The sequence below is a fragment of the Bacillus sp. AFS017336 genome (assembly GCF_002555445.1).
GTDB lineage: Bacteria > Bacillota > Bacilli > Bacillales > Bacillaceae_G > Gottfriedia.
This window is the reverse complement of the sequence record NZ_NUCO01000019.1, coordinates 57,672-115,342: the sequence shown is the minus strand read 5'-3', so window position 1 is coordinate 115,342 and position 57,671 is coordinate 57,672. Positions and strand designations below refer to the sequence as shown.

Genomic DNA, 57,671 nt, shown 5'->3' with positions numbered 1-57,671 from the left:
ACAGTTATATTATGTGGCTCTTCTTCAAGTTCTTTTAAATATTTGATTACTTGTTTTTTTGTCCAACTAGAATCAAATTGATCTAGAAAAATGATTTCTTTTGTCCGACCCGTACTTTCAAAGTCTTCCGCTAAAAGTAAAGCTTCCTTTATCTCTAGCCAATCTGTATCAAGTGTAATTTGGTATTTCTTTTTAGTTTGATACTTCCATATTATTTTTAGCTTCATACGTCACACCTTTTCCATTTTTATTTATAAAAGGTTGTCAACTTCTAACTTATAGTTTATAAAATAATTCAATATTTTAATAATCATATTTCATTTCATAATTTAAGTTTTAATTTTTTAGAATATATACTAAAATGAACATATATAAGTGTTGGAGGTTTACTATGATTGAAGTTTATACTGACGGAGCTTCCAAAGGAAATCCTGGTCCATCTGGTGCAGGTATTTTCATAAAAGGAATTAAAGAACCTGTTTTTTTAAGTATTCCATTAGATTCTATGTCTAATCATGAAGCCGAGTTTCACGCATTATTAATTGCACTAGATTATTGTGTTAAAAATAATTATTCTATTGTTTCTTTCCGAACAGATTCAAAAATCGTTGAAGAAAGTATTGATAAGAAATATTCTAAAAATGATTTGTTTATTCCTTTATTAGAGAAATCACTAAATTTAATAAATCAACTTGATCTTTTCTTTATTAAATGGATTCCCTCAAGCGCCAATAAGGTTGCAGATGAACTTGCTCGAAAAGCCATTAAATAAAAAGGACTGGACGATATGAAAAATAAATTATTTGCTTTTTCTTCTCTACTCATTGTGTCCTTCATCTGGGGTTCTTCGCTATTCATTGTTAAGGAAACACTTAATTTTGTCCAACCTTTTACCTTCAATGCATTACGCTTTATTGTTGCAGCAATCGTATTATTTACCGTTCAAACTTTTTTAAATCGAAAAAATAAAATAAGATTTCGTGGTAAAGCTGGTTTTATTACTCCTGGAATCATAATAGGCTTATTTTTATTTCTTGGTTTTGTATTCCAAACTTTTGGATTACATTATACATCAATATCAAAATCGGGTTTTATTATTGGAATCAGTGTAGCAATTGTTCCTTTATTATTATTTTTTAAGTATAAGAAAAAACCTACTTTGCGAGAAAATTTATGTGCTATTATTGCAATTATCGGTTTATTTTTATTAACGCTTTCTACAAATTCCAAATTTAATTCTGGCGATATTATTTCCTTTTTTAGTGCAATTGCATTTGCGTTACACATAATCTATTCAACTAAATATTCTCCAAGTTATAGTTCACTGCAACTTGCAACTGTACAAATTACTTTTGTAGGCTTAGCCTCTTGGACGTGTGCTTTAATTTTCGAAGACTGGCAAGTTATATACAATCAAGAATTATGGACAAATAAATATTTTATACTTTCAATCTTGTTTACGGCAATTTTTTGTACCGCTGCAGCTTACATTATCCAAATGTTTGCTCAACGAACAATAAGTGCAACTGAAGTAGGGATTATACTTGCAACTGAACCTGTTTTTGCAGCGATTACTGGTTATTATTTCGGTGGAGAAAGACTTCAGAAAATCGGTTTAATTGGTTGTAGCTTAATTTTAATTTCTACGATTGTTACTCAAATCAGAAAGAAGAAAAATAAAAAACAAACATATAAAGAAGAAAAAACCATTCACAAGATGTGAATGGTTTTTTTTCCCGCCAATGCCGTTATTCCTTTTATGCCTAAGTAAACCGAACTCCAAGGTGGATGTCCTCACAAGTAACTTTCATCCTCCTATAAATAGGCACGATGTTGTTACTTAAATATCGGTCTTCCTGTATTAAATCATTGGTTTAAGACATAAACTGACAACGCACACAGCAGGTTTTTGTTAATTTGTATTCTCATTCTATACCAACTATAACTATTTTGCAACTTATAAATTTTTCTTTTCTATAATATTTTCTTCGTATGATATCCAGTCACTAAAACTTCCAGGATAAAGCTTGACATTTGAATAGCCTGCTTCAATTAATCCTAAATAATTTACACAACCAGTTACACCCGAACCACAATAAACCACTGTTTCATTATGAGCTTTGAATGGTTTAAAGAGATTTAGTAATTCTTCCGTTGTTCTAAATTCTCCTGATTCATTTAAAACATCTTTCCAAAAAGAATTTTTTGCTCCAGGTATATGACCTGCTACTCTGTCAATTGGTTCGAATTCGCCATTGTATCGAATAGACTCCCTAGAATCAATTAAATTAAATTCTTCATTTTTGCTATTTCGTTTAACTTCTTCCATCGAACTAATCATGTCTTCTTGATTTTTAACGTTGAATTTTTTAGGTAAAACTTCCACAGTTTCAGTTGTGACTTCAAAATCATTTTCTACCCATTTTTTATATCCACCGTTTAATACAAAAGTAAAATTATGCCCAACTAAGTTGCATAAAAACCAGCATCTAGCAGCATTATCTAGTGTTCCATCGTCATAACAAATAACAATTGAATCCTCATCTATGCCAAGCTCCCCTAATAAATGACCAAAATCATTTAAATCTGGAAACGGATGTCTGCCTCCATGTTTTTGTACTGAACTCGATAGATCTTTATTTAAATCAACATAACGTGAAAGCGGTATATGACCTTTCTGATACGCATTATAACCGTACTCAGGATCTGACAATTGAAAACGACAATCTAAGAAAACAACATTTTTGTTTAAACGTAGTTTATTTGCAATGTTTACATCAATTATATTTTTCAATTTTAATTGTCCACCTTCATATTAAATTAGTTTTTTAAATAAGTTTAATACTTGATCATCTACTACTACTTCATTTAAATTTTCAGTAGCTTTAATTGTTTGTTGAACATCATTTTCGATTTGATTACTGCAGTTTTGTAATACCGAATTTAATGAGTCAACATATTGAGTGTGATAATGTTCAGCAAATAAACTATTCATATTTGATAAATACTCTTTTAATGGCGTTCTCAGTTCATTTATACAATCATCTATCATATTTTCTTTCAAATTATCAACAAAAAAGCTTTTTGGATTTTTAAAATGCGATTTTAAATTTTCAAATTGATCAACATTAATAAATTGATCCGGATTTTTTATCGAAACAGGCGAAATCTCGTTCACATCACTTTTTTGAACGATAAATTCAGTTTGAATTGAATGTATTTCATCAATTACTCGTTCCTGTGACAATAGAATTTCATTAATTAAAAACTTCTCTAACCTAAAGCCTGTTACCCTTAATTCCTTTAATATCTCTTCTAGAACCTCATATATAAATTCTCGAATTTTCGTAACAAATAATTGTTTAATATTTTTTGTTGTACTATTGAAAATACTCGGGTTAAAGAAATAAGGAAATAAATCTCTCATTCTTAATTCGATTCGCTTTTCGATAAAGAAAATTAATTGTTCATTTTCTTTCATAAATGCTCTCGGTAAATTAGTAGGTTTAGCATTTTGTATCGTTTCTTTAACTTTTATTTGAATTTGCTCAAGCTCGCTAAAGAATTGATCTTTTTCACGTTTAATTCGTTCAAAACGATTAATTGTATCGTGTAAGATTTTTTCGATTGTAAATAGATCATTGATAAATGTTTTAAATACCTCGTTAGCAATTTCGAATTGGAAGAAATTTTGAATTTTCGTATTTAATTTCTTATAATTATTTTGAATTTCTAAATTTAGATCTGCATCATTATAGCCCTTCATCTCAAGCATACTTGAAATAGCAAAAACTGATGGGAAACGTACGCCAAGTTTCGTTAATTGGTTAATAAAGAAATTTTGTACGATTTCGATTTCATTTTGATCCTTTGCTAAATCCGATGCATTTAAAACAAAGTAAACCTTGTCACTATCAAAGCTTTCTCTCATTCTTCCGATTTGCATTAAGAAAGACTCATCTTGACGTGTAAAAGCGTGCTGATAATGTGCAACATATAAAATTAAATCAGCTTTTTTCAAATAATCGAACGCTAGCTCAGTATGTCTTGAATGGATACTATTCCCACCTGGTGTATCAACTAAAACAATACCACTTAATGTTATCTCACAATCAAAATAGACAGTGCTTTCTTTTACAAAGCATGCTCGATTTTCTTCACTAATTACGCTTACATACTCATCTAAGTCATAGCGTGTTATTGTTCCGAGCAGACTTCTCATTTCTTCATAATTTTGACATACGCTTTCAGCATAAACGAAAGCATCCGTAGGGATTTTATCCTTTTGTTTCTTAATTAAATTTTGAAGCGTACTAAACCATTCTTTCTCGTTTACATCCACGCCCCATTTTTTGAAGAAATCTAAGAACTCTTCTTTTAATGATTCCTCTGATTTATAACTTACATCAGCTTTTTTATTCCCGGAATCAACCGTTGAACGTTTTATCTTACAAATTGCTGCTGTAGTTGGGTGTGGTGAAACTGGAAGTACACGATCACCTAATAAAGTATTAATATAGGATGTTTTTCCAGAACTAAATGCTCCAAATAATGCAATTGTGTATTCATTAGATTTAATCTGTTCTCTTTTTTCTTTTAAAAGTGTGATTTTACTATTAACAAACTTGTTTGAAGATAATTCATTTAATAGAATGTCAGCAATTTCATACTTTGCTTTAATTTCTTCATTTGAATATTTATTTGTGTTACTTTTTTCAATTTCTGTAATAAGTTCTTTCTTTATTTCTGGTGCTTGAACAGTTAATATTTTATGAGTAATTAATTCACTTACGGAAATTAACGTAGGTTTTATTTCTGGCAATTCATGATTTAATTCTTGAATATTATTTAAAATCGCCTTAATTTCTGAAACCATATGTGAAATTTTATGATTATTGAATTCTAATTCATTAAACCCATCAATTTTAGATTGGAGTTCGTTCTTTTGATTCGTTAATTTAACCAATGCTGTTTCATTTTGTAGCTTTAATTCTTTTGAAAGACTGTAAATAAATTCTGAAATACTTTTACGGTAAACCCCTTTAATTCCTTCACTTACTTCCTTCGTATACTGTAATAAATAGTTTCCACTTATATCAATTAAGTGTGATGGCTTCGGACAAATTACCTCTTCACTCAAATTCGGTTCAAGAATTTTATCAAAGTCACTGCTATCAATTTTATTATTTTCAATTTGTTTCACAGTACGAACTGCAGCTTCTTTTACGAAGTACTCAATTTGTTTATTCGTTAATTCTTTTACTTTACTAATAAATTGAGTTTTTGATTCATGTAAATTATTTTCAAGTTTTTTCCTTGATTGGAAAAGTCCTTTATTTTGCAATGCTTTTTCTGATTCTAAATAATTTGAAGCTAATTCTCTCATTTCAAAAGGTGTAATATTTGAATTATTCAGTACTTGTTGAGTAGACTGCAAACAATTTTCCTCAAATGAAGAAACTGACTTTTCTATTGTTTCGATTTCATTATTCAAGTCATTATATTCCGCTTTAATTTCGTCAGCATTTTGATCGATATCAATGTAATCGTTCTCAAGTTGTAGTAATTGTTCATTCATGATTGTTAAAAAGCTTGCGTAATCATTTTCAATTTGAACTACATCTTGATTGCTGTATAAATCATTTAAATAATTAATAAATTGATTATATTCATTATTTTTTACCGTTTTATCTCTTGTAGATAAATAAAAAACTTGTAGATTATTTAATCCTTGTTTTTTCATGTTTCCGATTACACCATGTTTAAACTGATCAAACGTTAATTCCGTTTCATCATGCTTATCAATGCATGTAATGACTAAACAAACTTTAGTATTTTTTTCAACTAAACTATTAATAAAATCAATATTTGTTTTCGAATGAACATGCTGATAGTCCATCAAATAGAAAATACTGTCCGCAAGATGGATCACTGAGTTTGTCGCCTCTAAATGATCCATGTCAGTTGAATCAATTCCTGGCGTATCGATTAAGACAGATCCACTTGGAATTTTAAAAATTTCTTGTGCCCATTCGAGTTCAATAATCGTGCCACTATCTGAAGCTAATTTTTTTAATTCATCTACTTGTATATCCTCTTGAATCTGATACATTTCTCCGTCTTTAAGAGTGATTAACATCTTACTTTCGCCGCTTTTTAATTTTACGACGTTAGCACTTGTTGGAATTGGGCTTGTAGGTAGTTTATCTACTTGTAAAAGATCATTTAATAATGATGACTTACCAGCAGAAAAATGCCCACAAAATACGTAATAACTTTCCTTATTTTGTATTTTGTATGCTAATTTTTTTAATTGAAATAATTCCTTGGAATTTCCTTGTTCAGAAAGTAAATTGATTCCTGAAGAAACCTTATTCAGTAATTCCCCTCTGTTAATCTTAGTATTTTGCAACGTGATTTCCCCATTTCATTTCAAACTCAAATATTTTCCCTAGCATTATTTTATCCCCATATATATTAATTTGGAAGAAGAATGTATAGGCAAATGAATAGAAAATTAATAAAACTTGTTACCTGACGAGTATTTTATGTAAAGAAGAGCCAAAAATGTACTTATTATTCCTTAATTAGGTGACTATGTTCTAATTATTCTTCCTTACTTCAAATTTAATTGATAAAAGTACAAAAAAAAACTAGGCAACATCACCTAGTTTTGAACTTGTTTAAGTACATATTTAGTTAATAAAAAGTATAAAAGTATTGTAGCCGACACAAATCCAAGAACCATTTGACGCACAACCTTTCGAAGTTGATAATGATTTTCATTCTACATTAATCATAATCAGTTATTTTCCATTTGTCAATAACTATTCGATGGATTGTAAAAGCGCTTTATTTTCTTCTCGGATTCTTACTTTTAATAGCATTAAATTACAAATAGAAAAGATTACGGTTGTAATATATGCATGAAACATAATTGGAATTACCAATAATTCAACCGTTACAATGATGTAATTCGGATGTTTTATATATTTATAAAGTCCATCTTTTACTAACTTTTCATTAGGTAGAATAATGATTTTTGTATTCCATCTTTCTCCTAATGTCGAAATAACCCATACTCTCGCTAACTGTAAAATGATAAATAAAATTAAAAGGAAAGTAAAAAACTCAATTTCTACATACTGAACAAAGTAATTTTCAATTAAAATCGATAAAAAAAACATACTATGTAAAATAATAAAATATTTATAATGCGCTTGGCCAAATTCAATAGCACCACGTTGTTTTAGTTTTTTTTCATTATTTTTTGCTATACCAAGTTCAACTACTCTTTGGATAATAATAAACAAAAAAATAATCTTTAACATTAGCATTCTACCCACTTTAACAGAGAAAGCTCAGAACTAAAGCCCGGTCCTAGGGCACAAAGAAGGCCTAATTCATCCACTTTTCCTTTTTTCATAAATTCGCATAACACAAATAAAACTGTACAGGACGACATATTACCAAATGACTTTAAAATCTGTAATGAAGTTGTTAATTTCTCTTCGCAAATATTAAGTGATTCTACGTATGCATCTAACACTTTTTTCCCACCTGGATGAGCGATAAAATGAGTAATATCTTCAATGGTCAGCTCATTTTCAAATAAGAAATTAGAAACAACTGGCTGTAACCAATTCTTAACAATGGAAGGTATATCTCTTGAGAAAATTACAAATAGTCCATCGTTGCGAATATCCCATCCCATTACATCTAAAGAATTCGGCATTAGATTCGAATTTGTTTGTACGATTGTCGGTAAAGCTTTATGTATTGTTCTATTTTTTAACTCACTTTCATCACCGACAACAAGTACAGCCGCTGCTCCATCCGCAAACAATGAAGTTCCAATTATATTACTTTTTGATAGATCTTCTTTTTGGAAGGTCAAACTACACAATTCAACAGCAACTAGTAAAATATTTGACTTAGGATGTGCCCTACAATAATCAAATGCTCTAGAAATTCCGCTAGCTCCACCAGCGCAACCTAAACCCCAGATCGGTATTCTTTTAATTGAGTTATTAAAAGGTAGGATGTTGGCAATATGGGCATCAATAGTCGGGGTCGAAATACCAGTAGATGATACGAAAATAATTCCTTGAATTTCTTCATATTTAATTTCCGAAGATAGAAATTCATTGCTTGTTACACAATTTTTTATAGCTTCTATTGATAATTCAATCGAAATTTCAGTATAAGCTTGATTTTTTTGTTCGAAGCTATGTTCCTCGCTATACCAAGAGAGCTCTTTTGATATGTAGCGGTTTTGAATTTCCCCATTTTGAAATACAGATAATAACCGATCAATAGATGGGTACTTTTTCATAAAAAGTTCTCTAATAAAAGGCACGACATTTTCTTGATTAATTTTATTTTTAGGCACTGACTTTCCAACTGATAAAATTAAAGGCATAATTTCCCACTCCTTATAGAGATTAACTTTTGTATAAAAATGGAAAATTATTCTTCAAATTGGATAGAAAATCTGAAAACAATTGTTTTAGCTCAATTGTGGTTTAATCAATTACGAATTAAAAACTATGAGACAACAATAGAAAATCAATAAAGGCCATAAAAAAAAGACAATTCACTATCTGCTCATTGTTCATGAACAAATAATTAGAATTGCCTAAGCGTTTCAAAGGAGTTTTCTCTCTAGTTGTGCAGTTTTAGTATATCTCATTTTATATGATTGTACATTTGCAATTATTTCCATTAAAACGATTTGTTTATATGGCTCTAGTTAGATCGATTTATTTACTTCTTCTAACTCATAAAGGCTTGAGTATTTTGTTTCTAAGTAATCAATATAATAATTTACATTCAATTCTTCTCCTGTAACATCCTTCAATATTTCTTGCGGTTTCTTAGTTGCACCATATTGATGAATATTCACTCTTAACCAATCAAGTACTGTTTGAAAATCATTCGTTTCAATTAATTCGTTATAATTCGGTAATTCCTTTTCCATTGTAGCTTTAATTTGAGCAGCATACATAGCTCCTAAAGCATATGTTGGGAAATATCCGAAAAGACCCATCGACCAATGAACGTCTTGTAGTACGCCTTCTCGATCAGTTGCTGGTACGATTCCGAGATACTCTTCCATTTTCTGATTCCAAATAGAAGGAAGCTCATTGACTTGAATTTTACCATCTAAAAGATCCTTTTCAATTTCATAACGAATCATAACATGTAATGGATAAGTTAATTCATCTGCTTCAATTCGAATAAAAGAAGGTTTACTATTATTAACTACTTTATAAAATTCATCTAACGAAATATTATCTAATACACCGTTTAATTGCTCTTTTAAATTTGTAAAATTACACTTCCAGAATTCATAGCTTTGTCCAATGACTTTTTCATATAAAAGTGATTGTGACTCATGGATACCTAATGAAGCACCTTGCGCAATTGGTAAACACTCTAAGTCTTTCGAAATGTTTTGTTCGTAAAGTGCATGACCACATTCATGAATCGTACTAAAAAGAGCTTTTTCGAAATTGTTTTCATGATATTTTGTCGTTACTCGAACATCTCCTAAGTTAAGGGAAGTTGCGAACGGATGTGCAGTAGGATCTAGTCTGCCAGCATCGAAATTATAACCAAGAGTAGTTAAGAATAGTTCACAAATTTCTTTTTGTTTTTGTTTAGAAACAAAAGATTTCATTTCTTCTTTTTCAAAGTTTTTCCCACTCGTTGATATAGCTTTAACAAGCGGTACTATTTTGTTTCTTACTGCCGAAAATACTTCGTCCAGTTTTTGAACAGTCATACCTGGTTCATATTCATCTAAGTATGTATCGTATTTACAATCTGTATATCCTAAATATTCTACGAATTTACGTTTATACCCAATTATTTCAGTTAAATATGGTTCGAATTTAGCAAAATTGTTTTCTTCTTTCGCTTCTGCCCATACGCTTTCCGAAATTGCTTGGCATTTAACAAATGCTTCAAACTCTTCAACAGGTATTTTCGTATTTCGATCATACTGCTTCCTTAAATAATTTACCGTTTTCTCAAGCTCTACTGAACATTTCCCTGCGCTAACCGCTTCTTCCATTGTTATTAAATAATGGGCCATCTCATCTGAAATACTCATTTTAAACACATCGGCTGATAATTGACTAATTACATTTGAGCGCTGCTTAACAGCATTTTTAGGTGCTCCTGTCCGAAGATCCCAGTACAATACACCAATTGCTTCTTCAATATTCAGCATTTTCTTTACATACTCTAAAAATGAAGCCTCATACTCTTTCAAGCTCATCAATATACCCACCTTTTAAAATCAAATTTTTCAGTCAGATAAATAGTACCATATAAATTTAACAGATTTAGAAGAATTTTCTCATTTTTCAAATAATATTTATCGACAAAACGAATACTATTACCTCTCTTTGCACATACTACGCCAGTCTTTGTTCAAACTATATGAAATTTTACATTCTGAATATTCCTTGACAGGAATATTCCTCTTGAGGTATATTCAATTTATGAATTCGACTTTAATTGCTCTCTCTGAGCCGAACCGATTACAGATTGTCGAACTCTTACGTGACGGTCCACTATCAGTTGGTGAAATCGCTGAAAGTCTCGGACTTAAACAACCACAAGTTTCAAAACATCTACGCGTTCTTAGTGAAGCTGGGCTTGTCGAAGTTCAACCAATCGCCAATAAAAGAATTTACAAACTAAGACCCCAGCCGCTAAAAGAAATGGATTTGTGGATAAAGTCATTCCGACACGTCTGGGAACAGAGATTCGATCAATTGGACGATTACTTAAAAAAATTACAAGATAAATAAACATAGCTTATTCACAGTACTTAATTTGATTAGTTTAAATTTCGAAAGGAGTAAATTTGAAGTTTTTTATTCATCTGGTAAACAGACATTAAGTCGTCTAGCAGATTATTTATTAAAAAAATAAACATACAAAATGAATTGGAGGAATTGAAAATGAGTGAAAATACATTTAAAGTTGATGAGCAAGGATTAGTTTTAACAAGGGTTGTTGATGCACCTCGTGAATTAGTATTTAAAGTTTGGTCAGAAGCTGAGCATCTTAAAAATTGGTGGGGTCCTAAAGGATTTACAATGGATGTAACAACATTAGAATTTAAAACTGGTGGTAAATTCCACTATAAAATGCAATCACCTGATGGATTCGAAATGTGGGGATTATTTGTTTTCGGAGAAATTATTGAACCTGAAAAAATCGTTTTTGTTAATTCATTCTCTGATCCAGAAGCCAATATGGTTCGTGCTCCATTCTTTGAAGTGTGGCCATTGGAAATTCAAAACACTTTAACTTTAGAAGAAAATGACGGAAAAACGACTATTACATTAAAAGGATTCCCAATCAATGCAACTGATGAAGAAGTTGCAGCATTTATTGCAAATAAAGAATCTATGCAACAAGGCTTTACTGGTACATTTGACCAATTAGATGAGTATTTAGCTAAAACATCTTTATAAGATCATTATAAAAAATACCCTTTTGAGTCCGATATAAACTCAAAAGGGTATTTTTATTACTAATAATAAACAACTTTAGTTTTAGCAATTAAATCATGTAACGTATTTTGATCTTTTCGAAAGATAAAAAGTAGATCTATTAAATACGCAATTCCAAGTACTTGTATTAATATTGGGAGGTTTAATTGACAACCAAAAGCAAATATTGTGCGCAAAGACATTGTTTTTAAATCAACTAAGTCTTCCGTAGCTTTAACAACCATAATGCTTAATAATCTTTTTCCAATTGTTTGCCCACTCCATATATAGGTAGGAACTAGTACATAAAATAAGAAAATAAATAAAAGTAACCAGATTGAATAGAGAAATAACTGCTTACTACTGTACAAATATAAATGTAAAATGTCTTTACTTTCTATGCCAATTACTAATAACCCCAATTTAGAAAATAAAAGATAGAATGTCCCATCGATCCACGCTGCAAACAATCTTCTTGTACGGCTTGCCAGTTCGAAATCCATCTAGATGAACCTCATTCCACAATTTTGTTAAAATGGATATTTTAAGATTTATACTATTATACTTGGACATTTTATTTTTGATTAATGATTTTTAACTATTTAATCAATTAATTATTTAGAAATGTGCAGTTAACTATTCAATAGAAGAATAAGGATTATTGTTATCTTTTAGGTTCTGATATAAGACAGACTATTTAACTACGATCAATTATTAAATGTTGTTACTCTTTCTAATAAAATAAATTTCACAGGCTTTTTAATTTGTCACAAAACTTTACAATTTTGCATGATATATCCATTTAAAATTTTGTTACGATTAAGGTGTAAAATAAAAAATAATTTTATTCAATGAAAAAGAAGGTAATATTTTTGTATACTGTTCAATCAGTAGAAAAGGAAATTTTCAAGTCGAGAATCGTTAAAATAAGCATCTTGTTACTCTTAATCATTTTGCATTATACCATTTATGAAATTCCTTCTAAATCACTAACTACATTGGTTTTAACAATCGTATTAATTGAAGCGATTAATAATAATTTTTATCAAAGAATTTTGAGAATTATAAAAAAAATATCTTAGATGCTTGAATGCGTTCGAGTCCGTAAAAAAGAAAGACCACAAACAAATGTTTGTGGTCTCTTTATTTACATTTTTTCATATAAGATTCACGTTTACTTTAGATTGTTTACCTGCAATCGTTTTCAATAAATTCTGAAGTTCTCTTAAATCTGTGTCCAACTGATGACGAATCTTAATAACTTCATGGTGATTGTCATTATTTTGATTTCGAGCTTCTTGCAACTTGATTCGTTTTTCTTCGATGTTTCGTTCTAAAGATCTTGCTGTCCTAAAAAACATTCAAATTACCCCCTTTTCAAAAGTTTGAACACGCTTTCATTTATTATTAATATACAATGAAAAAGTAATGATTCGAAAATTAAAAAGTGTCTATTCTTTGAACTTAATAAGTATTCGTTTACTTTTTCGATTATATTTTTTAATTTTGTTCTAATTATTAGATAGAATCTTTATATTTCCATTAAGATGAACGCGCTTTCATTTTTATCAAGTATACTATACATTACTATCTTTTTAATAGCCCAAAAGTGTCTATTCTTTGAACTTATTAATATTTTGTTTTAATTATACACTTTTTTATTGATTTATACATTTATAGGTAAAGTTAAGGGAGGTTTAAATAACCTCCCTAGTTCAACCTATATCATGCCAATTTGTACAATTCTGAGTACTTTTCTTCAAGGTATTCAATAAAATATTTCACATTTAAATCTTCACCTGTAACATCGACTAAAATTTCCTTTGGTTCTTTTAGTTTTCCAAATTGATGAATATTGCGAGTTAGCCAATTTACAATTTGGTGAATTTCTCCACTTTTTAAAATATGATCAAAATCAGTTAATTCCTGTTTCATTTTACGTTTAAACTGAGCTGCATACATTGCCCCTAATGCATATGAAGGGAAATAACCAAAATCTCCTCCTGCCCAATGTACATCTTGAAGAACTCCTTCTCGGTCGTTAGCTGGAGTAATTCCTAAATATTCTTCCATTTTCTCGTTCCAAACTTTTGGTAAATCTTTTACTTGTAAATCGCCATCAAATAGCTCTTTTTCAATTTCATACCTAACCATTATATGTAATGGGTATGTACATTCATCCGCTTCAATACGAATTAATGAAGGTTCGCTATGGTTTATTGCTTTATAAAAATCCTCAACGGACAAATTTTTAAAATAATCGCCAGTTTTTGCGATTAAATTTTCATATTGAGTTTCCCAAAACTCTTTACTTCTCCCAATCATATTCTCAAAAAATAATGATTGCGACTCATGGATTCCCATAGATGCCCCTTCACATAATGGAGTACCAATTAAATTTGAAGATAAGTTTTGCTCATATAATGCATGTCCACATTCGTGAATCGTTCCAAAAAGAGCACTCATAAAGTTATCTTCTATATATTTCGTTGTTACACGCACATCACCAGGATTTAGTGTAATCTGAAAAGGATGCACTGTTTCATCTAATCGGCCGGAATCAAAATTATAACCTAATTTAACGAGTACATCTTCACTTACCTCTTTTTGAATATCAATTGAAATTGGCTGTGATAATTCTTCGCGCTGTAATCTAACAGAGGATTTTGAAATTTTCGCTACTAAAGGTACAAGACTTTCTCTTACTTCTCCAAAAACTTCGTCCAGCTTCTGAGTTGTCATTCCTGGTTCGTAGAGATTCAATAATGTATCATATTTCTTATCTTTGTAGCCCCAATATTCAATAAACTGTTTTTTCATTGCTACAATCTTTTCTAAAAATGGCTGGAATTTGTTGAAATCGCCTTCATTTTTAGCGTCTTCCCAAGCATTTTCGCTTAATGAACATAGCTTTACGTATTCTGCATATTCCTTTTTAGGAATTTTGCAATTTAAATCGTAATTTTTTCTACATTCTTTTACTGATTTCTCGATGATTTCACTTAAATTTCCAGTACCAATTTCTTTTTCTAATAAATTTAAATAGTTTTCCATTGTACTTGAAGTTGTCATTTCAAAAACTTCTTCTGAAAGTTGGCTAATAACATTTGATCTTTGCTCTGCACCATTTTTTGGAGCTCCAGTTCTTAAGTCCCAATACATCACATTTATTGCTTCATTATAATTTTCGATCTTCTTTAAATACTCAATAAAGTCTTCTTGAACTTTTTTAATTTCCATTTTTATCCCTCATTTCTATAATTTAGCTGTTAGTTTCATTCTATCATATCTTCTATTTTCATTTTGTTAAAAACTTAGTCTAATTCAGAAGATTATATTAAAGACAGAAATTAGTTTAATATTGTACAATACAACCAAGGTGATGCTATGAGAATATTATTATTAGGCGCAACAGGAAGAGTTGGTTCGTTTTTAGTTGATCTATTATTAGAAGCCAATTTTGAAGTAACCGCTTTAGTTAGAGATGAAAAAAAAATAAAAGTAAAACATGATTCTCTTACTATAATTAAAGGAAATACATTAAATCATACTGATTTGAGTTTAGCTTTGGAACATGTAGATGGGGTAATTTCAGCTCTAAATACTGAGGGTGAAAATATTTTATCTAATACTATGAAACAGTTAATTCCTCTTTTGGAAATGAAAAAAATTAAACGATTTGTTTCAATAGGAACTGCAGGTATTTTGCAATCTAGAGTGGAACCGACGCTCCTACGTTATTTAAGCTCAGAATCAAAAAGGAAATCAACGACTGCAGCAAAAGATCATGAACATGCTTTTTTGTTGTTAAATCAAAGTCAGTTAAATTGGACGATTGTTTGCCCGACTTACTTACCAGATGGACCAATAACGAAAAAATTTCTTATAGAAAAAGAAGTTTTGCCTATTGATGGCCAAAGCATTTCAACTGGTGATACAGCTTTTTTTGCCTTTAAAGAATTTTTCGATTGTAAATATAGTAAAAGTAGAGTTGGGATTGCCTATTAAAAAGACTTTTGGCTGTCAAATAAGTCGGCAGCCTTTTTAATATTTCTAGTTATGTAAGACATAGTTCTAGTAAATTTGAACTTCATTAATTTCTATTCAAGAGTGCACCATTTTTCATCTGATTAATGATGATTTTTGAACTAAAAAAAGATTGTCTAACTAGACAATCTTTAGGAGTCTAATTTATCTTTGCAAAGATACAAGTATCAGTTAGTTTTTTACCGTCAGCTGAAAGATCCTCATTACGTAATATCCCTTCAAGTTCAAAACCTAGTTTTTCAGGGATCGAACGACTTTTAGTGTTATTAGAATCGCATCGTATTTCAATCCTTCTAAATTTAAATTGCTGAAAACCAAGATTTATTAACTCTCTGACTGTTTCTATCATATATCCCTTGCCACTAAATGGCGTGCTAATCCAGTATCCAATTTCACATTTAGAAATCTCCCAATTAATTCTGTGTAGGCTAGCAGTTCCAATAAAATCATTAGTATCCTTATTATAGATAAGAAAGCGAAAGCTTTCTCTTTTCAAAAAATCTATATGGGCATTTCTCAGTATAATTTCTGTTTCTTCAACAGTAGGAATTGACTGGTATAAAGACAACCATTGCTTTAACTCACTAATCGAATCCTTAATAGCTTGGTTTACTACATCCCCTTCACCAGCTTGAAGTGGTGCTCGAAGAATTAGTCTGTCTGTTTCTATTTGAAACGGAACATCTAATAAAATAGAATTCATTTCATTTCCCCTCTCGAAAACTTTAAATTATGACTTAATGAAACTTAAACAATAAAAAACAAACTGAAGCGTATAATTGTTCGATTATTGCCTGTTTTAGTTGCATATGAGCTTCAGGTTAGTTTGTTAGTTTTTCTCCAAATTAATGAAAAAGTTAAGATTAGTAAGCCCACTGAAAAACCTATTATTTGGTCTAATAAAAGTTCTCCAGTTTTAAAATAATGAATAACGAAAGTACCTCCAAACATAACGATTAACGTAAGTGCGAATTTAATTAAGTAATTGTTTATTTTCAAAATGTTTATCTCCATTTACACTTAAATCTTCAAATTATCCTTCTTAAAGAATACCATATTTATCCATTTTTAGTACAAGATTTATAAAATTCTTATTTTACTAAACTGCCATTTTGTTCAATAATAAAGACCGACAATTGTAGATCACGTTGTTCATCTAATGTAAGTTAATCGTATATTGAATTAGCCGTTTCAACTAGGTCAATAATTGTGTAATTTTTATCAATATCTGTTAATTTGACTAGCATTATTTCATGATAAAGTCCATCTTTTTTCCATCGAATTATCTTTGAACCATCCTTATCATCTCTTACAATTATCACCTTAGTTCCATCTTTTAACTTTGTCGTTAATTGTTGTCCTTCACCTGAGAACTCGATGTTTTTTTGATGATATGTCGTGACTTCTACAATAACTCCTTTCCCGTCCCTATAATTAATTGAAGTTAGATTAATCGAATCATTTCCAATATTTTTTTGAACATCCAATGAAACATTCTTTACATTGATTGGTAACCTCTTTGGTACAACCATTTCATTTTGAATATCCTTAGGTAACACTTCTACCTCTTTTTTCATCGTTTTAGGGTAGTCATCTTTTAACCTTTCTAGTGCACTATTCCCATTTGTACAGGCAGTTAATAAAAGAATTGAGATTGCTAAAATGATTTTTTTCACTTTGACTAACCTCCTCTTTTACAATATTTCTTCAAATTATATTCAAATTCCTATATTTTTTGTCTACATTTCTATTTTTCTTATGCAACTATACTACCATTTAGCCCAATAAAAAAAATCGACTATTAAGTCGATGTTCTTGTTTAGTTACCTATTACGTTAGTTTTCTTAATTCTATAACTCTTAATTTGTTTGTAACTAGATAATCTGATTGAAGTTTCTTTTTTTATATAATAATTTACCAATTCCATCATCTGTCACTACGACCGTGGAAATTATCGCGTCTGTCATCGTCACAACGATCTACTGCACGACAAAATTCCTCTTTATCAACCGTGATTTTCGCATTAAATGTAAAATCTCTCTCATTACTTTTGTTTCTTTCATTGTTACAATTGCAACCCATTATAGCAACAGCTTTTATTTTAAATTCATCTCAACAACTTATGTTTGGATAAGTAAAAAGGAATATTCTGCCTTCTCCACACGATTTTCGGGTAATCCTTGTTCAAAACGACCATTTAGTGCAATAAAAAGACTACACGAGGTAGTCTTTTCTTGTTAAACTAAAGCATTGCATTAGTTAAAAAGGATAAATTTATATCTAATGCATATCCCCCATCTTTAACTCTCCATTTTCCATTACTACTATCTCTTACTAGCGTCCAACTAAAATTATCCATCGTTTTATTTGCATCCCAACCACCTACAGCTGTAGGGGCGGTTTTAATGGTAGAAAAGACAACAATGGCATTTTTATCTTCCATATAAGACTCAATTGTATCTGCATCTATTGCTTGAAACTCTGAATAGTGTAGTTCCGTAATTGTGCATCCTTCATTATTTTTATCTTTCTTGAAATCTTTCTTGACGGTATCAAACGCAGTGATTATATCTTCCTTCGTTAACTTTTTAGATTGTCCTATTCTTACTTTTACATGATTAGCATCAGTATAATTATCTTCAGCTTGTGCAACTCTCCATTTTCCCTTTTCACTATTTCTTATTAAAGTCCAAGTATATCTAGTCTGAGTTGAATTTGGCTTCCAACTTCCATCACCACCAGAAGAATCGACTTTAAAGTTTGAAAGCAAAACAATTACATTTTTATCTCCTACAACCGTTTCATCACCACCGCCAAAATTCATATAATCTTTGGCAATCGCAAGAGAATCTTTTTCTGAATACCTTAGCTCTGTCAGTGAGCACCCTTTATAACCCTTGAACTTTTCCTTTACAGTACTTACTGCTGCTTTTATTTCGTCCTTACTGAAATGACTTGATTGTCCTATTTTTACCTTTACTGTTTCAGCATCAGTTTTGTGCTTATAGAATAGGATTGAAGATACAACAACTACAAATATAAAAAGAGAAAAAAATTGTTTATTGGTTTTCATACTATGTACTCCTATTTTTATTTTTCAAATTAAATTTCCAGTTACTCCCACAAAAAATAATTATATAGTATAGAAAGATATTTGTAATTTGGGATAATTTCGCCTTTTAGACTTTAAATATAATTTAAAATTTTGCAAACCGAAAAATCTTCAATATTTTAGACCTTCTGACTTAAATAACCTCTTTTCTACATCCCATTCATCGATAAATTTAACTATTTCTTTTCCTTACCTTACCTAATGTTGCTCTATTCCTTCCATTCAATTGGTATAGTTGCAAGTACTCTTTTGATGCAACGATATTAATAATTCCACTTTTAAATCCATATTCCTCCTTGTATAATCCTAACGTTTAGTTAAATAAGAAAATCAACAATCTACTTTAACGGAACCAAATAAAAAAAGAGTGCAGAGAAATTTTAGGGATTTCTCTACACTCTAACACTACTTTTTTTATGGTTTAACAGGTAAACTGTTTAAGATTTTATCTTTCGTATCACTGTTTAAATCATTATCGATAAATAAAATAATTTTTCCTTTATCTTCATGACCACGGATTAGACGCCCAATACCTTGGCGTAATCTTAATAACATGTACGGCTCATCAATTTCTAAATAAGGATTTTGTGAATTTTGTCGTTTTGATTGGAATACCGGATCATTAGGAGGGAATGGTAATGAATGAATAATTACCTGACTCAATGATTCTCCTTGTATATCTAATCCTTCCCATAGATGGACTGCACATAAAGATGCATTAATATCTTCTTGGAATTTTTGTACGATTGAGCTAATTTCTTCTTCACCTTCGAAGTATAAATTAAAATCAATTTTTTCCTTCGCAATCTGCTCTTTAAATTTTTTCATTTCTTGAGTTGAATTAAATAATACTAATGTACTACCGTTATTATTCTTTAATTTCTCAATAATCATCTCATTTTTAGCTTCTATTTCGGTTGAATCAACTTGTTTCAACTCAATTTGCATTTGCTCCTCGTAATCGAAAGGAGAATTCACTGAAAATGATAAATAATCTTTTATGCCTAGACTATTTGCGATGTAATCAAAGGATGTATTTTGAGAAAGTGTCGCAGATGAGAATACGATCGGCATTTTTTGATTGAATACTTTTTCTTGTAAAAGCTCATTAACTGCTTTTGGCATGATAACAAGCGTTAATTCATTTTGATTATACTCAATCCATTGGATAGCAGTTACTTCGTTTATAAACAGATTTAAACAACGCTCAACATCATCTAAATGTTCATCAACGATATTTAATTGATATTCGTCGATCGTATACATTTCACTTTCAAATACTAATTCGTCACCAATACTACTTATTTGAGATTTTAATCTACTTGCTAATTTTATTAAACGTTCATTCATGTTTAGTTTATGTCTTCTTGAACCTTCAACTTCTTCAGTATTAATATCTAATTCATAGAAGAATTGATCATACGTTTCTAATGTATCTTCTAATAACTGCTGGAAGCTTTCACGTGTTCCCGATTGCATTAAAAATGATAAAAAGATATTTAAAGTCTCTTGTTGTAAACGGTATGTTAATGACTTTTGACTTGCAAACTCAAGTAAATGTCCTTCATCGAATACAACGCAGCTTGGGTTTGGTAGTAATGGTAATTGCCCTTCTCGTTTTCTTGATTCTACGGTCCAAATATGCTCCATATAAAATTCTTGCGAACAGACGATTAAGTCAGATGCTTTACGATAATGCTCTCTAGATAGAGTTTGTCCACATCTATGTCTTTGTTCACAAGTAGAACAATCCTGGAAATAATCGTATGAGATTGTATCCCACTCTTCATCCGTTAATTCTTTATATTCAGTGCGGTCTCCATAAGGAGTAAATTTTTGTAGTGTACCATAATCATTTACAAAACTCGGTAAATTTTCATAAACCGATAATACCGCATCAGAAACTTCATCCTCAGTACGTTGTTGGTCTAATTTTTTTAAACATAAATAGTTAGTAGTTGATTTAGCTAAACGCACATCAATTGATAAATTTAATGCATTTGATAGTTTTTCAATGTCACCATTTTTCTTAACTAATTGCTCAATTAATGACTCATCAGCACATGCGATAATCGCAGGTTTACCAGTAAATCTTGCATAGCATAAGCAATAAAGTAAATATACAAAAGTTTTACCAGTTCCTACTCCGGCTTCAGCAAAAATCACTTTCTTCTCTTTAAAAGCTCTTTCGACTTGAAAAGCCATAAAAATTTGCTCATCTCTTAATTCATAGCCAGCATCTGGTAGTAAATCGTAAAATACGTCACCAATCCATTCCCCTAACTTTTCTATGAATTGATCTTGTTTTCCAACCTCAAAAGGTAATTTAGTTGATTGACTCATTGCTACCCCCAAAATGTATTTTAAAAAGAAAAAGTCCTCCTGTGTGAGAACTTTAATTTTGCAAATTTATTCAAAACAATAATATATAAAAATTTGTCTCCATCCGCTATCATACAAAAAATGAAGTGGAAAGGCAAGGGAAATAAGGCCGGATTAAAAAAAGATAGATAAAAGAATGATTGTGTTTCTCTATCAGGTTTTCATGCCACTATTTCCCAAAATATTTCACTTACCTAGCTTTTTGCTTGTTTGATCATTTCTTCAACAATAATTTGTGATTTTAAAGCTTCTACTCCGTCAACTGATGGTTTTTCATCTGCGTAAATACTATTAATAAAATGGCCAATACAGTCTTCAAAGCCCCTTTGCTTTAATGTTGTGTCCCATGAAGATGAAAAAGAATTATGTATCGTGTTATTTTTCTCTATTTCAAAGTTGCTCATATTTTTTACTCTTATAATCGAACCTTCTGTAATTAATTCGAGTTGCTCTAGATTTGTTCCTGCTTTGCGATGCATATTTGTACTGATCATTTCTTCTGATGTGGATTCAAAATGATGAGTAACAAATTCTAAATGATCATTAGTATTTGTTTTAACTTTTCCATTAAGAAGATTAATTTCTCCATTTGCTAACCACCTAACAGTGTCAACTACATGTAAATAATCATCAAGCATCGTAAATTCAAATGAATTTGGACCGATCTTATTCTCGCGATGCTTCTCAAACTTAATAGAAGCTATATTTTTGGCTTGCTCTTTAGCTTGTACATACATTGGACAAAAGCGACGATTGAATCCAACCATAAGCTTTCGATTTAGTTTAATACTTAATTCAGCTAATCTTTCGGCCTCTGTTCTAGTAGCTGCTAGTGGTTTATCAACATACACATCTTTTCCATTTTTTAATAAGTATGATACAACTTCAAAATGTGAACTAGTTGAGCTATGTACAAATACAGCATCGCTACTTTCTGTCAGTTTGTTTAAATCTTCAAAATCGGGAATTCGATACTGAGAGCATATTAATTTACGCTTTTCCTTATTTGGTGAAAATGCTCCGATAAAATCCCAATTTTCCTCTTTTGTAAGAATCGGTAAATAGGCTTTCTGTGCAATATTTCCTAAACCAACCATCCCAATACGAATTTTTTTCATAAAATCATTCCTTTCGTATTTTTCTCTCTTTATCATAACAAAATTTCATTCATCTTTTAAAAACAATTGATTCAATAATCGAATTTAATTTGGCAATAACAATCCATTAATCGGGAATTCTAAAAAGTAATAGTTGTAGATTTAAATTAGATTGGAGGCTGGTTAATTGTATTTGTATTCTTTAATTCAGACCAATTTTGATACAAATGATGATATCAGTATTGTAAGGGATCTTTATTTACTTCAACATGAACAAAGTTTTTCTAATGAAGAATTTCATGATTTGGTCACCCAGTACAAAAGCACTGCAGAAACAAATTGGCATGTCGCACATTTACTTGAAAAAAATCACGGATTTCGCATTGTCCCTGCCATTAATTTATGAGTTTCAATCTCATTATTTTTCACAACATTTTCAAAATGTGTTCGTAATATCTTTAATTAAATGAGTTATTATTATAATTAAAAAAGTGCTCCTATTTGTCAGCATTAGACTTTTAGGAGCACCGATATCGGGTTTTACTCTTCGCGATTTCTTGGAGGTCTTTTACCAAAGTATTGGTAATAATCCGTTTTAATAAATCCATTAAATAATTTACGTTTTTTTGTTGCTGGTTTACCGTAAAATTGTTCAAATCCTTCATGGCTAGTTAATACATAAGTTGACCATGTATCTAATTTCGTAAATACATTCCCCATATCCGAATAAAGCTTTTCAACATATGGACGATCATTCAATCGCTCACCATAAGGTGGATTTGTTACAACATATCCATATTCTAATCTCGTTGTAAAGTCACTTACTTGCATTTGTTTAAATGAAATCGAGTCAGATAATCCAACTTCATCAGCATTTGCTTTTGAAACATTAATCATTCGATGGTCAATATCTGATCCTATGATTTCAAGCTTTTGATCATAATTTGCTAAGTCATCTGCTTCTTGTCTTGCTTCATCCCATCTTTTTTTGCCAATCCAATGCCAATCTTCTGATGCAAAGCTTCTAAACGATCCTGGCGCTATATTTTGACCAATTAACGCTGCTTCAATTGGAATTGTACCTGAACCACAAAACGGATCAACAAAAGGTAAATCTGCATTCCAATTCGTCAGTAAAATTAACGAAGCTGCTAGTGTTTCTTTTAATGGTGCTTCACCTTGATCGACACGATATCCTCGTTTATGTAAACCTTCGCGTCCAGTCGTATCAAGCGTTAATGTTACGATATCTTTTAAGATTGAAACTTCAACTCTAAATAAAGGTCCGTCTTCAATTAACATACCTTGTACATTTTGTATCGCTTTTAATTTATCAACAATCGCTTTTTTAACAATTGCTTGACAGTCCGAAACAGAAAAAAGTTTCGATTTTTGAGATTTTCCTGTAACTGGAAATTGACCATTTCTTGGAATAAATGTATGCCATGGTAATGCTTTTGTTTTTTCAAATAACTCATCAAAAGAAGTTGCCTTAAATTCGCCAATACGAATTTTAACTCGGTCAGCAGTTCTAAGCCATAAATTCGCTTTAACAATTCCACTTTCGTCTGCTTTAAATAATACTCGACCATTTTCAACTACTACATCTTCAAACCCTAAGCTTTTGACTTCTCTAGCGACTAAAGCTTCGATACCCATTGCAGCAGTAGCAATTAATGTATATTTCGCCAATTTTATCACCTATCTCATTCAAAAATAGAATGAACTTTTCTTTTTATTTTCATTATGGACAAATAACTTCAAAATTACAAAAAACTCTCCATTAAATGAAGAGTTTTTAAACAGTTTCATCATTTCAAATGTTCTGTAAGCCATGTTCTGTTCCTTTCGTACTTCAAGCGACTCTCGTCTCGTACTACAAGGTGGTAATCATCTATCTACAGAATAATCTGTCCCTTTCTCTGTTCAATTCCTTTGAAAGGATTCCCCTACCATAATTTGGGTTTCTCGCTCGTGGGGTTTACCGCGTTCCACTCCTCTCATTTCTTCGAGGACTACGTCACTGTGGCACTTTAAAGGTAGTAGAACCATATCCTTAATGGACTTAGGTCCGTTCCCTGCCGTTAGCTGTCAACACAGCTACCCTATCTTATGACTTCGATAGGCACGAACACTACAGCCATCGCAGGACTGTGCGAGCATGGACTTTCCTCAACAACGTCAAGCGTTGCAGCGATTACCCGAACATATTGAAACGAACATTTATTAGTATAGTAAATTATACTTGAGTTTGCAATGTTTTCTTTAAATATAAATTTAGTTGAAATTATTCGAAAAGTTTACTACCAAAAACATGCTTTTCCAAATTTGATAATCTTTTAAGAACGTCAGTATTCGTATTATTAAAAGGAGAAGGCGGTGGTGTTGATGTGTTTTTTTGATCCTCTAATAATTTTTTATACTTTGCGTTTTCTTGTTGTAGGGCTACGATTTGATTTTGAAACGATTCATAATCTTTAATGACCGTGTCTAAGTATTGATCTACTTCCTCTTGATTATATCCACGCATTGAAACTTTAAACTCTTTATTTAGGATATCTTTTATACTTAGCTTAATTTTTGTTGATTCCATTATTATCACCCCAAAACATTTAGAAATATTTACCTTCTATTTTTTCAAAGTCTTTATAAATTGTCAATTATCTATTCTATATTTCCCTATAATTATTGTCATCATTCTCAAATGTTTCTTCTGCAATCACTTGTAAATCATCAAAAGTAATCATTTCAATTGGATAATTGAATAGTTCATTTTTCTTATTTGCTAAATCATATAAATATTTAGGACTTCCTTCTTTTTCATTATCGTAAAATAATATACAACCTTCACTTTTGCTTACTAAAAATTCATTTTTCGCTTTTAATTGTAATGGAGATTCGTAAGGCTTTCTAGAAATTGAGTCTACATGATCAGCACCAATTAAGATTTCATTATAATATTCTTGATTAGTTTCATTCCATTTTTTTTCTTGGTCTTCATAAGGTGTAAAAATACCTAATTTTAGATGTGGATAATCATCTTGTATTTCAAAAACTACCTCAGCAGCCCATAACTCAGTACCCATTTGGCCTGATATAATAATCCACTCTAGCTCATCTATAAATAGAAGAATTTTATTTTCAATTGCTTTTTTTATGTACTTCACTGCATCGTGTTTATTCGAAAAAATTCCTAATTCAAATGATTTATAACCAGATATAAGTAGTATCTTCATATAACCTCACTATAAATAATTAGGAAGAACTAAAAAAGTTCTTCCAAGAGTAAATTTTATTAGATTAAATAGGCATGTTTTTAAATTCAAATTGCTTAAATATTAATTTGCACATAAATTATCTCGCAAAAATCATTAATTTAAAATAATATTCAAAATTATTCAAATGCAGATATTATATTGAGGGAATTAATATTAATCTTGCTTACTACAAGTAGTCAAAGTTTAGTGGAAATCAATTATTAAGACATTTAAGATCAATATTTCAATATTTGATTGACGATCTTAGAGGATATTTTATTCCCTATAGATTTAGTTAGAATGTTAGGAATATTATTATAGATAAGCTTGTTGAAACATTTTTCTTTTTGGAAAAATTTGCCTTATGATAAGATTACATATAATGCTTGTTTAAAACTAGTAAAAATAATTAAAGTCAGTGTTATTGTGAAAAAAAATAAAAAAAGTATTTTGTTCAAAATGATCCTCTCCAATATCTTAAATATACTTTTATGTCAACTTTTTTATTTTATTAGGTTTGAACATATTTCACAACAATAAAATTAATTATGATTAAAAGTTTAAATTTTCAGATATTTCTTAAGATTAGACAATAATTGCCGAATGCTTTATATTCCTTTAAAATGATAAATGAAACCGTTTTAATATAATCAAAATATAGATAATGCAATACGAGGTGTAAAAAATGATTAACAAAAATTCTCCAATACCAATTTATCATCAATTATTAGAATACATAAAATCTAAAATTACTTCAGGAGAATACCCTGCTGATGAATTGATTCCGTCAGAAAGAGAGTTTTCTGAAAAATTTCAAATTTCCCGAATGACAGTTCGACAAGCTTTAAATAATTTAGTTCAAGAAGGAATTGTTTATAGGCAAAAAGGTAAAGGAACGTTTGTTAGTCGCCAAAAAGTTGAAAAAAAAATTAGTAGACTAAATAGTTATACTGAGGAAATGGTCGAAAGAGGTTTAAAACCGAGTAGTAAAATTGTTGAATTTGAAATCTTAAAGTCAGATAAAGCATTAGCAAACAATCTAAAAATAAAAGAAAATGATCCAATTTATTTTATTAAACGAGTTCGATCTGCAGATTCAATTCCAATGTCTATTGAAAGTATATATGTATCTTGTGAAATTGCACCAAACTTAAACAAAAGTGTTTTAGAAAAATCATTTTTTGATTATGTACATGCTAATATTCCAGATCCTATTCAATATGCAGATCAATCAATACAAGCTAGAATGCCTACTGACGAGGAAGCAACACTATTAGAAATTCCATTAAATTGTCCGGTACTAGCAATTTATCGTACAACTTTTTTAAGAAGTGGTAAAGTTTTAGAATTCGAATTAACTGTATATAGAGCAGATCGGTATAAACTTGTACATTCCTTATCGAGGAATGACTAAAGAACACAATAAAAAAGCCAGGGATTTCTGGCTTTTTTTATTTGAAGAAAACTCCAATTTGTTTAAATAGCCCACCTACTTGATTCATCGTATTCATCATCTGCCCTGCAGTTGACATCATTTTTGGTACATCATATGAACCTGAATTATTTTTAAACTGATTTAAGATTGATGAAAATTGAAAAGATTGACCATTATTCTGTTGATTGATCTTTTTTGGTTGGGTTGGATAAGGTGTACTAGGCGCAAACATTGCGGGAGTTGCAAATGGCCCTTGTTGATTCATTTGAGCATTCTGTGGTGGCATTGAATATTGTTGACTTTGAGGGTGCATATAATAGTTTGTTTGATTACCGAATTGCGAAGGGTTCATTGGCATGTATTGATATTGATTTTGCATGATTGAATAATAATTTGGATCATATTGATATCCTTGGTTATATTGTACAGTTGGTTGCTGCATTGTAAAATTTTGCGGAGCTGAATATTCACCTTGTTGAACAGAACTTCCAGGTTGTGTTGATGGTCCTCCGTATGGTAAAGGTTCAATCATCGGCGTTGCTTGCATTTGTGTTTGAGCTTGAGCTGCTGGCGTTAGTTGTGTATTCATTGTAGGATTTTGTGAATACGGTTGAATTGTATTCCCATAGTATCGTTGAATTTCATTAGTATATTGATTCATTTCTGGATAATTAAACTTCTCATCAACTACTTGATTTTGGTTTCTAAACCACTCAAAACTGTTATCTGAGTGATTTGGAGGAAACATTTTCTGTCTCATATTCTCACACCCATTATTAGTATTCTTTTTTATTAATATGTTACAAATGCCTATTCTGTTACTTATTAAATTTATGCAGCTTTTGTCACTTTATGTCGGAAGTTTAAATTTTTAAAAAAATTTAAATTTTAAATATTTATGATACATTTTATTTAGGAATTGCAGGTTGTTAAGTTAATTAAATTTAATGTTGGAGGGGTAACAATGACTTTACAAGAATTAAAGAACAAGTTTATTTCATCAAAAAGTTTCGAACCAACTGACTTTAATCAATTAATGGACTTTTTACAGCAAAATTACCTTAATGGTGAAGTTACTATTCAACATTACAGAGAATTAGTTAAAGAACTTGAACGTTTTGGCGCATGTAAGCCAATTTAGTAAGCTGAAATCATAGAGATAAGAAATAAAGCGATACACATCTACTTAAACGTAAAAGTGTATCGCTTTATTTAATTCCACTAGTTAATTCATTTTATTAAGTGTAAATACTTATATATATGTTTCCATTAAATATTAAATGCCAAATGCCTTCCCAATAATGGTGTAGAAATCCAACTTCCACCTTCTTTAGCTTGACTAACTTTGTTTTCAAAATGATGAAGATGCACTGTTGTTGACTGTACCTTATTTAAAAGTAAATTCTTTTCTTCTTCACATTTTTGATTAATTCTTATCGCCAGAGAGTGTTCAATAAACTCAACCTCATTTAAAAATTCATCAATTGCTCGAAAAAAATCATCTCTTTGAATTAATTCCATACAGTTCAACTCCTCTTCCAAGTTTTCTTAATTTTCTTTATAAACTAAATTCAACGGCTACACTTCTTCCTCCTTCTTCATTGACAAAACTAGAACTAATTCGCTAAACAAAGTGAATAAAGCTATTTTCTTCTATAATTTCGACAAAAAAATTTGTAACGAGACGCAGAATTGGGAAAGGTAAATATCATGGAGGTGTTACAAATGGCAAAAAACAAAAATGAAAAAAAGAAAAAGCAAGAAAAAAGTAAAAATCAACAAACAGGCAATCCAAAATTAGATGGTCCTAATTTCCCAGCTACATAAACAGTTGATAAAGTGACATTTATTAACCAAGATTTAACGTAAAAAGCTATCACTAAATGTTAGCTTAGAGTGTAGAGACCATATTAATTCTCTACACTCTTTTTTTTATTGTTTTTTTATGACAGCTTTAGACTAAATAACTCTTCTATATAAATGATTTAATTATCACAAGGATGATGACTTACTTATTAGAATTGTGTTGATCGGATAGACCAAAGACTCAATTGGGAAAAGAATGTTTTGACTACTTAAAGTGATAATCCCCGAAATCTATAATATAGTAGAAAAGCGTTTACACAAATTAAACAAAATAAAAGACTGCCGACTTTTTCGACAGCCATAGCTAGCATTGAATATTAGGTTATTTAGGCGGATTCTTCATTATTATTATTGCCTTTTCCCTTTTTCATTATTATTGCCTTTTCCCTTTTTCCACCTTTTATTTCATTGGAATAACCCTTTCAATTTTAATAATGAACTCAACAGTTCTTGTTTTATTAAAAATGATTCTTTAAAACTATCTCCATTTATTATTTCTTCATTTTCATACCATTCGGTCAAAATTTTACTATTAGAATACCAGTCATCTTCTACTGAACGCTTATGTGGAATGATTGGATAGACATCCCTTAATTTAGGATTGCTTGAGTTGGCAATGCCTACTAGACTCTCATAATCACTTCTACTCCCAGTATGATTCGTTTGTTTAGCAAAATTAATAAACCCATTATTTAAGTCTTGATGAAATAAGATTGAATATAATTGTCTTCCAATTTGGATCCGTTTTGTTAAATCTTCAAATTGGTAAACAGCAAGTCCGTATAGCTCTCCACTGTTTGTTGGGAAGATTACATAACTTAATTTCAATTGCTCTTGAAGTTTAAATGCGATAGTATTAAAAACTTCATTTTTAAAAAATTTATTTTGTATTACTGGTCTTTCAATCATATTTTGTTCATTAATAATTAATGAGTAGACGAGTCTCTTTTTATCTCGATCTGTCCAATATTTCTCCCATTCTATTTCCATAAAGGTCGATACTGAAAAATATTTTAACAAATAAAATAGAGGTTTATTATTCATTTTTGAATATTCAAATAGAAGTAATTGTGGAAATGCATCTAAAAAAATAATCCAATTTGCTCGCTCATACGTTATGAAGAGCTGTTTTCTTTGTTTTTCGCTTAGGCCATTCATAAAAATTGGGTTTGCTAGATCCGTCATGTTATAGCCTGCATTACGGGATACCATGCTTGCAAGAAAAGACCACTCTACCTCATTTAGTCTAAAAAAGTAATCCTGATATGCGATAGTTCTCGAGATATTATCTGCATTGAATTTGGTTGTTTCTTTTTTTATTAAATCAATAAGATTAGCTTCATCTTGTGATAAAATGTGTTCTTCTCGTCTATTATTTATAAAACCCTTCCAGCTTTCATGGTTTGCATTCATTGACTCACCCCAAGCAATCTGGTATTTTTTTACACGAACATCTGTTTTAGTGCTATAATACGAGTTGTATGTAATTTAAGGTGGAGTTGGTTTTATGACAATAATGTACCCAAATCGAAGAAATAATGTAGTTCAAAAAAGCCAAGAAAATAGTGAAACACAAGTAAAATCTAGCAATACCTATAGTAACCGTGGAATGTCCCTTGAAGATGATTTAAATGCTTCTAATACGTATTATTTAGCAAATAACATCGCAAACATACATAAGAAACCAACACCTGTACAAATCGTTAAAGTAGATTATCCAAAAAGAAGCGCAGCAGTTATTCGAGAGGCTTATTTTAAGCAACCGTCTACAACTGACTATAATGGCGTTTATAAGGGGAAATACATTGACTTTGAAGCCAAGGAAACAAATAATAAGACTAGTTTTCCTTTGCAAAATTTCCATTTACACCAAATAGAGCATATGGAAAATGTGTTAAATCATGGTGGAATTTCGTTTGTCATATTAAAATTTTCATTATATAATGAAATTTATTTTATGAAGGCAACTGATATTCTTACCTTTTGGAAAAGGCAAACAAATGGTGGAAGAAAGTCAATTTCTAGAGAAGAATGCAAAGAGTTTGGAACATTACTAAAATCAAGTTATCCAATAATCGTTCCTTACTTAAAATGTATCGATGAACTTTTTGAAGTTTAATATTCATTAAGTTCGATTGAAAGGCAGGAGAAACAAAAAAAATGGCAAAAGAGTATAGTTCACGACAAGAACGAAAACAGATGGAAAAGCCTCCAACAGAAAAACCAAAAAAACGTGAAGGTTTATGGAAAAAGATTACTTTAACAATATTGACATTAGCAGTACTTTGTATACTTGGAGGTGTTGGAGCGTTTTATTATTTAGTAAGTGACGCACCTGCACTAGATGAATCAAAATTAAAAGTACCTCTATCTTCAAAGATTTTAGATAGAGATGGGAATGTAATTGCTGAATTAGGAACTGAACAAAGAACAAAAGTTTCATATAACGAGATTCCTAAAGTAGTAGAAGATGCATTTATTGCAACAGAGGATGTACGCTTCTATAAGCATAAAGGTGTTGATATTCGCCGTGTACTTGGAGCTGTATTAGCAAATATTACAGGTGGATTTGGATCTCAAGGTGGTAGTACGATTACACAACAAGTTGTTAAAAATTCATTCTTATCACCACAAAAAACAATTAAACGAAAAGTTCAGGAATGGTACTTAGCATTCCAACTTGAACAAAAATATTCTAAGCAGCAAATTTTAGAAATGTATTTAAATAAAGTTTATTTCTCAAATGGTTTAAAAGGTCGAGGAGTTTACGGTGTAGCAAAAGCAAGTGAAACTTATTTTAGTAAAGATTTATCAAAAATTACGTTACCTGAAGCAGCTACACTTGCTGGTATGGTACAAAGTCCAAATAACTACAACCCGGCAAAACACCCAGCTCAATCACAAGCTAGAAGAAATGTTGTTTTAAGCCAAATGAAGAAATATGGTTATATTACAAAAGAGCAATACGCGAATGCAACGGCAATACCGATGAAAAAATTAGTTAAGCTTCATGAAAGTGAGCAAACAAAATATCAGGCATTCATTGATGTAGTTGTCGATGAAGTTGAAAAATATGGCGATGCCAACGTAAATACCGATGGTTTAACAATCGAAACAACGCTTGACCCAAAATCTCAAGCTAAAGCAGATGAAATCATTAATCGTGGTTCTGAATTTTATCCAAGTGATGCATTTCAAACTGGTTTTGTGTTAACTGATACTAAAACAGGTGAAATTAGAGCTGTAGGTGCAGGTAGAAACACAACAACTGGCGGCCTAAACTTTGCAACAGATATTAAAAGACAACCTGGTTCTACGATCAAACCAATCTTAGATTACGGACCTGCAATTCAAGATTTAAAATGGTCTACTAATCATCAGCTAGTTGATGAACCATATCAATATTCAGATGGGACCCCTATCCGAAACGCTGATAAATCATATAGAGGTAAATTATCAATTCGTCAAGCATTAATCGGTTCAAGAAATATACCGGCTCTGAAAACAATGCAGGCAGTTGGTTTAGATAAATCTCGTGAGTTTGGTAATGGACTTGGATTTAACTTCCAAAAAGATAGTTTTTATGAGTCTCATGCAATTGGTGGATTCACTGGTGTATCTGCAATGCAAATGGCTGGTGCATATGCAGCCTTTGGTAATGGCGGTGTTTACATAAAGCCACATGCGGTTACAAAAATAATTTATCAAGACAAAACTGAAAAAGTGTTAGCTCCTGAACCAAAACAAGCTATGAGCGACTACACTGCATATATGATTACTGATATGCTACGTGATGTTGTTAAAGCTCCAGGAGGTACTGGTGGTAGAGCAAACGTACCTGGCCTTGATATGGCAGGTAAAACTGGTACGACAAACTACCCTCAAGAAGTAAAAGATAAATATGGCTTCCCTTCAAACGCTACTCGTGATAGTTGGTTTGTTGGTTATACACCAGATGTTACTGTAGCAGTATGGACTGGATATGAGAAAAATCAAAAAGATCATTATTTAAGTAAAACTTCAACAAATATTGCTAAATACATTGCAAGAGATATGTTATCCGCTACTGGTGATCGTTCTTCTGAGTTCCATAAACCAAGTTCAGTTGTGAACGTTCAAGATGAATTATACATTCGTGGAGAAAAAATGGATGACTTACCAACACCAGATACATTAGATCCTGCTAAAAGTGTTACTGCAAAATATGACGAAAAATCAAGCAGTATTTCATTAAATTGGCAATATGCTTCTGATTTACTTGCTTCTACAACTTTTGAAGTGAGCTATGATATAAATGGTGTTAAAGGTGCAACTCAAAAAATTAATGGCACATCAGCAACAATTAATGGAATCGTACCAGGTAAAACAGTAAAAATTACAATTATCGCAACAAATGGTCAAACAAAGAGTGCCCCAGTTACTGTTACAGTCGATTTAACAACGACTAAAGATGAAACTACCCCACCAGCTGATAATAACGGTGATGGTAATGGTACAGATAACGGCAATGGCACAGACAATGGAAATGGTACGGATAACGGAAATGGTACTGGTAACGGAGATGGCTCTGGTACTGGGACTGGTAACGGAGATGGCTCTGGTACTGGCACCGGTAACGGAGATGGCTCTGGTACTGGTAACGGAGATGGTACTGGTACTGGTAACGGAGATGGTACTGGAACGGGTGGTAATGGTGATGGAAGTACAAATCCAACAACACCTCCGACAACTCCGGACCCAAATAAACCATCAAAACCAGGTTCGAATCAGACTTCATTTAATACCGATTCATATTCTAATAATCGATTTAATAAGTTGGAACGTAATATTATTGCATAAACTACGAAAAAACCTCCNNGGAGGTTTTTTCGTAGTTTAAAATAAATAAAAGTCAGTATTTAAGATCCTACTAAGCAATCTATTTTGATGAAGTTATTTATTTGTTTTCATAAATTTTTTGTGGAATACCAACAAACTATAATAATGGCTATTTTTGATAGCGAAGCACTTTTTTCAACAGCATAAAGAAACCTCCTCATTTTGAGGAGGTGATTTTTTTCTTATAATAAAGTTTTTCTAATTCCGTATACAACCCTGATAGTTGTATAAATGAGTGATAGTGATCTGGCTGATTTACAACAAAACTAATACGCTCATTGAGATTGATCGGCTTAACTGCAAGCTTTTCCAACTCAAGTAATATATTATTTAAGTTAGATAGGATTTGACCATTAATCCAAGTAAGAATTGAAATAAAATTTGCTAATCCCCTAACCATTGGCTCATATGCTAATTTACGATTTCGCTCTTTAAAGTAGTTAGATATATAGACAGATTCAGCTTTCCACTCTTCAAACATTTCCTTTATAATCTCATCGCTTTCGGATGGTTTAAAACTATTCGTACCAAGTACGTGCTGACTTTCATAAAAAAATGGTATATTACTAATTCTAATTTCATCATTGATCATCTGGTTATTTGTATGTTCACGATAAAATGGTGCAACATTAAAATCCTTATGAATATTATTTGACATTTTCTTTTTTCACCTTCATCCGTTTTTTTCCTTCTCTACACATTTCTAGTAACGGACACACTTCACAACTCGGTCTTTGCGCCTTGCAATGATATCTTCCAAAAAATATTAATCGATGATGCGTTACTCCCCAATCATCAATTGGTACTTTCTTCATTAGTGTCTCTTCCACTTCAAGAACTGAATCTTTCCAACGACAAATTGCTAGTCTTTTAGAAACCCTCTCTACATGAGTATCTACAGCAATTGCTGGTATATTAAATGCGACAGACATTACTACATTAGCAGTCTTTCTACCTACACCAGGCAATTTCACTAGTTCTTCTCTTGTACGTGGCACTTCTCCATTAAAATCATTAATAATCATTTCACTTAATTTCTGAATATTTTTTGCTTTATTTCTGAAAAGACCTATTGAACGAATGTCGTTTTGAAGTTCTTCTAATGGAACTTTTAAATAGTCCTCGGGTTCTTTATACTTTTCAAAAAGATTTTTTGTCACTTTATTTACTAAAACATCAGTACATTGCGCAGATAAAGCTACCGCTACTACTAATTCAAAAGGATTTTTATGATTTAATTCACAATGTGCATCAGGGAACATATCACCTATTATTTTAAGAGCTTCACCTATTTGTTGTTTATTTATCATTTCAAAACACTCCTTACTAAACAAAAGCGAGGAACAAGTCCTCGCTTTACTTTTCAAGCCAATTATAAAAAGGAATTGATCCTGTATACTTTGTTTCGTTTTGTGGTTCTCTTGTTTCTTTTTTTCTAAAATGCTTGCTATAGTTAATTGCTTGTTCTACTTGTTTTATTCCATTTTTCTTCCACTCAAATAAAATACGATCTATATAACGAAAATTTAACTTTCCACTAATAACAGCTTCTTTTAATGCGGTTTTTATTAATTTTTCATTATGATCATCTTGGTCCATCCACATTGTTAACGTTTCAATTTCAAACGGAGATAAAAGTCTACCAAATTCTTTTTCGAACACTGAATAAATTGATTCCTCAGCTTGTTCAATAATTGAAGGGAAGGTAGGCGCTTCTATTGGTTGTTGATCGTTCTTCTCATTATGGTTAATTAACTTTAACCATAATGGTGCAAGTGAATATGCTTCACATCGTAAATTGTGATCGTCAATTTCTTCGGTTATTTCTAATAGACCTTTTTTAAGAAGTTCGCGTATAACTTCCATACATTTTTGTTCATTTATTGACATAATCTGTGCTAATTGAGTAGGTGTTGGAAACGTATGACCCTGCTGCTGAAATGAGTAAAGCTGTAGAATCATGACAAGTTCTTCTTCACTAATGCCAAAAGAAGAATAACTACTAAGAAGTATATTTGGAATACTTATATTTCCAAGTTGTATCCAGTTTAAAATGCTATTATTATTCACTTCGAACACCTCTAGCATAGTATAGCATGATTACATGAAATAAACAGTAAAAGAAGCTTACCAAATAAAAATAAATAGAGGCGTGCTTATCACACCTCTATTTTAGTATAACTATTTATTAATTTAAAAACCATCTAATAAATTAATTAATTATGGATAGTCTGTTTATAAATTGTGTAAATGCATTACACTTTCAACACTTATTTATAGCAGAGTCCATGTTCTTCACAACATAATCATTTTCACCGATCAGTTGTTTAGTCAAAATGGATTTATCGTCGAACAATTTAAAGTTTAGCTTGGGATACTTGCTTTCATAAACTGCTCAATTCGATCTAATGCTTTATCCAACTGCTCTTGTGATGTTGCATATGATAAGCGAATATTATCAGGTGAACCGAATCCAGAACCAGGAATTACAGCAACATTAGCTTTTTGAAGTAACTCTGTTGAGAACTCATCTACATTCTGATAACCAGCCATTTTAGCAGCTTCAGTCACATTTGGGAATAAATAAAACGCACCGCTAGGTTTAACGCAGCTAAATCCAGGTATTGAAACTAAGCGTTCAAAAGTTTTATTTAAACGATCTTCAAATGCTACTCTCATTTCTTCAACTGGTCCATCACCTAATTCATATGCTTTAATCGTTGCGATTTGTGCCATTGTAGTAGGATTTGAAGTTGAGTGACTAGCTAGATTTGTCATTGCGTCGATTATTTCTTTATTACCTACAGCATACCCAATTCTCCATCCCGTCATTGAGTGAGATTTTGATACACCATTGATAATGATCGTTTGCTCTTTAAGTTCAGGGCTTAATGAAGCAATTGAAACATGCTTTACACCATCATATACTAATTTTTCATAGATCTCATCGGAAACGATTAAAATATCATGTTTTAAACAAATATCTCCGATTGCTTTTAACTCTTGCTCAGAATAAATCATACCAGTAGGATTACTTGGTGAATTTATAATGATCGCTTTTGTATTTTCAGTAATTGCAGCTTCAATTTGTTCAGGTGTTACTTTAAATTGTTGGTGCTCGTATCCTTCAATAAATACTGGCACACCCTCTGCTAATATTACTTGCTCAGGATAACTTACCCAGTATGGAGTCGGAATTATTACTTCATGTCCAGGATCTAAAATCGCTTGGAAAAGTGTGTAAAGTGCGTGTTTAGCACCATTTGTAACGACAACTTCTCCAGGAGAATAGGTTAATCCTTGATCATTTAATAATTTATCACAAATTGCTTTTCTTAAAGCCGGTAAGCCGTTTGAAGGAGTATATTTTGTTTGACCCTTAAGCATTGCTGAATAAGCTTCTTCAATAATTTCAATAGGTGTATTAAAATCAGGTTCACCTGCACCTAAACCGATAACATCAATTCCTTGATCTTTCATCTCTTTTGCTTTTGCTGTAATAGCTAATGTTGTAGATGGTGTTAGTGCACTTACTCTTTTTGCTAGTTTCATCTTCTTACGTTCCCCCTAAATACTATAACGTTTTAAAAGCTCTCCATTTTCGAAAGCAGCGTAATAAAAATTATATCGGCCGTTTTGGTCTATATATACTACTTCCCAAAGTGGTATTTTGTTCTCTATTCCTAACTTTACTTTATGTATTTTTTTTGGGCTTCTCTCATTGACCACTTTGTCAATGATTTGTTTTTGGGTCAATCCTTCACTTTTCTTTCGTGTAATAACATTTCCATCCTGTATCCAAGCTATCATTTCATTATTTGCATTGTCTTTGCCGCTCACAACAATCGCCTGTTCTTTTCCGTGGTAATAATCGGAATGTTGCACAGTTTTTAAATATCCTTGTTTTACCACAAGCTCTTCGGCATTTTTTTTATCATCGTTTACCTTAGAGGTCGCTGATTGATATGTAGAAACTAAAAATAATGATAGTAAAATGATGCTTAATCCAAGGATGACTAACCATTTTTTCATATATACCTCATTTATGTTCTATAAATTGTAAATACTGCATATTCTTGATTTTCTTTATCTAATGCTAGTCCAAACATAAGATCTTTTTCTTTTAAAGTACGATTTAAACTATCAACAATTTTGTATAAATCCTTCGTGTATTCGATTTTAGTTGTTGATAATACTTCAATATTTGAATTCATGTTGCTCCTCCTAAAAATGTATTATGAAATACATTACAATTTATGTCATTATACCATACGTCTAGCCCGAATCCCCTATTATTCTCATGCTAAATGTTGAAAACTTTTAAAAATCTTTTAATAATTCATCGATTGTATTAATTCTTATTTTGTTATTTGGTATTAACTTTAAAAATTCAGATCCGTAATTTGTATTTATTATTCGATTATCTAAAACAAATAATGAACCTTGATCTTTTTCATTTCGAATTAGACGGCCATAACCTTGTCTAAACTTAAATACCGCTAACGGTAAAGCTAAACTTGAGAAAGAGTTTTCTCCAGATTTTTTTAGTAAATTTGATTTAGCAATAAACATAGGCTTTTCAGGGTTTGTAAACGGTAATCGTACAATGATTAAACAATCTAATTCTTCATTAGGTAGGTCAATTCCTTCCCAAAAAGTATTTGTCCCCAACAAAATTGTTTGTTTAGATTGTAAAAACTGTTTTATTAACTTTTGTTTTCCTCCAGGAGAGAAACCTTGAGCTAAAACGGACGAATTCAAATTTTCTAAATCATGCATTAAATGATCATATGTTTGTTTTAATAAATCAAAGGCTGTAAATAAAACTAATGTTCTTCCTTTTACTTGATTAACAATTTTACGAATAGTATTTGATGTTTGCAATGCATAATCTTCTTGTGAAATCTCTTTTATTCCCATTAAATCATTTGGAATATAGACTTTCATTCCTTGTGCAAAATCATTTGGAACTGGATAAATTTTTTCGATTACATTGTTTTTTTCAATTCCTAATGATGACTTTATAAATGCGAATGATTCATCAATCGACATCGTAGCAGAAGTGAGAACTATTGATTCTCTTCCTTCAATTAAAAATTGTTTTATTAAATCAGCATTATCTACTTTCTCACTATAAAGCATTGTTGTGTGAAATGAACCTTTTGCTTCGGTTTCCATCCAGCATATATACTGTTCATTTTGATCGAACAATATTTCATAAATACCGTTTTTCATGCCTCTTAATTGTTCAAAAATCATTTTGAATTCCGAAATGATTGAACGATGATATGCCGAACCATTTGTCGCATCAATTAGCTCTAAATACTGCTCACAACCCGTAAACAAAGTATTATTTGCATGAATTAATCGATTAGCACATTCTTGAATAACCTTCCAATTTTGGCTTGATGTATTCTTTTTGCTAAGTGTGATCGATTGTCTGATATTTTCTTTATCGAGTTCATTTTGTTTCGTTAAAATAAAATCTCGTAATAATCTAAAAAGCTCATCTGATTCATACTTAATTTCTTTTACTAAATGATCAACTTTTTTCCACCATGTTTCCCTATTAGATATACCTTCATCTATTTTGTATAAACGGTGAACAATCTCATTACTATCAGTCGTACTTAATCGACTTAAATATTGATAATATTTTAAACAAGAAAACGTGGTACCAAAGGTTTTTGAAGCGGTCTCTTCAAGAGCATGTGCTTCATCAATAACAAATGTTTTAACTGAATTAATTAAATGGTCTTTATTTTTTAATGTAGATAATAAATAAGCGTGATTCGTAATAATTAAATCGGCTAACATTAGTTGATTTTTTGCCCTTTGATAAAAACATTTATGAAACCATGGATTTGCTCTTTTATTTTCACTTTCATCATTACAACATACCCGGTCCCATAAATGCAGGCCTCCTGATGGAAGTGATAATTCATCTAATTCCCCATGTTCAGTTTCTGTTAACCATACTGTGATCATTGCTTTTGATAAAATGCTATCGTAATTATCATCAAATTGTTCTCCAACAACATATTCAAATTTTTGGAGACATAGATAATTTCTTTTACTTTGAATCGATGCAATTTTCAACTGAAATGGTATGATTTTTCCAAGAGTTTTTACATGTTTTTTCAATAGCTGTTTCTGTAATGCAATTGTACTAGTGCTGATTACAACTTGTTTTCCATTTTGTTTTGAAAAAAATGCTGATGGAATTAAATACCCTAGTGTCTTACCTACACCTGTGCCAGCTTCAGCCAGGATGATATTTTTATGTTGAAAAGCATTGAATAGATCATGCATATAATAATATTGTTCTTTTCTTTTCGTAAAATTGGGGATTTCCACAGCCATTTGATCGGCAAGCTCTCGTTTAAGATGTTCATCAAAATCTACGAAATCTTCTTCCTCTTGTGGCAAACTAAAGTTTCTTTTTTTAATCGCAATTCTTCTAAATTCTTCAAACTGACTCGCTTCTTTTGAAATTGCTTCAGATTTTCTTTGAAGTAGATCGGATATATAGTATGTAATGTCACTTTTAAAGCTATTACTAAGTTTTTCTAAAATTTTTAGAGAAGCATAAGGTAAGCTTTCTAGTTTTTTTAATAAAATGGTTAATAATTCAGCTGTAACCTCAGCATCACTATCGGCTTGATGAGGATTTTCGTGTTGAATATTAAATACTTTCGCTAAATCAGATAATTTATAACTAGTTAATGTAGGAAACAAAATTCTCGTTAACTCTACTGTGTCTAGAGCTAATGGTGAAATTTTTGGTAATCCAATTCGCTCGAATTCTTTTTGTAAAAAAGTTAAGTCAAAATGAACATTGTGGGCAACGAAATAGGCATCTTGAAACATTGGATATAGTTCATCAGCGATTTGCTCAAATTGAGGTGCATGTTGAACCATTTCATCAGATATCCCCGTTAATTCTGAAATAAATGCTGGGATGGCCATATTTGGTTTAATAAAACTCGAAAATTGTTCTATAACTTCTCCACTTTCTAATAAAAAGGCTGCAATTTGAATAATTCGATCTTGACCTCTATTATTATTTCCAGTTGTTTCTAGGTCAACGACCACAAACTTATTCATATGTTGCCACCTCCAAGTTCTCTGTATAATGATTATTTTGTATAAAATAGATTAAACAATACAAATAACAAAAAAATCCCCTAAAGAAGGGGATTCCAAAACTGCCTGCCAGACGCTTGCTTTCAATCAGTCTGGAAATCAATTTTTTTAGACTTTCGTCTACATACCCTAAAGAAGGGGATTCCAGACTAATCGTTTTTGTAAACTATGTTCATCTTCAAGCTTTACTAAAGCCTAAAAAATCTAGTCGAAAGGCCCCGTTTTTTATTACTTAATTGTCCCAGCGATTTCTTTACCAATCATTTCGACAATCTCATTTGTATCATTTAAAAATGCAATTTTTGGTTCATGTTGAGCAAGCTTCTCCTCTTCAACTTGACCATAAGCAATAATGATTACTTTATCGCCCTCTTGGACTAATCGTGCCGCAGCTCCGTTAAGGCAAATTATACCACTTCCACGTCTCCCTGGAATTACGTATGTCTCAAGACGAGCACCGTTATTATTATTTACAATTTGTACTTTTTCATTTTCAAGTATATCGACAGCATCCATTAAATCTTGGTCAATCGTAATACTACCAACATAATTTAAATTTGCTTCTGTTACAGTTGCTCTATGAAGCTTTGCTCTCATCATCGTGCGAATCATGTCATTTCCCCCTAGTTGTTCTAGCTAAATAGAAACAATAATATTATCGATTAGACGAGCATTTGTAAACTTCACTGCTAATGCAATAATAATTTTTCCATTTATTTTATTTATCGTTTCTAATTCTGGATAAGAATAAATACTTACATAATCTACTTCTCCAGATGTTTCTTTTTGTATTGTAGTAATAATACTTTGTTTCAGTTGTTCAGGATCTAATTTCCCATTATTTATATCCTCAACTGCTTTTTGTAGACTTTTATATAAAGATGGTGCTTCTTTTCTTTCATTTTCTGATAAATATACATTTCTTGAACTTTTAGCTAATCCATCTTCTTCCCTAATAGTTGGAACAGGATTAATTTTAACAGGTATATTAAAATCTTCAACTAGTCCCTCAATTACAGCGACCTGTTGAGCATCTTTTAATCCAAAATAAGCTTGGTCTGGTTGCACAATATTAAATAATTTTGATACAACTAATGCAACGCCATCAAAATGTCCAGGCCTTTTTTCACCACAAAGAACATCTACTCGCTTTGTAACTTTCAATGTTGATTTTAAATCATTTGGATACATTTCTTCAACTGTTGGATAAAAGAGGCAATCTACTCCAGCATTTAGTGCAATTTTTTCATCTCGTTCAAAGTCTCTCGGGTATCGATCAAAATCTTCATTTGGACCAAATTGAGTAGGATTAACAAAAATACTCAAAACAACGATATCATTATTTTTTCTAGCTTCTTCTAATAATGAAACATGGCCCTCATGTAAAAATCCCATTGTCGGTACAAATCCAATCGATTTTTCACCTTTTCTGAGACTTTTAAGTTCATTTCTTAAATCTTTTATTGTGTTAAACACTTTCATTGCGAACTTCCCCCGTATAATGCCTTTAACTGTTCTTCTTTCATTGTAAACGAATGTTTCGTATCTGGAAATTGTCTAGATTTAACTTCTTGTACATAAGACGCAATTGCATTTTCAATTGTCTCAGATACATTTGCATATTGTTTTACAAATTTCGCCACGCGACCGACACCATATGTTATTAAATCATGATAAACAAGTACTTGGCCATCAGTATCAACGCCAGCTCCAATTCCTATTGTCGGGATTGAAAGGTCCTTAGTGATATCCTTTGCAATTTGCTTAGGAACACACTCAAGTACGATTGCAAATGCTCCTGCTTCTTCACATTTCTTTGCGTCATTAAATAATTTCATCGCACTTTCGGAATCACGAGCTTGAACTTTGTACCCTCCTAGTACACCAACTGATTGAGGAGTTAATCCTAAGTGAGCTACAACTGGTACACCTGCGATGGTTAAAGCTTTGATTACTTCTAATACATTATCATCTGCACCTTCAAGCTTTACAGCATGTGCATCTCCTTCTTGCATTATGCGACAAGCACTGCGCAGAGCCTCTTCTTTTGAAAAGTGGTATGACATGAACGGCATATCAGTAACGATAAATGTATTTTTCGCCCCTCTTTTAACAGCTTTTGAATGATGAATCATGTCATTAACAGTCACTTTTATTGTCGAATCATACCCAAGGACAACATTTCCAAGTGAGTCACCGACTAAGATCATATCTACTTCGCTTGCCTCAGATAACAATGCTGAAGGATAATCGTAAGCTGTAATCATCACGATTGGTTCATTATTCTCTTTCATTTTCAAAAAATCTTTTGTTGTTTTCATCTTTTTTCCTCCTTTTAAATGAAGAGGAAATGGGGGCTACAATAAAAAACCTTTGCTCAAAAAGAGAACAAAGGAAAATTGTAAACCAGCTCATTCCTCTGTCCCAGTCCTTATAGGATCAAGGCAGAACACATTTTTAAATTAGATTTTTTAAAGCTTGGTGTAGTTCTTCTTAGGATACTAAAGTTTGTTTGACCCTATTCAGATACCACCCATGAAGAGTCAAAAGAAAAAACCATGACCCTCCCCATACAGTTTATAGTAAGAATACCAATTTAGTAAAGAAAAAACTTGGTATTATTTACAAATAAAATTGGGACAAATTTTTGTATACAAATAACTCTCTTCCTAGGGCGAAAGAGAGTTGTATAAACATTGTTAAATTTTATCAATTATTTATTAATTGATATATCTGCTGAATAAATTGTATGAACATTTCCTAAATGATCTTCAATTAGTAATTGACCTTCATCCGTAATACCAATGGCTTTACCGACGATTTCCTCATTTAAAGTAGTTGCTTTGATTTGTTTCCCTAGTGAAATCGCATAGCTTTCCCATAAAAGTTTAATCGGTTTAAATCCTTTTTCCAAAAATATTTCATAGAACTTCTCAAATTCAGATAAAATGACTTGAATTAAATTTGCTCGCATAAAGGTTTGTCCTTTTTCAATGCGTAAGGATGTTGCGATATCCGATAGTTCTAAAGGGTAATCTTCTTCAACTTGATTGACATTGATCCCTATACCGATCACGACACTTTTAATGCAATCAGCATCCCCTTGCATTTCGGTTAAGATCCCACAAACCTTTTTATTATTAATTAGAATATCATTTGGCCATTTTATATTAGGATGTAACCCAGTCACTTTTTCAATTGCTGAGGCAATAACGACAGCAGTTAATAATGTTAATTGCGGTGCTACCCTTGGTGAAATAGCTGGCCTTAAAATAACACTCATAGCAATTGCTTTTCCATCTGAAGTTAACCAGTTTCGCTGCAATCTTCCACGACCTAATAATTGACGTTCAGCTAAAACAATCGTACCTTCTGGTGCATCATTTAAAACCAATTCGTTTGCGATCGTTTGAGTAGAATTTGTTTCTTCATGATAGACTACGTTTCGTCCAAACTTTTTCGTTTCTAAACCAAGTTGAATATCAGTTGAAGTCAATCGATCTGATTTTCCTGTTATCTTATAACCGACCTTCCTTACCGCTTCGACTTCTATTCCCTCTTCCTGTAGCTCTTTCATGTATTTCCATATTGCAGTACGTGAAATTCCTAATTCATCACTCAAAAACTGTCCTGATAAATATTCATTACTATTTTCTGTAAATAACTGTAAAATTCTTTCTTTTACTTTTGAAGCCAATTTCCAAACCACTCCTTAACAGCAAGTTGGTTATTCTCAAGCTGATTCTCAACAATAAGATATTCTATTTCGCTTATTACTTCTTTCAACCACGGTCCGCCTTTTATTTGTGACCATTCTAATAAATCATTACCTGTAAAGCTCAAATCGGACTTTGAATAAATCGGTAATTTATTATATAGATTCTTTAAATGTTTGTCATCTAGTTCATTTGCATTCAAGTGGTCTAAAACTAATTGTAAACGCTCATATTTTATTGCATCCGTTAATCCAACTTGATATAACTTTGTATTGCTCCATTCAATTTTCGTTTCAATTAGCAGATCATAAATGTTTAATATTTGTTTAATTCGACCATTGGACATCTTCCAACTTCGTAAAATCTTTTCAGGATTTTCAAAATTGCATTTATATAAAATTAAAGCCCAAAATTCTTCGACATCTTTTAAAGATTGGATTGGAAGTTCTAATAGTTCTAAAAATTGAGTAGTGCAATATTGAAAACTTGGAAGATGATTTAATAACTTAGTTTTTATTAAAAGTTCGATTGCTTTTTTAGATGACTTTCCTAGCAACATTTTTTCTATTTCAACTGAAATTCTTTCAATTGCAATATTTTCAATTAATTCTTTATTTGAATGAATAGCATTAAACGTTTCATCATTTAAATGAAAATCTAATTGACTTACAAAACGAATGCCTCTTAACATTCGAAGAGCATCTTCTTGGAATCTTTCTTTAGCATCCCCGACACAACGTATTAAGCCATCGTTTATATCATTTGCACCATTGAAAGGATCGATTATGTCGTTATTCGATGTCATCGCGATTGCATTCATTGTAAAATCTCTTCGTTTTAAATCTTCTTCAATCGATTTTACAAATGTCACTTCAGAAGGTCTTCGATAATCATGATAAGTAGATTCAGTTCTGAATGTTGTAATCTCATATTGTTCACCATTATGAATCACTAAAACCGTCCCATGCTGTAGCCCTGTCGGAACAGTTTTTGGAAATATGGACATAACTTCTTCTGGTAAGGCAGAAGTAGCGATATCAATATCCCCTATATTTCTTTGAATTATTTTATCTCTTACACAACCTCCGACAAAATAAGCTTCAAAACCATTTTTTATTAGTTTCTCTAATATTGGCTTTGCTTTTTCGAATAGTTCCATATTAAATCATTCCTACTAGCTCATTATAAATAGATAAATATTGTGATACGATTTGATTTGAGTGAAATCTTTCTTTCACAATTTCAACTGCGCGTTTTGAAATTTGTTTATATAACTTTTCATCTTGTAATAAATTAAGTGTATAATATGCGATTTGATCAATATCTCCAAGTTCACAAATATAACCGTTTTCACCGTGTTCAATTACTTCGGGTATTCCACCAACTCGAGTTCCGATACATGGTACACCACAAGCCATAGCCTCTAATAATACTAAACCAAAGCTTTCTTTTGATGAAAGGAGAAGTTTTATGTCACTCATTGAAAGCAATTCTTCAACATTTTCTTGTTTACCTAGGAATAAAACATCCTTTTCAATGCCAAGCTCTCTAACTAATTTACATAAGCTAGATATTTCTGGACCGTCACCTACTAATAGTAACTTGGAAGGAATTTCTTTTCGAACTTTGTTAAATACATCAACAACATCTTTTGTTCGTTTTACTTGTCGGAAATTAGATATATGTATGATTACTTTCTCATGTTCTTGAATTCCGTATTCAGCTTTTAAAGCTCGACAATTTCTTTTATAGTACACTCTTTCATCAATAAAATTATATACTGTTTGTATTTCTTTATCAGGATTCACTAATTCCTTTGTTTGACTTATTAAATCATTCGATACAGCTGTTACGACATCGGATTTTTCAATACCAAATTTAATTAACTCTGTTAAAGAGGAGTCATAGCCTAGAACGGTTATGTCAGTACCATGTAATGTCGTTACAATTTTAATATCATGATGAATCATTTGTTTTGCTAGAACAGCACATATTGCATGCGGAATCGCGTAATGTACATGTAAAATATCTAATTTTTCACGGTTTGCAACTTCAGCCATTTTACTCGCCAAAGCTAAATCATATGGTGGGTATTGAAAAACTGAATATTGATTTACTTCAACTGCATGATAATAAATATTAGGATACACTTTATTTAAACGAAACGGCATACTTGATGAAATAAAATGAATTTCATGTCCTAGTTCTGCTAATAACTTACCTAGCTCAGTCGCGATGACGCCAGAACCACCTACAGTAGGATAACATGTGATCCCAATTTTTAACTTCATTTTATCTCTCCTAAACTTCTTCATTTCTTTTTAAACTAACCAATCTGCATTTAATAGAATTGGTTTCTTACTTAGAAAACCTTCTCCATATGGAATGCCTACTTCTTTACCAAAAATTTTTTCTCTTGCAATAACACTATTTACATAGTCGTTTGTTAGTGGTGTTACTACACCATCTGGACCTTGCGTAAATTGACTTTCATACGCTTCAAGTGCTGCTTTTTTTATTTCAATTGTTTCGGAAACATCAACAATGAAATTCGGACGATGGAAACCATTAATCATATATTGGAAAACGTGTTTAACCTTATGAGCATCATGATTCGTATTTACATTAAATTTTCTAATGCCTGAAGAAAAAACCGCTTCTTCCATAATTTTTGTACAATTTCCATGATCAGGATGTCGATCCACTTCATATGGAGAAAATACAATACTAGGTTTTGTCATTCGTATTAATGCAACTACTTGTTTTATTGCCTCTTCTGACAAGTATAGCCCACGGTCAGGCAATGATAAATTAAAACGCTTTGAAACTCCTAAAATTTTGTCGGCTGCTTCAGCTTCTTTCCTTCTAATGAACGTATCACCATTTGATGAAAGCTCCGCCTCTGTTAAATCACAAATAGCAACCTTATACCCTAGTTTAGTAAATTTAGCAATCGTACCTGCCATTCCGATCTCAACATCGTCGGGATGTGCTCCAAATGCTAGTACATCAAAATATTCCACATTTCTCACTCTCTTTCGAACTAACTAAAAATTTTATTTCCATATAAAGGAAGCTGTATGTGGTTGATTTCCACTACAGGATTCTCGCTTTCCATGGGGCGAGATTCTTGAGCCTCCTCGGCAAGCCTGCGGGGTCTCAGCCTTCCCGCATCTCCCATAGGAGTCGAGAACCCTTTCGTTCCAATCGACTTCTTTAAAATAAAAAAGTGTGCAATATATCCCCTAACTAATCCCTTGTATTTAGAAAAATAGAAATTAATTACTCGTTTATTTTACTAATATCGGTAATCGAAAACTTATCAGCTAATGCTTAAATTTATTACCATACAATTATCATCTCAATAATTTATTCTGAGAAAGAGCCATTACTAAAAATTGTTGGTAGTGAACAAATTATCTATAAAAACATAGAAATTCCACTATCAAAAGAAATTTACGCTCAAATATACCTAGTTACATCTTAACTGTTGACTATTTTATACTGCACCTGCCTTAGTCCCGTTGCCACTTATCATCTCTTTAGTCCATGATATTTTCTAAGCCGTATACTAGTTCTGAAAGTTTCATTACCTCTTCAACCGCTACCTTTACTCCAGACATAAAGGAAGCTCGATTCATTGAATCATGACGGATTGTTAATAGTTGGCCATCGCCACCAAATAATACTTGTTGATGTGCAACAAGACCAGGCAATCTAACACTATGTACCCTCATACCATTCATTTCGGCACCTCTAGCGCCAGTCTCTGTTTCAACTTCATTAGGATGGCCTTGTACTTTAGCCTCTCGAACTTCTTCAATCATTTGAACTGTTTTTAAAGCTGTACCTGAAGGAGCATCTAATTTTTGGTCATGATGTAGCTCAATAATTTCGATATCTTTGAAATATTTAGCTGCCATTGCTGAAAACTTCATCATTAAGATTGCACCAATCGCAAAATTAGGCGCGATAATACAACCTAGCTCTTTATTAGAAGCTAATTCTTTTAAATCTTCTAGTTCTTCTTTTGTAAATCCAGTTGTACCGATTACAGGTCGAATTCCATTTTTCAAAGCTAAAAATGCATGCTTTTTACCAATTTCAGGTGTAGTTAAATCGACAAGTACATCAAAACTTTCATTTTCGATACATTCCTCTAATGTTTCATATATGTTTGCTTCACCTTTAAACCCTGGGTTAATCTTTTGAATTTGTTCTCCACCTAATTTATAATCAACTGCTGCTACCAGGTGAAAATGCTCAGTTCGATCAATTAATTGTAATGCTTCAGTTCCCATTTTCCCTCTCGGTCCAGCCAATACTACTCTAATTAATTTCTCCATTTTATTCTTCCTTTCTCGTCCAACGATCTTTATCTCTTGTATTAAATTTTTTCATAACAATATCATGCGCGTCTGCTAAATCAATATTTAAACTATTTGCTAAACAAATCATAACAAATAATACATCACCTAGCTCTTCTTCAATTAGTTTTTCTTTTTCAGTGCTCTTCTTTGGCTTTTCACCATATGTATGATTTATTTCTCTAGCCAGTTCTCCCATTTCCTCAGTTAACCTAGCCATCATTGCTAAAGGACTAAAATATCCTTCCTTAAATTGACCTATGTATGTATCTACTTCTTTTTGCATTTCTTTCATCGTTTTTTCGTGCATACTATTATCAACTCCTCAATTAAATCTTATCGAAATGACCACTTTTTGACAAATTATATATTATTTTACTTGAAAAAAATACAAGATATGATAAAAATAAGAGTTTAGGGTGATTTTAACAGTATGGAGGAAGTATATGTTTTTTAAATTAAAGTTACGCAATATCTTTTTTATTATTTTAGGTTCTGCAATTTTTTCTTTTGGAATTATGAATATTAATATTCCAAACAATCTAGCTGAAGGGGGCTTTACGGGAATAAATTTAATTCTTTTAGCTGAATTAAATATCCCAGTTTGGATTTCAAATCTGGCCTTAAATATTCCATTATTTTTTATTGGATGGAGATTACTTGGTACAGTAACGATGCTTTATACAATTATTGGAACAGTTGCAGTATCATTTTTCTTAAAACTATTTGAGAAATTTACTTTCAATATAGATGTTCACGGCGATTTAATGTTAGCTTCATTATTTGCAGGTGTATTTATTGGGATCGGATTAGGAATTATCTTTAGATTTGGTGGTACTACTGGTGGAGTTGATATCATTGCTCGATTAGTCTATAAATACAAAGGTATAAACATGGGTAAAACGATGTTTATATTTGACTTTGTAGTTATTACACTTTCTCTTTTAACTTATTTAAAAGCATATGAAGCAATGTATACTTTAGTTGCAGTTTTTGTCGGAGCAAGAATTATCGACTTTATGCAAGAAGGTGCATACGCTGCACGTGGAGCAAATATTATTTCTGAGAAAAATGATTTAATTGCCGCCCGAATTATGAAGGAAATGGAACGTGGAGCAACTTATTTAAAAGCAACAGGTACATTTACTGGAGAAAGTAAAGACGTTCTATTTTGTGTAGTACCAAAAAATGAATTAGTTCATTTAAAAAATATCATTCAAGATATTGATCCACATGCTTTTGTGGCTGTAACTGAAGTTCACGATGTACTTGGTGAAGGATTTACATTAGATGAAAATAAAGTTCCATTACATCCGTAATTATTAATTCAATCAAAAAGAGGTTCAGGCTTAGCGCCAGAACCTCTTTTTATTTTAATGCTTTTAATCATCACTACGTGTAATACCAGTATAAATCAAAATTAATCTTAATAATTCTGCGACTGCTACAGCAGCTGCTGCAACATATGTCAATGCGGCTGCATTTAAAACACGTTTTGCATAAACATGCTCATTCGAATTAATGATCCCCAATGTTGTAACCTGTTTTAAAGCTCTACTTGAGGCATCAAATTCAACAGGTAGTGTAACAATTTGGAATAGTACACCTAGTGCTAATAAAACGATACCTATTAATAGTGCACCTGATAGACGAGAAAACATACCAATTAATATAAATACATATGAAAAATTGGAACTGAAATTCGCAACAGGTACTAATGAATGACGGAATCTTAAAAAACTATAATCATTTGCATCTTGAATTGCATGTCCTACTTCATGAGCAGCGACAGCCGTACCTGCAACTGAATAGCCATGATAATTTTCAGATGATAATCTAACTACTTTAGCACGCGGATCATAATGATCGGATAAATATCCACGAGTTTCTTCAACTGCAACATTGTAAAGTCCGTTTTCATTTAAAATTTTTCTAGCTACTTCTGCACCTGTTAAATGTGATGTAGAACCAACTTGCGAATACTTTTTAAATGTCGATTTAACTCTCATTTGAGCATATAACGGCACAATCAACAAAATTAAAAAGTAAATTAAGTAACTCATTGTAATTCCTCCAAGGAGTGAGATTTTACGATATTGTATATACTTTTAGAGAAATTTGTCAATCATTATGTTCTCTTCGTTTTTTATTCTTATTTCGATCACCTATATATTTTCTCCATCCAACGTAACTTAATGTCCCTACAATAATTACCCCTGTTGTAAAAATTGTCCAAATCGAAACTGGTGGAATAATTGAATTCCCTTGTTCAAAAATGAATAATAATTCACTTTGGGTCTCATCTAATTTTTGTTGAAAAGCAGGTAATGATTTTTGATTAATTCGATAGTCATCTAAAAAAGAAACAAGGGAGTTAATTTTTTTCACTTCATCATAAGGCAAATCCATTATAAGACTAGGATAGATTATTTCAAATTGATTCAAAAACTGGTTTAATTGCGTTTCATATGCTTCAGTATTCCCACGCTTATAAGCTGAATCCATATTTTCTAATGGTGTCATTACTGACTTTTTCATTTCTTTCCACATTGGTTGCATTGTCGTTTCAGAAGCATCAATCAATAATCTTAGTCCTAATACATCAGCAACCTTTTCTTGAGGGTCTGATCCATCGTTTTTTAAAGATACTAGCGCATTTTGAAATGTAACTGCAATTGTTTCTAACTCTTTAGGAGTGAAATCTTTATTTTTTTTAACTGACGCCATATATTTTGACTCTAGTTGCTCCAATAGATTAGCTCCATGAACGTAATCACCATCTTGTACTAAAGAAAGCGATTGTTCAATAAGTGAAGTTTCTTGATCTATTTTAGCGTAGCCTTTTACGGTATTAAATGAAAAGAAAATAAAAAAAACGCTTATCCCTGCAATTAATTTTTTCATCAAACCCCTCCCTCATAACTACTAATAATTATGAGAGAAAGGACAAGATTAGAACCCTTCACATACGAGCTCTTTTTTTAAAAATTAATTGATAATAAGCCAAAAAGATCACTAATATCGTTAACCAAAATGTTATTAATGCAATCCAAATTCTAAAATCAGATAGCATAAAGTATTCAGGCATTGTACCAAAAACATAGTCAAAAATCAGATCTTGTAAAATCCAAATACTTGCAACTACCAACTGCCACTTTTTAACTCTAAATGTCTGTGAATATAAAAGAGCTTGTACAGCCATAGCTCCATGCGAAAAAATTAATAAGTATGCAATCGTATCAAGACCGCCCTTAACGTAGAGAACCATACCATTCATTATAACAGCCCAAATGCCGTATTTTAGCAAGCTTACATATGCAAGTGCCTCAATTAACCCATTTTGCTTATTTAAGATGAATAGCAGCAATACAACGCAAAAAAATAACGAGGCAGTTGGACTATCTGGAACAAATATTTTTAACCAACTAGGAGTATAGGCAAGCTGAGGTATATACCAATAATATCCATAGGCCGTACCTAATACATTTATAATGAATAGGGCAACCATGTTTGGTTTTAGCCGTAGCAGACTATATAAATTCACTATTTCATTTCACTTCACTTTCATTTTGGTTAATCCACAAATTTATAACACACAAAGTTCACAATTTATATGTATCAACACGATTTTAACATGTTATTATTTCAATATACAATTCAACATAAAAAAAGAGTCGAAAATTCGACTCTCTTTTCATTATTCTGATTTACCTGCTTTTGCAACGAATTCAGCTAAAACCTTAAGTTCTGCGTCAGTTCCTTTAAATACGCCTTTAGGCATATTTTGACCACCGTTTCTTGCGATATGTGCAATTTGATCAGGTGATAAGCCAGTATTTTGAAGACTTGGAGCTGCTGCACCACCTTGAAGATTATCTCCGTGGCAAGATACACAAGTATTTTTTTGCAATAGCTGATATCCAGGGTCTTTTTTATCTAATTCAACAAAAGTACGAATCTTACCTTGTTCTTTTTGTTTTTTCCAGTCATGGTGAGCTGCTGCTTCCCATGTTAAATAAATTACACCAGATAAAGCTAATAACATAAAACCAGTTGCTAATGGACGTTTTATTGGCTTTCTATGTGGACTACGATCTAAGAACGGAGCTAATAATAAGCCACCAAAAGCAATACCAGGAATTACGAATGCACCAATTACGTTATAGTCACCAGATGCATAGCTATATTTTAAGAATTGATATAAGAACAAGAAATACCAGTCTGGTAATGGCGTATAGCCAGTATCAGTTGGGTCTGCAACCCTCTCAAGTGGAGATGGATGTGCAATTGTTAATGTTAAATATCCAATTAAGAAAACCGCTCCTACCATCCATTCTTTTAATAAGAAGTTTGGCCAGAATGCCTCTGTTTTCCCTGGATATTCAGAATAATCTTTTGGAACATTGGGTTTACGACCTTCCATTGCAGGTACACGTGAGTCACCTACAAATTTCATTCCTTTACCGCGATGCATGTTCTCCCTCCTTTATTTCGACACACTTTAGTCATTTTTTACTAAAGCCCCATGCACTGAATCTTATAGTGGACCTGAAATACCTTGCTTACGAATGATTAAGAAATGGGCACCCATAAGAGCAAGTAACGCACCAGGTAAGAAGAATACATGAATTGCGAAGAAACGAGTTAATGTTTGTGCACCGATGATCTCCGGATTACCTGCAATTAACGTTTTTACTTGCTTACCAATAAATGGTGTTTGTTCAGCAATTTGCAGACCTACTTTCGTCGCAAATAACGCTTTCATATCCCAAGGTAATAAATATCCTGTAAAACCTAAACCAAGCATTACGAAGAAAATTAGTACCCCTACAACCCAGTTAAGTTCACGAGGTTTTTTATATGCGCCTTGGAAGAATACACGTAAAGTATGTAAGAACATCATAACGATTACTAAACTTGCACCCCAGTGATGCATACCACGAACAATTTGTCCGTATGCAACGTTGTTTTGTAAGTAATATACTGATTCCCATGCATTTTTTATATCTGGTACATAATACATTGTTAAAAACATTCCAGATAAAATTTGAATTACTGTAACGAAAAATGTTAATCCACCGAAGCAATATACGAATGCTGAAAAATGATGTGCTGGATTAACGTGTTCTGGTACTTCGTGATCAGCGATATCTCTCCAAAGAGGCGTAATTTCTAATCGCTCATCTACCCAGTCGTAAATTTTGTTAAGCACGATTATTTACCCCCTGTATTTGGTTCTAATTTACCAAGATAGAAAGAATCACCTTTCACTTTTACCGCGTAGTTGTCTAGTGGACCAAGCGGTGGTGTACCTTTAATGTTTTTACCATCTTTAATGTAACGTCCCCCATGACATGGACAAACAAACTCGTTTGGAAAATCTTTGTTGTCATTCCAACCAACTGTACAGCCTAAATGCTTACAAGTAGGTGATAATGCAACAATTCCTCCAGTTGAATTTTTGTAAACCCATGCAATGTGAGTAGCATCAGATTTAACCCAACCATCAACCTGCTTTACTTTAAAGTCAAAGCGTTTTGGGTCAGTTGTTAAATCTTTTACTAGACCAACTTGCACCATTTCTCCAGCTGCTTCTTTTTGTAAGACTGGGTCAATGGCAAAACGAGCCAATGGCATAAGCATTCCTGCTGCCATGAAACCGCCTACACCTGTTAAAGTGTAGTTTAAAAACTGGCGTCTTGAAACCTTTTCACTCATGAAAATTCCCCCCTCTATCACAAGTACTCCTGTACGGACAACAGCTATAATAATAAAACTAGGACACTTTCATAATATAATAACAAATTTAGAAGGTCAATAATATCCTAATAATAATCATAGTAATAATGTTGTTTTTATTTTTATCCCCATCTTTTAGAAATTAATGCATTAATATGTGATAATTGTTTATCTACTATTACTCTTTGTGATGATTCATCTAAACTATTTATGTTTAAAGTGGGTAACCATATTAACGATTCATCCATTTCAGATTCAAATTGTTTCCAATCAAAATCACATGTCAAATAGAAAACATGCTTAATGCCTTCACCTTTAAACCCTTCATACCAAGCCTTTAATCGGTCTATTTTATTAGATTCTTCAGGCAAATAAGTAAATTCTGGGGAAATCACAACTCTACCTTTATATGTACGTTCAATCTCAGAAGTAAGGATTATTATGTCCTCTCGTTGTTCCGCTAGAGAAATATTTTCTTTTTTCAAAGAAACGGGACAAAGTGGAATAATGATCGTATCGATGTACTCCAAATTTTCTAAAACTTGATTTAATTCATTCGTTGTCCATTTCATCAAAATTACCTCTTTCTATTAAAATAATTTAATTATAATTGTGAAATTTTTGTGAACAAATATCTATTTTCCATTTAACCATACATTACTATTTTAAGAAAGAAAAAAAGCCCTCAAAAATGTGGTCTTTTTCCAGGGTGTTGAAAAAAGAACATGTCTATAATTTAGTAATTTATTTCAAACTAAAAGAAGCCATATGAGGTTAAATTGCACTATAGGATTCTCGCTTCAATGGAGCAAGAAGCGTCCTCCTTCGCGCGCCTGAGGGTCTTTAGCCTTCACTTTCCCATAGGAGTCGAGCAATATTCGTTCAAATAACTTCTATAAAATAAAAAAGCATGTAATGAAGAACCTTAATGATCTTTACCAATTGCTATAAATCGTCGCTTATAAACTAAACATTGAACTTGTTCTTCAATCAATTAGCATCATTTTATATTCACTCTGACAAAGATTAAACCAATTAATCCATCTATATTTGTATATACTGTTCATTTCTTTTCCTTTAACTTGTAGTAAGAGGCAGTGATAAGGAAGTAAGTGTCTAGACGGAAGGATAAATAATGTTCTGTGATGTTATCCCTATTCTTTACCTTTCCTTCTTTATTTAAAAATGCTTTCCTGTATTCTGAAACAATTAAAAAGCCCCCAAAATTGAGGACTTTTTCGATTTTACATTAAGTTAATGAATTTAGTTGCTTTGTTAATTCTTGGAATAGCTTTTTGTCTTGTTGATCAAGCGCGTCATCGATCATTCTCATTAATCTGTCTTTTTGAAAGTTAATAATTGAATCTGACAATAGTTTTTCAGCAATAACGCGATCTTTTTCGTTACTATTTAAATTTTTTGGTATGTGTGGATTCTCTTCTAAAACTGAAACAAACATCGGGTATTGAAAAGAAGATTTAAAATTGAGCTGGATATAAATATCCTCATCCCTATTAAGTCGAATATCATGAAATGATTTCTCTGCATCCGTCGTCATCACATTTTGTTTATAAAAATGAAATGGAACTTCTTTAACACAGTTTGTCGACATCACTAAACCACGTGGACAATATTTAGACTGTTCTACGAAATGAACCTTTTTCATTAAATAATCATGGCTCATTAGGTAATTTAAAATCCAAACACACTCTCTTTGCTTCAACTGAAAATTACTTAGAAACCATTTTACAAAATCTTTCTTCTCATTCACAGATACAGGGGTTGCCATTATTAAATCCCTCCTCTGTCCTTTAAATTTGTCCCCTTTTCTGAATAAAGAAAACTACAGAATTTCATTTATTCTTTCAAGACGCTCTCTTACTTCTTCTTGTAGATATTCATCGTCTACAAGTTTACTGTAAACTTCTCTTGCTTCTTGTAGTAAACCTTCTTCAAACAATAGGTCTCCGTATTCCTTTAAGAAGGAAATTTCCTGGTTAAAGTCATTATATGCTAGACGATATTGTTTTAATGCCAATTCATAATTTTCATTTCCATAATATGCTTTCCCTAAATCCCAATTAAAGTGAGGATCTGAAGCTCCATGCTCAATTGCTAGTTCAATTGTACCAATTATTTCATCGAAATCATCTTCTTCAAAATGAATTCCGACTAATAACTGAACAGCCTCGATTAGAGAAGGGTCATATATTAATGCTTCCTGTAAATGCTTTTTACTTGCTTCTAAATTCTTTAATTTACGAGCTAATTTCGCTGCTGATAAAAGACATTCTACATTCGTTTCATCAACTAGTAAAGCCTTCTGTAATATGTCATAACCTTCCTGGATTTGTCCTTCTAGGTCATGGGCTTTACTTAACCATAAGTGTGCAACTAAATACTCAGGATCAAAGAATATGGCCTCTTCAAACACTGGAATACTTGCTGAGTAGCGTTCTGCTTGGAATAAAGTAATTCCATAACCTAATAATGTATGGAAATCTTTTGTTTTCTCAATTCCTTTTTCATAGAATGAGATTGCTTCTTCCCATTCTCCTTCTGCACTTAAACATTCAGCAAGTCTTAAATCTTTATTCACGCCACTTACTTCAATTTCTTCGTTAGCTAATCTTTCATAATAGGGTATTGCCTTTTTATAATCGTATTTACTAAAATAATACTCACCTAATGCAAAATCTACTACAGGTTCATTCGGTAAAATTCTTTTTGCTTCAAATAATTTTTGCTCTGCTACTTCATCAAGACCTTGAACTTGATACAGGTCTGCCATTAATAATAGCGATTGAACGTAACACTCACTATCTTCTTTAATTGCTAGTAAGGTTTCTAAAGCTTCATCTTCTAAATCAAGGTCCAATAAAATTTCTGCGTACATTATTTTAAGCTCATCGTCGTCATCATATAGATAAACTAAATCTTCGATAATACTTTTCGCATCTTCAATTAACCCTAAAGATTGAAAGACTAGAGCAGCTTCGTATTTTTCTTCGTCAGTTGCCGTTTTTATACTCTTTTTTAATAATTCTAATCCTTTTTCGGTATGACCGTTCTCAATTAATTGAACAGATTCATATAAACTCATTCTTACACCTCGT

57 protein-coding genes and 2 other RNA genes (1 of these 59 only partly in view) are annotated in these 57,671 nt (G+C 31.6%); 10 read left to right on the top strand and 49 right to left on the bottom strand.

Annotation, left to right across the window (positions count from 1 at the left end; genetic code table 11):
- A protein-coding gene (locus CN601_RS10020) for a reverse transcriptase-like protein (protein WP_098121098.1) crosses the window boundary here: on the bottom strand, positions 1-227 show its 5' end (the start). 430 nt of this gene lie to the left of the window's left edge; the window shows 227 of its 657 coding nt (coding positions 1-227); it begins with the start codon at positions 225-227; its stop codon lies beyond the left edge, outside the window.
- Positions 228-391: 164 nt separating this feature from the next.
- On the opposite strand from CN601_RS10020, the gene CN601_RS10015 reads away from it, so the two are divergent.
- Complete coding sequence (locus CN601_RS10015) at positions 392-772, top strand: reverse transcriptase-like protein (RefSeq protein WP_098170949.1); 381 nt, start codon at positions 392-394, stop codon at positions 770-772.
- Between the two features lie 15 nt (positions 773-787).
- A complete protein-coding gene (locus CN601_RS10010) occupies positions 788-1,723 on the top strand; it encodes a DMT family transporter (RefSeq protein ID WP_098121096.1) in 936 nt (311 codons plus the stop codon).
- A gap of 6 nt (positions 1,724-1,729) precedes the next feature.
- On the opposite strand, the gene ssrS is transcribed toward CN601_RS10010, so the two are convergent.
- The 6 genes from ssrS to CN601_RS09980 all read right to left on the bottom strand — a co-directional run bounded on the left by ssrS (position 1,730) and on the right by CN601_RS09980 (position 10,291).
- A non-coding RNA gene (ssrS, locus tag CN601_RS10005) (6S RNA) lies at positions 1,730-1,911 on the bottom strand.
- A 46-nt stretch (positions 1,912-1,957) separates the two neighbouring features.
- Positions 1,958-2,794 carry a sulfurtransferase gene (locus CN601_RS10000; RefSeq protein ID WP_098170948.1) on the bottom strand — a complete coding sequence of 279 codons (837 nt, stop codon included), beginning with the start codon at positions 2,792-2,794 and terminating at the stop codon, positions 1,958-1,960.
- 21 nt (positions 2,795-2,815) lie between these two features.
- Positions 2,816-6,412 (bottom strand): dynamin family protein, encoded by a 3,597-nt coding sequence (locus CN601_RS09995; RefSeq protein ID WP_098170947.1) that lies wholly within the window; start codon positions 6,410-6,412, stop codon positions 2,816-2,818.
- A gap of 415 nt (positions 6,413-6,827) precedes the next feature.
- Entirely contained in the window at positions 6,828-7,331 is a 504-nt protein-coding gene (locus tag CN601_RS09990; RefSeq protein WP_257131667.1) for an isoprenylcysteine carboxyl methyltransferase family protein, read from the bottom strand.
- Positions 7,331-8,422: a type III polyketide synthase gene (locus CN601_RS09985; protein WP_098170945.1), complete on the bottom strand. Its 1,092-nt coding sequence runs from the start codon at positions 8,420-8,422 to the stop codon at positions 7,331-7,333. Before CN601_RS09985 ends, CN601_RS09990 begins: the two co-directional genes overlap by 1 nt.
- A gap of 330 nt (positions 8,423-8,752) precedes the next feature.
- A complete protein-coding gene (locus CN601_RS09980) occupies positions 8,753-10,291 on the bottom strand; it encodes a carboxypeptidase M32 (RefSeq protein ID WP_373604968.1) in 1,539 nt (512 codons plus the stop codon).
- Between the two features lie 220 nt (positions 10,292-10,511).
- Between CN601_RS09980 and CN601_RS09975 the strand changes: the two genes are divergently transcribed.
- A complete protein-coding gene (locus CN601_RS09975; protein ID WP_098170953.1) occupies positions 10,512-10,823 on the top strand; it encodes an ArsR/SmtB family transcription factor in 312 nt (103 codons plus the stop codon).
- A 153-nt stretch (positions 10,824-10,976) separates the two neighbouring features.
- Entirely contained in the window at positions 10,977-11,495 is a 519-nt protein-coding gene (locus CN601_RS09970; protein ID WP_098170944.1) for an SRPBCC family protein, read from the top strand.
- Between the two features lie 59 nt (positions 11,496-11,554).
- Here CN601_RS09970 and CN601_RS09965 read toward each other — a convergent pair whose 3' ends face one another.
- The 3 genes from CN601_RS09965 to CN601_RS09955 form a co-directional block, all read right to left on the bottom strand.
- Positions 11,555-12,016 (bottom strand): RDD family protein, encoded by a 462-nt coding sequence (locus CN601_RS09965; RefSeq protein WP_098170943.1) that lies wholly within the window; start codon positions 12,014-12,016, stop codon positions 11,555-11,557.
- A 654-nt stretch (positions 12,017-12,670) separates the two neighbouring features.
- Positions 12,671-12,874, bottom strand: a complete 204-nt coding sequence (locus CN601_RS09960; protein ID WP_098121088.1) for an aspartyl-phosphate phosphatase Spo0E family protein — start codon at positions 12,872-12,874, stop codon at positions 12,671-12,673.
- A 364-nt stretch (positions 12,875-13,238) separates the two neighbouring features.
- Positions 13,239-14,759 carry a carboxypeptidase M32 gene (locus CN601_RS09955; protein WP_373604967.1) on the bottom strand — a complete coding sequence of 507 codons (1,521 nt, stop codon included), beginning with the start codon at positions 14,757-14,759 and terminating at the stop codon, positions 13,239-13,241.
- Between the two features lie 141 nt (positions 14,760-14,900).
- On the opposite strand from CN601_RS09955, the gene CN601_RS09950 reads away from it, so the two are divergent.
- On the top strand, positions 14,901-15,521 hold the full coding sequence (locus CN601_RS09950; RefSeq protein ID WP_098170942.1) for an NAD(P)-dependent oxidoreductase: 621 nt from the start codon (positions 14,901-14,903) through the stop codon (positions 15,519-15,521).
- Between the two features lie 178 nt (positions 15,522-15,699).
- Here CN601_RS09950 and CN601_RS09945 read toward each other — a convergent pair whose 3' ends face one another.
- The 11 genes from CN601_RS09945 to CN601_RS09895 all read right to left on the bottom strand — a co-directional run bounded on the left by CN601_RS09945 (position 15,700) and on the right by CN601_RS09895 (position 25,387).
- Positions 15,700-16,263 carry a GNAT family N-acetyltransferase gene (locus CN601_RS09945; RefSeq protein WP_098170941.1) on the bottom strand — a complete coding sequence of 188 codons (564 nt, stop codon included), beginning with the start codon at positions 16,261-16,263 and terminating at the stop codon, positions 15,700-15,702.
- Between the two features lie 113 nt (positions 16,264-16,376).
- On the bottom strand, positions 16,377-16,559 hold the full coding sequence (locus CN601_RS09940; RefSeq protein ID WP_098121084.1) for a hypothetical protein: 183 nt from the start codon (positions 16,557-16,559) through the stop codon (positions 16,377-16,379).
- A 167-nt stretch (positions 16,560-16,726) separates the two neighbouring features.
- A complete protein-coding gene (locus CN601_RS09935) occupies positions 16,727-17,236 on the bottom strand; it encodes a hypothetical protein (protein ID WP_098170940.1) in 510 nt (169 codons plus the stop codon).
- Positions 17,237-17,486: 250 nt separating this feature from the next.
- Positions 17,487-17,642: a hypothetical protein gene (locus CN601_RS26920; protein ID WP_179865509.1), complete on the bottom strand. Its 156-nt coding sequence runs from the start codon at positions 17,640-17,642 to the stop codon at positions 17,487-17,489.
- A 160-nt stretch (positions 17,643-17,802) separates the two neighbouring features.
- Positions 17,803-18,633: a hypothetical protein gene (locus tag CN601_RS09930; RefSeq protein ID WP_098170939.1), complete on the bottom strand. Its 831-nt coding sequence runs from the start codon at positions 18,631-18,633 to the stop codon at positions 17,803-17,805.
- Positions 18,634-19,086: 453 nt separating this feature from the next.
- Positions 19,087-21,015 (bottom strand): ATP-dependent DNA helicase, encoded by a 1,929-nt coding sequence (locus tag CN601_RS09925; RefSeq protein WP_098170938.1) that lies wholly within the window; start codon positions 21,013-21,015, stop codon positions 19,087-19,089.
- A gap of 233 nt (positions 21,016-21,248) precedes the next feature.
- A complete protein-coding gene (locus CN601_RS09920; protein WP_098170937.1) occupies positions 21,249-22,172 on the bottom strand; it encodes a Gfo/Idh/MocA family protein in 924 nt (307 codons plus the stop codon).
- 519 nt (positions 22,173-22,691) lie between these two features.
- Positions 22,692-23,843 carry a THUMP domain-containing class I SAM-dependent RNA methyltransferase gene (locus CN601_RS09910; protein WP_098121078.1) on the bottom strand — a complete coding sequence of 384 codons (1,152 nt, stop codon included), beginning with the start codon at positions 23,841-23,843 and terminating at the stop codon, positions 22,692-22,694.
- A gap of 131 nt (positions 23,844-23,974) precedes the next feature.
- An RNA gene (gene rnpB, locus CN601_RS09905) (RNase P RNA component class B) lies at positions 23,975-24,360 on the bottom strand.
- Positions 24,361-24,438: 78 nt separating this feature from the next.
- Positions 24,439-24,744, bottom strand: coding sequence for a cell division regulator GpsB (gpsB, locus tag CN601_RS09900; RefSeq protein WP_098121077.1), 306 nt, complete (start codon positions 24,742-24,744; stop codon positions 24,439-24,441).
- 76 nt (positions 24,745-24,820) lie between these two features.
- A complete protein-coding gene (locus CN601_RS09895) occupies positions 24,821-25,387 on the bottom strand; it encodes an SLOG family protein (RefSeq protein ID WP_098170936.1) in 567 nt (188 codons plus the stop codon).
- 706 nt (positions 25,388-26,093) lie between these two features.
- Here CN601_RS09895 and CN601_RS09890 point away from each other — a divergent pair.
- Positions 26,094-26,822: a GntR family transcriptional regulator gene (locus CN601_RS09890; RefSeq protein ID WP_098121075.1), complete on the top strand. Its 729-nt coding sequence runs from the start codon at positions 26,094-26,096 to the stop codon at positions 26,820-26,822.
- A gap of 37 nt (positions 26,823-26,859) precedes the next feature.
- On the opposite strand, the gene CN601_RS09885 is transcribed toward CN601_RS09890, so the two are convergent.
- Positions 26,860-27,603 carry a YppG family protein gene (locus CN601_RS09885; RefSeq protein ID WP_257131666.1) on the bottom strand — a complete coding sequence of 248 codons (744 nt, stop codon included), beginning with the start codon at positions 27,601-27,603 and terminating at the stop codon, positions 26,860-26,862.
- Positions 27,604-27,807: 204 nt separating this feature from the next.
- Between CN601_RS09885 and yppF the strand changes: the two genes are divergently transcribed.
- Complete coding sequence (gene yppF, locus CN601_RS09880; protein ID WP_098121074.1) at positions 27,808-27,984, top strand: YppF family protein; 177 nt, start codon at positions 27,808-27,810, stop codon at positions 27,982-27,984.
- A 128-nt stretch (positions 27,985-28,112) separates the two neighbouring features.
- On the opposite strand, the gene CN601_RS09875 is transcribed toward yppF, so the two are convergent.
- A complete protein-coding gene (locus CN601_RS09875; RefSeq protein ID WP_098121073.1) occupies positions 28,113-28,364 on the bottom strand; it encodes a hypothetical protein in 252 nt (83 codons plus the stop codon).
- 750 nt (positions 28,365-29,114) lie between these two features.
- Positions 29,115-30,122 (bottom strand): DUF2515 family protein, encoded by a 1,008-nt coding sequence (locus tag CN601_RS09870; RefSeq protein ID WP_098170935.1) that lies wholly within the window; start codon positions 30,120-30,122, stop codon positions 29,115-29,117.
- Positions 30,123-30,216: 94 nt separating this feature from the next.
- Between CN601_RS09870 and recU the strand changes: the two genes are divergently transcribed.
- Complete coding sequence (gene recU / locus CN601_RS09865) at positions 30,217-30,828, top strand: Holliday junction resolvase RecU (RefSeq protein WP_098170934.1); 612 nt, start codon at positions 30,217-30,219, stop codon at positions 30,826-30,828.
- Between the two features lie 41 nt (positions 30,829-30,869).
- Positions 30,870-33,548, top strand: coding sequence for a PBP1A family penicillin-binding protein (locus CN601_RS09860; RefSeq protein WP_098170933.1), 2,679 nt, complete (start codon positions 30,870-30,872; stop codon positions 33,546-33,548).
- Between the two features lie 196 nt (positions 33,549-33,744).
- Here the strand turns inward: CN601_RS09860 and CN601_RS09855 are convergent, their stop codons facing one another.
- From CN601_RS09855 to CN601_RS09780, 16 genes are all read right to left on the bottom strand, one after another.
- Positions 33,745-34,245 (bottom strand): YpoC family protein, encoded by a 501-nt coding sequence (locus tag CN601_RS09855; RefSeq protein WP_098170932.1) that lies wholly within the window; start codon positions 34,243-34,245, stop codon positions 33,745-33,747.
- Positions 34,235-34,897 carry an endonuclease III gene (gene nth / locus CN601_RS09850; protein ID WP_098121068.1) on the bottom strand — a complete coding sequence of 221 codons (663 nt, stop codon included), beginning with the start codon at positions 34,895-34,897 and terminating at the stop codon, positions 34,235-34,237. Before nth ends, CN601_RS09855 begins: the two co-directional genes overlap by 11 nt.
- A gap of 46 nt (positions 34,898-34,943) precedes the next feature.
- Entirely contained in the window at positions 34,944-35,675 is a 732-nt protein-coding gene (locus tag CN601_RS09845) for a DnaD domain-containing protein (protein ID WP_098170931.1), read from the bottom strand.
- Positions 35,676-35,951: 276 nt separating this feature from the next.
- Positions 35,952-37,139: a pyridoxal phosphate-dependent aminotransferase gene (locus CN601_RS09840; RefSeq protein ID WP_098170930.1), complete on the bottom strand. Its 1,188-nt coding sequence runs from the start codon at positions 37,137-37,139 to the stop codon at positions 35,952-35,954.
- A gap of 15 nt (positions 37,140-37,154) precedes the next feature.
- On the bottom strand, positions 37,155-37,619 hold the full coding sequence (locus CN601_RS09835; RefSeq protein WP_098121065.1) for a cell wall elongation regulator TseB-like domain-containing protein: 465 nt from the start codon (positions 37,617-37,619) through the stop codon (positions 37,155-37,157).
- Positions 37,620-37,630: 11 nt separating this feature from the next.
- The gene (locus CN601_RS09830) at positions 37,631-37,801 is read right to left on the bottom strand and encodes a YpmA family protein (protein ID WP_098121064.1); all 171 of its coding nucleotides are present in this window, start codon (positions 37,799-37,801) and stop codon (positions 37,631-37,633) included.
- 106 nt (positions 37,802-37,907) lie between these two features.
- Positions 37,908-40,694, bottom strand: a complete 2,787-nt coding sequence (dinG, locus tag CN601_RS09825; RefSeq protein ID WP_098170929.1) for an ATP-dependent DNA helicase DinG — start codon at positions 40,692-40,694, stop codon at positions 37,908-37,910.
- 267 nt (positions 40,695-40,961) lie between these two features.
- Complete coding sequence (panD, locus tag CN601_RS09820) at positions 40,962-41,345, bottom strand: aspartate 1-decarboxylase (RefSeq protein ID WP_098121062.1); 384 nt, start codon at positions 41,343-41,345, stop codon at positions 40,962-40,964.
- 24 nt (positions 41,346-41,369) lie between these two features.
- Positions 41,370-42,215 (bottom strand): pantoate--beta-alanine ligase, encoded by an 846-nt coding sequence (gene panC / locus CN601_RS09815; RefSeq protein WP_098170928.1) that lies wholly within the window; start codon positions 42,213-42,215, stop codon positions 41,370-41,372.
- Entirely contained in the window at positions 42,212-43,054 is an 843-nt protein-coding gene (gene panB / locus CN601_RS09810) for a 3-methyl-2-oxobutanoate hydroxymethyltransferase (protein WP_098121060.1), read from the bottom strand. Before panB ends, panC begins: the two co-directional genes overlap by 4 nt.
- A 392-nt stretch (positions 43,055-43,446) precedes the next feature.
- A complete protein-coding gene (locus tag CN601_RS09805; RefSeq protein ID WP_098170927.1) occupies positions 43,447-44,430 on the bottom strand; it encodes a biotin--[acetyl-CoA-carboxylase] ligase in 984 nt (327 codons plus the stop codon).
- Positions 44,415-45,608 carry a CCA tRNA nucleotidyltransferase gene (locus tag CN601_RS09800; RefSeq protein ID WP_098170926.1) on the bottom strand — a complete coding sequence of 398 codons (1,194 nt, stop codon included), beginning with the start codon at positions 45,606-45,608 and terminating at the stop codon, positions 44,415-44,417. The genes CN601_RS09805 and CN601_RS09800 overlap by 16 nt, the downstream gene beginning before the upstream one ends.
- Position 45,609: 1 nt before the next feature.
- Complete coding sequence (bshA, locus tag CN601_RS09795) at positions 45,610-46,740, bottom strand: N-acetyl-alpha-D-glucosaminyl L-malate synthase BshA (protein ID WP_098121057.1); 1,131 nt, start codon at positions 46,738-46,740, stop codon at positions 45,610-45,612.
- 30 nt (positions 46,741-46,770) lie between these two features.
- Entirely contained in the window at positions 46,771-47,472 is a 702-nt protein-coding gene (gene bshB1 / locus CN601_RS09790; protein ID WP_142317325.1) for a bacillithiol biosynthesis deacetylase BshB1, read from the bottom strand.
- 519 nt (positions 47,473-47,991) lie between these two features.
- Entirely contained in the window at positions 47,992-48,795 is an 804-nt protein-coding gene (gene dapB, locus CN601_RS09785) for a 4-hydroxy-tetrahydrodipicolinate reductase (protein WP_098170925.1), read from the bottom strand.
- Position 48,796: 1 nt separating this feature from the next.
- On the bottom strand, positions 48,797-49,126 hold the full coding sequence (locus CN601_RS09780) for a nucleotide pyrophosphohydrolase (RefSeq protein ID WP_098170924.1): 330 nt from the start codon (positions 49,124-49,126) through the stop codon (positions 48,797-48,799).
- A 136-nt stretch (positions 49,127-49,262) separates the two neighbouring features.
- Here CN601_RS09780 and CN601_RS09775 point away from each other — a divergent pair, with 136 nt between their 5' ends.
- Positions 49,263-50,135: a YitT family protein gene (locus CN601_RS09775; protein WP_098121054.1), complete on the top strand. Its 873-nt coding sequence runs from the start codon at positions 49,263-49,265 to the stop codon at positions 50,133-50,135.
- Between the two features lie 63 nt (positions 50,136-50,198).
- Here the strand turns inward: CN601_RS09775 and CN601_RS09770 are convergent, their stop codons facing one another.
- The 9 genes from CN601_RS09770 to CN601_RS09730 form a co-directional block, all read right to left on the bottom strand.
- Entirely contained in the window at positions 50,199-50,879 is a 681-nt protein-coding gene (locus CN601_RS09770; protein WP_098170923.1) for a zinc metallopeptidase, read from the bottom strand.
- Positions 50,880-50,937: 58 nt separating this feature from the next.
- On the bottom strand, positions 50,938-51,720 hold the full coding sequence (locus tag CN601_RS09765; RefSeq protein WP_098121052.1) for a sporulation protein YpjB: 783 nt from the start codon (positions 51,718-51,720) through the stop codon (positions 50,938-50,940).
- Between the two features lie 58 nt (positions 51,721-51,778).
- Entirely contained in the window at positions 51,779-52,324 is a 546-nt protein-coding gene (locus CN601_RS09760) for a DUF1405 domain-containing protein (protein WP_098121117.1), read from the bottom strand.
- Positions 52,325-52,513: 189 nt separating this feature from the next.
- Entirely contained in the window at positions 52,514-53,290 is a 777-nt protein-coding gene (locus tag CN601_RS09755; RefSeq protein ID WP_098170922.1) for a menaquinol-cytochrome c reductase cytochrome b/c subunit, read from the bottom strand.
- A 63-nt stretch (positions 53,291-53,353) separates the two neighbouring features.
- Complete coding sequence (gene qcrB / locus CN601_RS09750; RefSeq protein WP_056466653.1) at positions 53,354-54,028, bottom strand: menaquinol-cytochrome c reductase cytochrome b subunit; 675 nt, start codon at positions 54,026-54,028, stop codon at positions 53,354-53,356.
- Positions 54,029-54,030: 2 nt separating this feature from the next.
- A complete protein-coding gene (locus tag CN601_RS09745) occupies positions 54,031-54,534 on the bottom strand; it encodes a QcrA and Rieske domain-containing protein (protein ID WP_098121050.1) in 504 nt (167 codons plus the stop codon).
- 143 nt (positions 54,535-54,677) lie between these two features.
- Positions 54,678-55,127: a DUF2487 family protein gene (locus tag CN601_RS09740; protein WP_098121049.1), complete on the bottom strand. Its 450-nt coding sequence runs from the start codon at positions 55,125-55,127 to the stop codon at positions 54,678-54,680.
- A 677-nt stretch (positions 55,128-55,804) separates the two neighbouring features.
- The gene (locus tag CN601_RS09735; RefSeq protein ID WP_098121048.1) at positions 55,805-56,344 is read right to left on the bottom strand and encodes a ReoY family proteolytic degradation factor; all 540 of its coding nucleotides are present in this window, start codon (positions 56,342-56,344) and stop codon (positions 55,805-55,807) included.
- Positions 56,345-56,398: 54 nt separating this feature from the next.
- Positions 56,399-57,658 (bottom strand): tetratricopeptide repeat protein, encoded by a 1,260-nt coding sequence (locus tag CN601_RS09730; protein ID WP_098121047.1) that lies wholly within the window; start codon positions 57,656-57,658, stop codon positions 56,399-56,401.
- Positions 57,659-57,671 lie beyond the last annotated feature (13 nt).

Excerpts from the sequence above, each read along its gene's own strand:
- CN601_RS09920 (WP_098170937.1), bottom strand. The coding sequence starts at position 22,172 with ATGAAAAAAATTCGTATTGGGATGGTTGGTTTAGGAAATATTGCACAG.
- CN601_RS10015 (WP_098170949.1), top strand. The coding sequence starts at position 392 with ATGATTGAAGTTTATACTGACGGAGCTTCCAAAGGAAATCCTGGTCCA.
- nth (WP_098121068.1), bottom strand. The coding sequence starts at position 34,897 with ATGATAAATAAACAACAAATAGGTGAAGCTCTTAAAATAATAGGTGAT.
- CN601_RS09970 (WP_098170944.1), top strand. The coding sequence starts at position 10,977 with ATGAGTGAAAATACATTTAAAGTTGATGAGCAAGGATTAGTTTTAACA.
- yppF (WP_098121074.1), top strand. The coding sequence starts at position 27,808 with ATGACTTTACAAGAATTAAAGAACAAGTTTATTTCATCAAAAAGTTTC.
- recU (WP_098170934.1), top strand. The coding sequence starts at position 30,217 with ATGACAATAATGTACCCAAATCGAAGAAATAATGTAGTTCAAAAAAGC.
- CN601_RS09990 (WP_257131667.1), bottom strand. The coding sequence starts at position 7,331 with ATGTTAAAGATTATTTTTTTGTTTATTATTATCCAAAGAGTAGTTGAA.
- CN601_RS09895 (WP_098170936.1), bottom strand. The coding sequence starts at position 25,387 with ATGAAGATACTACTTATATCTGGTTATAAATCATTTGAATTAGGAATT.
- CN601_RS09965 (WP_098170943.1), bottom strand. The coding sequence starts at position 12,016 with ATGGATTTCGAACTGGCAAGCCGTACAAGAAGATTGTTTGCAGCGTGG.
- dinG (WP_098170929.1), bottom strand. The coding sequence starts at position 40,694 with ATGAATAAGTTTGTGGTCGTTGACCTAGAAACAACTGGAAATAATAAT.
- CN601_RS09765 (WP_098121052.1), bottom strand. The coding sequence starts at position 51,720 with ATGAAAAAATTAATTGCAGGGATAAGCGTTTTTTTTATTTTCTTTTCA.
- CN601_RS09945 (WP_098170941.1), bottom strand. The coding sequence starts at position 16,263 with ATGAATTCTATTTTATTAGATGTTCCGTTTCAAATAGAAACAGACAGA.
- CN601_RS09890 (WP_098121075.1), top strand. The coding sequence starts at position 26,094 with ATGATTAACAAAAATTCTCCAATACCAATTTATCATCAATTATTAGAA.
- gpsB (WP_098121077.1), bottom strand. The coding sequence starts at position 24,744 with ATGGAATCAACAAAAATTAAGCTAAGTATAAAAGATATCCTAAATAAA.
- CN601_RS09775 (WP_098121054.1), top strand. The coding sequence starts at position 49,263 with ATGTTTTTTAAATTAAAGTTACGCAATATCTTTTTTATTATTTTAGGT.
- panC (WP_098170928.1), bottom strand. The coding sequence starts at position 42,215 with ATGAAAGTGTTTAACACAATAAAAGATTTAAGAAATGAACTTAAAAGT.
- CN601_RS09800 (WP_098170926.1), bottom strand. The coding sequence starts at position 45,608 with ATGGAACTATTCGAAAAAGCAAAGCCAATATTAGAGAAACTAATAAAA.
- panB (WP_098121060.1), bottom strand. The coding sequence starts at position 43,054 with ATGAAAACAACAAAAGATTTTTTGAAAATGAAAGAGAATAATGAACCA.
- CN601_RS09960 (WP_098121088.1), bottom strand. The coding sequence starts at position 12,874 with ATGTTTTTTAGGACAGCAAGATCTTTAGAACGAAACATCGAAGAAAAA.
- CN601_RS09975 (WP_098170953.1), top strand. The coding sequence starts at position 10,512 with ATGAATTCGACTTTAATTGCTCTCTCTGAGCCGAACCGATTACAGATT.
- CN601_RS09760 (WP_098121117.1), bottom strand. The coding sequence starts at position 52,324 with ATGGTTGCCCTATTCATTATAAATGTATTAGGTACGGCCTATGGATAT.
- CN601_RS09740 (WP_098121049.1), bottom strand. The coding sequence starts at position 55,127 with ATGAAATGGACAACGAATGAATTAAATCAAGTTTTAGAAAATTTGGAG.
- CN601_RS09755 (WP_098170922.1), bottom strand. The coding sequence starts at position 53,290 with ATGCATCGCGGTAAAGGAATGAAATTTGTAGGTGACTCACGTGTACCT.
- CN601_RS09885 (WP_257131666.1), bottom strand. The coding sequence starts at position 27,603 with ATGAGACAGAAAATGTTTCCTCCAAATCACTCAGATAACAGTTTTGAG.
- dapB (WP_098170925.1), bottom strand. The coding sequence starts at position 48,795 with ATGGAGAAATTAATTAGAGTAGTATTGGCTGGACCGAGAGGGAAAATG.
- panD (WP_098121062.1), bottom strand. The coding sequence starts at position 41,345 with ATGATTCGCACGATGATGAGAGCAAAGCTTCATAGAGCAACTGTAACA.
- CN601_RS09925 (WP_098170938.1), bottom strand. The coding sequence starts at position 21,015 with ATGAGTCAATCAACTAAATTACCTTTTGAGGTTGGAAAACAAGATCAA.
- CN601_RS09950 (WP_098170942.1), top strand. The coding sequence starts at position 14,901 with ATGAGAATATTATTATTAGGCGCAACAGGAAGAGTTGGTTCGTTTTTA.
- CN601_RS09770 (WP_098170923.1), bottom strand. The coding sequence starts at position 50,879 with ATGAGTTACTTAATTTACTTTTTAATTTTGTTGATTGTGCCGTTATAT.
- CN601_RS09830 (WP_098121064.1), bottom strand. The coding sequence starts at position 37,801 with ATGAATTCAAATATTGAAGTATTATCAACAACTAAAATCGAATACACG.
- CN601_RS09840 (WP_098170930.1), bottom strand. The coding sequence starts at position 37,139 with ATGAAACTAGCAAAAAGAGTAAGTGCACTAACACCATCTACAACATTA.
- bshA (WP_098121057.1), bottom strand. The coding sequence starts at position 46,740 with ATGAAGTTAAAAATTGGGATCACATGTTATCCTACTGTAGGTGGTTCT.
- CN601_RS09745 (WP_098121050.1), bottom strand. The coding sequence starts at position 54,534 with ATGAGTGAAAAGGTTTCAAGACGCCAGTTTTTAAACTACACTTTAACA.
- CN601_RS09855 (WP_098170932.1), bottom strand. The coding sequence starts at position 34,245 with ATGTCAAATAATATTCATAAGGATTTTAATGTTGCACCATTTTATCGT.
- CN601_RS09835 (WP_098121065.1), bottom strand. The coding sequence starts at position 37,619 with ATGAAAAAATGGTTAGTCATCCTTGGATTAAGCATCATTTTACTATCA.
- CN601_RS09845 (WP_098170931.1), bottom strand. The coding sequence starts at position 35,675 with ATGCTAGAGGTGTTCGAAGTGAATAATAATAGCATTTTAAACTGGATA.
- CN601_RS09860 (WP_098170933.1), top strand. The coding sequence starts at position 30,870 with ATGGCAAAAGAGTATAGTTCACGACAAGAACGAAAACAGATGGAAAAG.
- CN601_RS09875 (WP_098121073.1), bottom strand. The coding sequence starts at position 28,364 with ATGGAATTAATTCAAAGAGATGATTTTTTTCGAGCAATTGATGAATTT.
- CN601_RS09735 (WP_098121048.1), bottom strand. The coding sequence starts at position 56,344 with ATGGCAACCCCTGTATCTGTGAATGAGAAGAAAGATTTTGTAAAATGG.
- CN601_RS09870 (WP_098170935.1), bottom strand. The coding sequence starts at position 30,122 with ATGAATGCAAACCATGAAAGCTGGAAGGGTTTTATAAATAATAGACGA.
- CN601_RS10010 (WP_098121096.1), top strand. The coding sequence starts at position 788 with ATGAAAAATAAATTATTTGCTTTTTCTTCTCTACTCATTGTGTCCTTC.
- CN601_RS09780 (WP_098170924.1), bottom strand. The coding sequence starts at position 49,126 with ATGCACGAAAAAACGATGAAAGAAATGCAAAAAGAAGTAGATACATAC.
- CN601_RS09730 (WP_098121047.1), bottom strand. The coding sequence starts at position 57,658 with ATGAGTTTATATGAATCTGTTCAATTAATTGAGAACGGTCATACCGAA.
- CN601_RS09985 (WP_098170945.1), bottom strand. The coding sequence starts at position 8,422 with ATGCCTTTAATTTTATCAGTTGGAAAGTCAGTGCCTAAAAATAAAATT.
- CN601_RS26920 (WP_179865509.1), bottom strand. The coding sequence starts at position 17,642 with ATGGGTTGCAATTGTAACAATGAAAGAAACAAAAGTAATGAGAGAGAT.
- CN601_RS09930 (WP_098170939.1), bottom strand. The coding sequence starts at position 18,633 with ATGAAAACCAATAAACAATTTTTTTCTCTTTTTATATTTGTAGTTGTT.